Below are 55,370 nucleotides of genomic sequence, written 5' to 3'. Positions count from 1 at the left end.
CCGAAAAGGCGGGAGCGATCACAAGGCGCGCATCGACAAGCAAGGACACCAGGCTGACGATCAATAGTGCTTGCATGGGGATCACCTCAAACGGGTGTATCGCCATATCAACGATTCCAAACGCCGGATTCTTCCAGCCTTAAGACGCAGCCCGTCAAGCAGGCTGCCCCTGTGGCGAGTGAGTGCTCCACTGCCACCGTCTCGGGCACGAAGACTGCTACATGATAGCCCGCTTCGATGTCGTGGCCGAACACCGTCATCCTTGGCTGGTTGGTTGGCTCGCTCGCTGTTCTTGTCGTCACCGGAACATTCCTGCCTCGGCGCGCGTTTGCCCTGCGAATCCGAGCCTGGCTGTTCAGCTGCGGCAATGGCTCCAGAGACGGGCCTAGAAAACCATGAAAAACAGGAAAAAGGAGCGCTCCGTGAACAACCTCAAGCTAAAACGCGGACTGTGGATCGTGGTGGCCGACGGCGAGAAGGCGCTGTTCCTCGAGAACCGTGGTGATACCCAATATCCCGACCTTCAGGTCGTGCAGGAGATGGAACAGGCAAATCCGGCGACGCGAGAGCAAGGTTCGGACCGCCCCGGCCGCTACAGCGACGGCCCTTCCGTCCACCGCAGCGCAGTCGAGGACACTGACTGGCATCGTCTCGGCAAGGAGCGTTTCGCCGACGAAATTGCCGAGCGGCTGTACAAGCTCGCGCACCGCGGCGCCTTCAAGGAGATGGTGCTGATCGCACCGCCGCAGGTGCTGGGCGACATGCGCCGAAAACTGCACAAGGAAGTTGCCGAGAAGATCACAGTGGAAATTCCGAAGACACTGACCAACCACACCATCGTCGACATCGAGAACCTGCTGCAGGCGGCCTGATCGCAGGCATCAGGCGCGCAAGCCGTTTCTTTTTTGCGGCAACCATTGCCAGCCCCGAGGCGGCTCGCCTTCTGCCACCCCTGTCGTCAGATCGTGCTGCGCGCCCGGGCCGCCAGCCCGAAGATCAACGTCATTGCCCGCGCCCATTCCGATGCCGAGGTCGAGCATCTCAAGGGGCTCGGAGCCGACACCGTCATCATGGGCGAGCGCGAGATCGCGCGCGGGATCGTCGAAGTGGTGATCGGACATGCTGCGGCACCTGCGTTGCCGTTAAAGGCGGCCGAGACGCCGACGGCGTAGCTCCTTCAGTGGAGCGAAACACCATTCACACGTGCTGGCCGCCATTGATGTGGATTTCCGAGCCCGTCACATAGGAGGCCTGCTGCGAGCACAGGAAGAAGATGATGTCGGCGACTTCGGCCGTGGTTCCCAGCCGCCGCAACGGAATCGTCTCGACGATCTTTTCCGTGCCGGGCGACAGGATCGCCGTGTCGATCTCGCCGGGTGCGATGGCGTTGACGCGGATGCCGTGCGGGCCGAAATCATGCGCCATTTCGCGCGTCAGCGAGCCGAGCGCGGCCTTCGACGTCGCATAGGCGGTGCCGGCGAAGGGATGCACGCGGGTGCCGGCGATCGAGGTGACGTTGACGATCGAGCCTTTGGCCGACGCCAATTCCCTAAACAATCCCCGCGCCAGCATGATCGGTGCGAAGAAATTGACCTGGAACACGTCGCGCCAGACATGCATCGGCGTGTCGATCGAATTCATGCGGCTGTTGCCATCCTTGAGCTTCGGCGAGATGCCGGCGTTGTTGACCAGCGCATGAAGCTGGCCGCCATGCGCTTCCAGCCGATGGCGGATTTCCGAGATCGCGATGCCGACATCCTCCTGGTCGGCCAGATCGACCTTGATGTGGTCTTCCGGACCGGCCGGCCACGGGCAGTCCTCGGCAAAGGCCTGGCGCGAGCAGGTGATAACGCGCCAGCCTTCGCGCGAAAAGCGCTTGACCGTGGCATGGCCGATGCCGCGGCTGGCGCCGGTCAGCACGATGGTCTTCCTGGTGTCGGTCTCGGCCATTCGCGATCTCTCTAGGGCGACGTGCGTCCCTTTGGACGCACAAAGTACGCTCTAGCACTTTTAAACCATGCATCGTGCTTTCCGAAAATCGATTTCGATTTTCGGGCCGATGTGTAGCCCGGAGATGTAGCGGAACACGGCAGCGATGACGAGGGGGTCAGCCGCCGGTGAGGATGTCGAGGATCGAGGTCTGCCGCTTCTTGACCGGGCCGCCGACATCACCGGGCGGCACCGGGCGCTTGATCGATGCGGTGTTGCTGTCACCGCCCGGCATGCCGAAGCCGCCGCCATCGACCGTTTCGGCTGGACGCACGGCGCGAGGCGATGACGCTTTTTGGGCGGACGGCGCGGATTGGCTGACCGAAGCGGACGGTACCGGCGCCGGTTGCGGCGTGTTGGACGGTATTTCGTCCTGCACGATCGTATCGGCAGGCGTCGACCTCCATGTTCCAGGCAGCGGCCGCACCGGCACGCCTTCATGCGCGGCGACCATGAATTCATGCCAGGCCTGCGCCGGCAGCGCGCCGCCGGTGACCTTCTTCATCGGACTGCCATCGTCATTGCCGAACCAGACGCCGGTGGTGAGATTGGCGGTATAGCCGATGAACCAGGCGTCGCGCGAATTCTGGCTGGTGCCGGTCTTGCCGGCGGCCGGCCAGGCAAAGGCCGCCTTCCTGGCAGTGCCGATTTCGACAGTGCCGGTCATCATCGAGTTCATCATACCGACAATCTCGGGCTTGACGACGCGCGGGGCGCCGCCACCATTGTTGTCGTAGAGCACCTTGCCGCCGGCTGTCGTCACGCGGCGGATAAAATGGACGTCCGGCCGGTGGCCGCCATTGGCGAAGGGGACATAGGCCGACGTCAATTCAAGCGGCGTCACTTCAGAGGTGCCGAGCGCGATCGAGGTGTTGGCCGTGAGGTCGGACTGGATGCCCATGCGATGCGCCGCCTCGACGACGGCGTCAGGTCCGACTTCCATCGTCAGCTGGGCGGCCACCGAGTTCAGCGATTTCGCCAGCGCCGTCGCCAGCGTCACCTTGCCGAAATACTTGCCGCCGTAATTGGTTGGCGTCCATTTGCCTATTCTGATCGGCGCGTCATTGCGCACGCTGTCGGGCGTACGGCCGGCCTCCAGCGCCGCCATGTAAACAAACGGCTTAAACGCCGAGCCCGGCTGGCGGCGCGCCTCCGAGGCGCGGTCGAACTGACTGGTCGAATAATCATAGCCGCCGACCATGGCACGTACCGCGCCGGAATTGTCTATCGACACCAGCACGCCCTGGCTGGCATTGAGCTTTTTGCCGCTCCCGTCGATCAGCCGGCGGATCGATTGTTCGGCGAGCTTCTGCAGCGTGAGGTCGACGGTGGTGTCGACGATGATGTCGCCGCGCACGTCGCCGATCAGGTCGGGCAGTTCTTCCACGATGGTGTCGGCGACATAGTTTTCCGAGCCCGTCCAGTAGGATGCCACCCGCGACGCCGGCGCGGTCATCGCCGTGGTCAGTTCCTTGGCGCTGATCTTGCCTTCGTCGCGCATGGCGGCGAGAACGAGCTGCGCGCGCTGCTCGGCCGCCTTCGGGTCACGCGCCGGAGACAGTCGCGAGGGCGCCTTCAACAGGCCAGCGAGGAGTGCGGCTTCGGGCAGCGTGACATCGCGCGCGCTCTTGCCGAAATAGCGGCGCGAGGCCGCTTCGACACCATAGGCGCCGGAGCCGAAATAGACCCGGTTGAGGTACATTTCGAGGATCTGGTCCTTGGTGTGCTTGTGCTCGAGCCACAGCGCCAGAAGCACTTCCTGCACCTTGCGTTCCAGCGTGCGATCGGGCGTCAGGAACAGGTTTTTCGCCAATTGCTGCGTCAGCGTCGAGCCGCCCTGCGAAAAACGCCCGCCGAGAACGTTGGCCACCATGGCTCTGGACAGACCGATCGGGTCGATGCCCAAATGCGAATAGAAGCGGCGATCTTCGATGGCGATGACGGCCTCGGGAATATAGGCCGACATTTCATGCAGGCCGACGGCTTCGCCGCCGCTCATGCCGCGATTGGCAAGCAGCTTTCCGTCGACGGAGACGATCCTGATATTGGGTGCGCGGTCGGGAATGGCCCAGGTGGTGGCCGCCGGCATTTTCGCACCGTAATAGACAACGATGCCGGCGGTGGCGATGCCGCCCCAGATGGCCAGAACGAAGCACCAGTAGGCCAACCGGCCGAGCACGCCGAACAGGCCGCGCCGGCTTTTGCCGCGTCCTCGACGCGACGATTTTGTCTTGGCCGATTGGCGCTTTGCAGAGGTCTTGCGGTTGCTCGGCACGACGCGATCCTCCTCGCTCACCGAAAAACCGGCCGAGGATTTCGCCCGTGGCGGTCCCTCGAAGCTCGGTTCGATGCGGCTGTCTCTGCGGTTCGCCATGCGCTGTGCTGTCTGTCCCGATGCCTATCGCATCGGCCCGAAACTCGCAATTTTCGGGCCGATGCGAAGCTTCAAAGTCGTAGAGCGCACTCTGTGCGTCCGAACGGACGCACGTCGCTCCATGGCGTTCGGGGTGAAGAGTAGATGCGGCGATTTAAGGGCGGGTTAAATGGTTCAAAGTTAATTCAATGCGTTACGGCACGTCACCGCTCCGTTCCTTGCTCCTGGCGGTCGGCAACAATGGCGTCTATCGCGAGACGGCGGAGCGGTCTCGCATTTCGGCATCAACTGCCCAGCCGCAGTCGTTCGGCGCGGACCGCCCATGGCAAGGTAGCCGCAATCTATGCTCGTCATTAGAGCGCGATCGGTAAAGTGCGTTCGATCGCGCTCTAAACCATTGAATCTACGCATGACCTTGTCACCAAAGTTACGCGCCCTGGGGATCATGCGTTAGCCAATCGCAGCACGAACGGAAAGCGCTGCCCAGGATGATTGCATCGTCTCGCCCACATGGCAGTAGCAGACAATTTCGTGGAGCTCATTGTCGGTCAATTCGAAGAAACGCTTTGCTTCGCCATAAGTATCGTCTTTCAGCCCCTCATCGCGCAGGATCGAATCCTCGAAGGCAACCGATATTGGCGAGCCTTCGCCACGCATAATTTCGCGCTCGGGTGACGAACGATATTCGGTCCCGATAAGTGCGGTGAGGAGTCGGTTGGGCTGCCGTTCAAGAAGTTTTGACCAACGTTCGAGACGCTGGGTTCGGTCCATTGCAGGAGGTGTTGGGTCTCTGTGTACCTTTGCCACCGTATGCAGTTGGTCCAGTGTTTGGTGCCTCATGGCAACCTCCTAATAGTAGGTGGGTTGGCCCCAAACTCCCTGTACCAAGATCATACCGCGAATGTATCGATACGTCACTCTCATTCCATATCCAGCTTGGCTTCTCTCCGGGTGCATCGAAGGATGGAGCGGCCCCTGCCTTATCGTCGATTTTCGGCCTGATGGGATAGATCGTCGGCACCTTTGCCGCGCCAACCCGGCGCGCTCAGTTCTGCTGGATCGAAATGCCTTTTTCGTCGATCTTGAGTTCCACGCCCTTCGGCCTGGTTTGCTCGCGATAGACATAGACGCCGAGCGCGATGACCACCACGACGAGCGCGCCGATGATGAGATAGAGCATGTTCTGTTTCATGGCGCGCCCTTGATGTGCTTCGAGGATCAGGCCTGCTTCACCAGCTTGATCAGCACGAGCAGGATGACCGCGCCGATCGTGGCGTGGACGATGGAGGCAAATATGCCACCGCCTATGGCGAACCCCAGCGTTGGGAAGAGCCAGCCGGCGATGAAGGCACCGACAATGCCGACGGCGATATTGCCGACAAGGCCGAGGCCGAACCCCTTGACCATCAGGCCGGCGAGCCAACCGGCAATGGCGCCGATGATGATGAAGACAAGCAGGCTCTCAGTACCCATTGCATATCCCTCCTGAGCGAACGGCCGTGGAGCAGAAAGCTCCGAATCGACCTCCGATTGCAACAGGTCCAAACTATTGGAAAGGAGCCGGCGCCGCCAGCGGCGTCATTCGTCGTCGTCATCCCAGGATGCAGGCCGCCAGCTGATCGGTTCGATCTTCCTTTGCGTATGACCGTCGGTATAGGCCCACCAGCCGGTGTCGTTCTCGTCCCAGTCGCCGCCGGCCGCTTTCAGCCTCTCTAGCGACCGGTACTGCGCGATGGATTCGTTTATCACGCCGTCGCTGTCCTTCCAGTAGACGGTGACCTTGGAGCCATCCTTGGGCGCTGTGTCGATTGGTTTTCTGGCAGCCATTTCATCCACTCCATGACCGACAGAACATCGCGGTGAACACCTGGTTCCACCTTAGCTGTGGGCGAAGATGTCTGCCTCATCCCAGCCCATCAGGTCGAGTTTCGCACGCGTCGGCAGGAAGCGGAAGCAGGCCTCGGCCTCCTTGCTCCGGTTGTCGCGCGCCAGCCGCGCTGTCAGAACATCGCGCAGCTGGTGCAGATAGAGCACGTCTGAGGCGGCGTATTCGAGTTGTTCGGGCGATAGCGTTTCCGCCGCCCAGTCCGACGATTGCTGCGCCTTCGAAAGGCTGACGCCGAGAAGCTCAAAGCAGATGTCCTTCAGCCCGTGCCGGTCGGTGTAGGTTCGGGTAAGCCGCGAGGCGATCTTGGTGCAGAACACCGGCTCCGGCATGACGCCGAAGGCGTTGTAGAGCACGGCGAGATCGAAACGGCCGAAATGGAACAGCTTGGTTATGCTGCGGTTCTTGAGCAGGCTGACGAGGTTTGGCGCCTTCTTCTGGCCGGGCGCGATCTGGATGACGTCGGCGGAACCGTCGCCCGGCGAGATCTGCACCACGCAAAGCCGGTCGCGATGCGGATTGAGTCCCAGCGTCTCCGTGTCGATGGCGACCGCCCCGACGTCGTAGTGCAAGAGCCCCGGTAGGTCGTTCTTATGGAAGCGGATATCGCTCATCGTCTTCTCCGGTCGCGACTGGACGCACGTCGCTCTAATGCATGTCGCGCAAAAGTGTGCAGCGGTTTTGCGATAACGACATGCATAAGACAACAACCTAAAGCGCGTCGCATCAGGCCGGTCAAACGCGACGCGGCTTAGCCCGTCCTTGCCGCGATCCGATGAAAAATCAACAGAAAGTTGAATTCTTGCCCTGTCAGCGTGTCAGCGCATCGAGAATGCGCGCCCAGGAGCGTTGTCCCTTGTGGAAGGAACTCATCTCGTATTTCTCGTTCGGCGAATGGATGCGGTCATCGTCGAGCCCGAAACCGACCAGCAAGGATTCGATGCCGAGATAGGTCTGGAAATCGCCGACCACCGGGATCGAGCCGCCGCTTCCCGTCGTCACCGCCGGCTTCGGCCATTCGTCGGACAGCGCGTCCTTGGCCTTGGCGAGAAACGGCGAGTCGTAGGAAAGCTGGATCGCCGGCGAGCCGCCATGCGGGTGGAAATCGACTGAGCAGTCGGCCGGGATGCGCTCCCTGACGAAGGCCTGGAAAGCGTCTCGGATCTTCTGGGGATTCTGCTTGTGGACGAGGCGGAAGGACACTTTTGCCGAGGCTTCCGCCGCGATCACCGTCTTGAACCCCTTGCCGGTATAGCCGCCGGTAATGCCGTTGAACTCGGCCGTCGGCCGCGCCCACGTGAGTTCGAGCACCGAGCGGCCCTTTTCGCCGGACGGGATCGACAGGCCGACAGGTCCGAGGAACGTCTCGGCGGTTTCGCCGAGCGCCTCCCATGACTTCAGGATCTGCGAAGGCGTCTCCTCGACGCCGTCATAGAAACCGGGAATGGTGACGCGACCGTTCTGGTCGTGGATGTCGGCCAGTATCCCGGCCAGGATGCGGATTGGATTGGCGGCAGCACCGCCATAGAGACCGGAATGCAAGTCGCGGTCGGCGGCCTTCACCGTGATCTCCTCGCCGACCAGCCCGCGCAGCGCGACGCAGATGGACGGCGTATCGCGGTCCCACATGCCGGTGTCGCAGACAAGCGCAAAGTCGGCCTTGAGTTCGGCCGCATTTGCCTCGAGGAACGGCTTCAGCGATGGCGAGCCGGACTCCTCCTCGCCTTCGAACAGGATCGTGATGCGGCACGGCAGCCCGCCATGCACTTGCTTCCAGGCGCGGCAAGCCTCGACGAAGGTCATCAGTTGCCCCTTGTCGTCGGCCGAACCACGTCCCGTGATCACCTGATGGCTGGGCTCGATCTCCTTCACCGAAGGCGCGAACGGATCGCTTTCCCACAGCTCGATCGGGTCGACCGGCTGCACGTCGTAATGGCCATAGAACAGGACATGCGGTGCGCCCGTCGGCCCGTCATGGTGCGCCACCACCATCGGATGGCCTGGCGTGTCGCGCACGCTGGCGTCGAAGCCGATCAGTTTGAGCTCCGCCACCAGCCATCCCGCCGCCTTGCGGCAGTCTGCGGCATAGGTCGGGTCGGTCGAGATCGACTTGATCCTGAGCAGGCCGAACAGGCGCTCCAGGCTCTCGTCGAGGTTGTTGTCGAGGCGGTCGAGGACGGGAGAAATTCTGGACATTTTTATCAGGCCTTTCGATTCTGAGCGGCAACCCTAAAGCTGCGAGGCAGAAACGAAAAGCCGACGGTCGTTGGACCACGGGCTCCAAAGAGCAAAAAAATGCCGCCGTGGTGGAGGGGAAACCACGGCGGCCTTTACTCGAAACGATGCGGCAGCCCGGAGAGGGGGGATAGGCTGCCGCAAGTGTCCGGGATAGGCGGGGGACGGGCCTTGCTCCGGACCTCGGCGAAAAATGCCGATGGCGTTTATCTGTGTCTCCGAACGTGGCGATTCAAGGGCACGAAGATTACACTTTCGTAACATACCCGTGATCGGCTCGACTTGTCAGGGATGTTGCCGGAACCGGTGATTGAGACCGCCTTTGGCATGGACCACGACGCCCCGCCGCGCTATCCCTTCGTCCCATGAAAAAAGGCGATCATCTCTTCCTTGTCGACGGCTCCGGCTACATCTTCCGTGCCTATCACGCGCTACCGCCGCTAACCCGCAAATCCGACGGGCTGCCGACCAGTGCCGTGCTCGGCTTCTGCAACATGGTGTGGAAGCTGACGCAGGACGCCCGCAATACCGATGTCGGCATCGTGCCGACGCATTTCGCCGTCATCTTCGACTATTCGTCGAAAACCTTCCGCAACGACCTCTACCCCGAATACAAGGCCAACCGCTCGGCACCGCCGGAAGATCTGATCCCGCAGTTCGGCCTGATCCGCCAGGCGACCAGGGCCTTCAACCTGCCCTGCCTCGAGACAGAAGGCTACGAGGCCGACGACCTGATCGCCACCTATTGCCGGCTTGCCTGCGAAGCCGGCGGCGACACCACCATCATTTCCTCCGACAAGGATCTGATGCAACTGGTCGGCCCTTCGGTCGCCATGTACGACCCGATGAAGGACCGCCAGATCGGCGTTCCCGAGGTGATCGAGAAATGGGGCGTGCCGCCGGAAAAGATGATCGACCTGCAGGCGTTGACCGGCGATTCGGTCGACAATGTGCCGGGCGTGCCCGGCATCGGGCCGAAGACCGCGGCGCAATTGCTGGAACAGTTCGGCGATCTCGACACGCTGCTCGCCCGGGCCGCCGAAATCAAGCAGGACAAACGGCGCGAATCGATCATTGCCAACGCCGACAAGGCGCGCATTTCGCGTGAACTGGTGACGCTGAAGAACGACGTGCCGGGGATCAGCGGACTCGACGATTTCGTATTGCATCCGCCCGACGGACCAAAGCTGATCGGCTTCCTCAAGACGATGGAATTCTCCTCGCTGACCCGCCGCGTGGCGGAAGCGACCGGAACGGAAGCGGCTGATGTCAAACCCGTTCCCGTCATTATCGAACGCGCCGATACCGCGCATGGTCCCGATGTCGGGTTTGGCGTGCCAGTAGCCGCCGAAAGCGCGGCTGGCGCAGTCACAGACGAAGCCGGGGAAGCGGTGCCGGCCACCGTCAAGGTAGAACCCAAGGAAGGCGACACCCCTTCGCTTCTCTCGGCGCTTCGCTTCGAGGACGCCACCGCCAGCAAGATCGACACCAGCGCCTACGTCTGCATCCGCGACACTAAAGTGCTGAATGCATGGGTGGCCGAGGCGATGGAGACCGGCATCGTCGCCTTCGACACCGAGACCAATTCAGCCGATCCGATGCGGGCCGAGCTGATCGGCCTGTCCATAGCCACCGCGCCCGGTCGCGCCGCCTATGTGCCGCTCGCTCATAAAAGCGGCAATGGCGACCTGCTCGGCGGCGGAATGGTCGAAAACCAGATCCCGATCCGTGAGGCGCTTGGCATCCTGAAGCCGTTGCTGGAGGACAAGTCGGTTCTCAAGATCGTGCAGGAGCTGAAATACGACCTCGTCGTCATGAGCCGCCACGGCATCGATGTCGCCCCCTTCGACGACACCATGCTGATTTCCTACGTGCTCGATGCAGGCACGTCCGGCGGCCACAGCATGGCGGCTCTGTCGGAAAAGTGGCTCGGCCACTCGACCATTGCCCTCAAGGAGCTCGCCGGCTCTGGAAGAAGCTTCGTCGGCTTCGACCAGGTCGATATCGACAAGGCAACGGCTTATGCCGCGGAGCATGCCGATGTGACGCTCCGGCTCTGGCGGGTGCTGAAGCCACGGCTTGCCGCCAAGGGCCTGGTCTCGGTCTACGAGCGGCTGGAACGGCCGCTGGTGCCGGTTCTGGCAAGGATGGAGCAGCGCGGCATCTCCGTCGACCGGCAGATCTTGTCGCGGCTCTCCGGCGAACTGGCACAGGGCGCCGCGCGGCTGGAGGATGAAATCTATCAGCTTGTTGGCGAGCGCATCAATATCGGCTCGCCAAAACAGCTCGGCGACATCTTGTTCGGCAGGATGGGCCTGCCGGGGGGCTCCAAGACCAAGACCGGCCAATGGTCGACCTCGGCTCAGCTCCTCGAGGACCTCGCCGCCGAGGGCCACGAGCTGCCGCGCAAGATCGTCGACTGGCGCCAGCTGACCAAATTGAAATCGACTTATACCGATGCGCTGCCCGGTTTCGTCCATCCCGATACGAAGCGCGTCCACACCTCATACGCGCTTGCCGCGACGACTACGGGCCGGCTGTCGTCCTCCGATCCCAATTTGCAGAACATTCCGGTACGCACCGTCGAGGGGCGAAAGATCAGGACGGCTTTCATCGCCGACAAGGGCAACAAGCTGGTTTCCGCCGACTACAGCCAGATCGAGTTGCGCGTGCTCGCCCATGTCGCCGAGATCCCGCAGCTCAAGCAGGCGTTTGCCGACGGCGCCGACATCCACGCCATTACCGCGTCGGAGATGTTCAACGTGCCGGTCGAGGGCATGCCCGCGGAGATACGCCGCCGCGCCAAGGCGATCAATTTTGGCATCATTTACGGCATTTCCGCCTTTGGCCTGGCCAACCAGCTGTCGATCCCGCGCGAAGAGGCCGGCGCCTATATCAAGAAATATTTCGAGCGCTTCCCGGGCATCCGCGACTATATCGACGCGACCAAAGCCTATGCCCGCGAATACGGCTATGTCGAAACGATCTTCGGCCGCCGCATCCATTATCCGGAGATACGGTCGTCGAATCCTTCAGTCCGTGCCTTCAACGAGCGCGCCTCGATCAATGCCCGGCTGCAGGGCACCGCAGCCGACATAATCCGCCGCGCCATGATACGCATGGACGATGCGCTGGAAAAGGCGAAGCTCTCCGCCCGCATGTTGCTGCAAGTGCATGACGAGTTGGTCTTCGAGACGGCCGAAGCGGAGGTCGAGGCGACGATCCCCGTCGTGCGCCATGTGATGGAGAACGCCGCGATGCCAGCGGTGTCGATGTCGGTGCCACTGCATGTCGACGCCCGCGCCGCCGACAATTGGGAAGAGGCGCATTAGTTCGGGGCCGCTATCGACTTCCCGTTTAGGAAGGCAGTATCTGGTGACTCCCTTCCCTCAGTGTGCCATTTTTCGGTTCAAGGTTCACGACAAGCAGCCGTGTGCTATATTGCCCCCATGATCACCAAGACACTTGAGAATCTGGTAAAGCACGCGGAAGCTTGGCCTCGCGAAGACCAGGAGGAGCTAGCCGACTATGCCCGCGTCATCGAGGCGCGCCGAACGGGTCTGTATGCCACGTCGGAAACAGAGCGCCGCGCCGTGACAGCAGGACTCGCAGAGGCCGATCACGGCACTTTCGTAGATGAGGATACGGTTCGAGCCGCCGACATTCGCCGCAGGCGATGAAGGTCCGATTCACGCGGCAAGCCTTTGCCGAACGCGAGGCGATTTTCAATTACCTCGAAGAGCGGTCACCTCAGGGCGCCTATTCAGTCATTTCCCGGATCCAGGCTGGGATTTCGCGACTTGCCGAATTTCCGGAAAGTGGCCACGCGACCGACATCCCTGACGTTCGCGTTCTCTTCATAGGTCACTATCCCTACAAGGTTTTCTACCGCGCCCGTGCCGATGCAATCGAGATCCTGCACATCCGGCATACCTCAAGAAGGCCCGTTTCCTAGGTGCCGTCATTGGCACCCCGAGGCTTCGAGGACCGATCCGCTTCCTTGCCCTGTCTTAGAGCTTTGCCCTCAGGCTTTCCTGATCTAAGCCGCCTCGGCCAGGCATTTCGCACACGTCCCGCGGAACTCGATCACCGCCTTCTTGGCGGCGAAGCCGGTCGAGCGTACCCATTCGTCGAGCCGGTGTCCGACATCATGGTCGGAAAATTCGGTCACCTGCCCGCATGTGTCGCAGATGGCAAAGGCGGTCATCGAATGGCTGTGGTCGTGCGGCTCGGCGCAGGCGACAAAGGAATTGAGGCTTTCGAGCCGGTGCACGAAGCCGGACTTCACCAGCGTGTCGAGCGCGCGATAGACTTGCAGCGGTGCTCGAAAACCCCGATCGCGAAGCTGGTCGAGCAATGTATAGGCGCTAAGCGGCCCGCTGGCGGCCTCGAGTTTCTCGAGCACGCACAGCTGGTTTTTCGTCAGCACATCCCTTGCCGCCATGATCCTGTTTCCAACCCGTATTGCGCCGGTTGCACTGCAAGCGGCTCCAGTTCTCTCCAGATAGCGACGAACCGGCCTTTTTGCTACTGTTTCTGTGTCTGCATGGCCCAGAAGCCGGCCAACTCCGGGCAGGCCCAAGCAGACATTGGCGGCCGAGTAAAAAAACGGCGGGAGCAGTTCCCGCCGTACCTGTTCGGCTATGCGCTGCCAATCACTTCCGTGGCGGATCACTTCCGTGGCGGATCACTTCCGTGGCGGACCCTTGCGCTCGGCGGAGGCGGCCCACAGATTGATATCGGCTTCGCGCGCGTAGGTGTCGATATCGGCGAGCTCGGCATCGCTGAAGTCGAGCGCCTTCAGCGCGCCGACGCAATCCTCGACCTGTTCCGGTCGGCTGGCGCCGATCAGCGCCGAGGTCACCCGGCCCTTGCGCAGCACCCAGGCCAGCGCCATCTGCGCCAGCGTCTGCCCGCGTCGGCTGGCAATCGCGTTCAGCGCCTTGATGTTGGCGATGGTCTTGTCGTTGATGAAGGCCGGCCTCAGCGACTTGCCTTGGCTGGCGCGGCTGCCCTCCGGGATGCCGCCGAGATATTTGTCGGTCAGCATGCCTTGCGCCAGCGGCGTGAACACGATCGAGCCGACGCCGAGCCCCTCCAGCGTGTCGAGCAGACCATCGTCCTCGACCCAGCGGTTGAGCATCGAATAGCTCGGCTGATGGATGATGCAAGGCGTGCCGAGCTGCTTCAAAATGTCGGCGGCCTCGCGCGTGCGCTGCGAATTGTAGGAGGAGATGCCGGCATAAAGCGCCTTGCCCGAGCGCACCGCCTGATCGAGCGCGCCCATCGTTTCTTCCAGCGGCGTTTCGGGGTCGAAGCGGTGCGAATAGAAGATGTCGACATAGTCGAGCCCCATCCGCTTCAGGCTCTGGTCGAGGCTGGCCAACACATATTTGCGCCCACCCCACTCGCCATAGGGTCCGGCCCACATCTCATAACCGGCCTTAGTCGAGATGATCAGCTCGTCACGATAGGAGGAGAAATCCGTCCGCAGGATTTCGCCAAAAGCCGTCTCCCCCGAACCGGGCGGCGGGCCGTAATTGTTGGCGAGGTCGAAATGCGTGATGCCGAGATCGAAGGCCTTGCGCGCGATCGCCTGCTTGGTTCGGTGCGGTGTGTCGTCACCGAAATTGTGCCAGAGCCCGAGCGAGATCGCCGGCAATTTCAGGCCGGATCGCCCGCAGCGATTATAGACCATTTTCTCGTAGCGGTTTTCGGCGGGCACATAGGGCATGGGAGATCCTCAAAGCAAAAGCGAGCCCGGCAGCTGCTACCGCGAAAAGGGTGAGTCGGCTCTGCCCTCACCCTTAGCCTCTCCCCGTTTCTATGGGGAGAGGGGTCGACGGAAAACAGCACGTGTCGCAATCACTGAAGCGCTCATGCTATTTCTTCTTTGCCAAGAGCCCTTTCTTCTTCGCCAACAGCCCTTCCGCATCCTTGACGCCCAGGGCCGCAGGCCGTTCGCAGGTGGTCTGCATGGCAACGAACTTTCCGCTCGCGCCCGACCGCAACATGCCGGTCATCACATCGACGGCATGCAGCGCAAGTTCCATCGAGCACCGATGCGGCCGGCCTTCCGTGATCGCCAGCGCCATGTCGGCGAGACCGGCGGTGCGATAGTTAGCCATCATGCCGTGCGAATGCATCTGGTTGGCCACGCCGAACGGATGCTTCCACTTCGGCAGCTTCTTGACCGGCTTGGCGGCATCGGTGATGCAAACGTCACCGCCGAAGAAATTCGGATCCGGCAAAAACACCGTGCCCAACTCGCCGTAGAGTTCCATCGGCGCATGGCCATGGCTCCAAACGTCCCAGCTGGTATTGAGCGTCACCACGGCGCCATTCTCGAACTCCATCACGCCGTGGATCGTCGTCGGCGTGGCGACCAGGACTTTTTCGCCCGCGCGAGGCTTGGACGAGATGGTACGCTCCGTCGTCGGGATCGAAGCGAACGCCGCCACCTGCTTTACCGGCCCGATCAGCTGGATCAAATTGGTGATGTAGTAGGGTCCGATATCGAGCACCGGGCCAGCGCCAGGCTGGAAGAAGAAGTCCGGATTGGGGTGCCAATGCTCCATCCCATGGTTCATCACGTGGCATGTGCCGCTGGTGATCTTGCCGAGCTTTCCAGTATCGATCAGGTTGCGGACAAGCTGGTGCGCGCCGCCGAGGAAAGTGTCGGGAGCCGAGCCGATGCGCAGTCCATCTCTCTCGGCCATCTTCTTCAGGTCGAGCCCTTCCTTGACCGACAGCACGAATGGCTTTTCCGAATAGACGTGCTTGCCGGCATCGAGGATCTGTTTCGACACCTCGTAGTGCACCGCCGGAACGGTGAGGTTGACGATGATGTCGATATCGCCAGCCTTGAGCAGCCCTTCGACTGTCTCGGCGCGCAGCTTGAACTCCTTCGCCCGCGCCTTGGCCGCATCCATGTTGATATCCGCGCAGGCGCGCATCTCGATGCCGCGAAACAGCGGCGCGAACGAGAAATACGCCTTTGAAATGTTGCCGCAGCCGATGACGCCGATCCCAAGTTTTTTTGCCATGCTGGTTTGCTCCTAATAGGTCTTGGCGGCTGCGATCGAGCGGCGGGCGAAGCGCTCGATGTCGTTGGGGTTGTCCTGTTCCATGACGTAGTATTTGGCGGCGCTCTTGGCGCGCAGCGCCTTGATCAGACCGGCCCAGTCGATCGTGCCGTGGCCGACATCCGACCAGCCGTCCTCGTCGAGACCCTCGCCTGGCTTGGCGATGTCCTTGACATGGACGGCGGCGATGCGTTTGCCATATTTCTCGATCCAGGGCAGCGGATCGTCGCCGCCGCGCACCACCCAGGCGACGTCCATCTCCCAGCCGATGTCGGGCGCTGCCGTCAGGATATGGTCCTGCGGCACCGAACCATCGGCAAGCTGCTTGAACTCGAAATCATGATTGTGCCAGGCAAAGCCGTAGCCGGCTTTCTCAGCCGTCTCGCCGACCTTGGCCAGGCGTGCGCCGAAGCCGCGCCAGCCGGCCGCGTCGGTCGGCCTGCTCTCGGCGACCAGATAGGGGCAGATGAGCAGCGTGATGCCGAGCGCGTCGGCGATTTTGCGCACGCCGTCAAAATCGTTCTCGAGCGCATCGATCGAGAAATGGCCGGTCGGCATGGCGAGCCCGTTCTTGTCGAGTTCGGCACGAAACGCCTTGGGGTCGTCATAGACGCCGCCGAACCCTTCGACTTGCGCATAGCCGAGCTCGCCCAGCATCTTGAGCACCGCTTCCCAAGGTTGGAAATTGCGGGCGCTGTAAAGTTGGAATGACCAGTTCATCGTCTCTCCGTTCTCTGGGGGATGGATGGGCTTGAGGTGAAATTCTGGGGAGTTACAGGCGGGCGCCGGTTGCGGCGTCGAACAGCGAAGCGCGCATCGGGTCAAAACCGATGCTCACCGTGTCGGCATTGTTTGGCGTGCGCTCGGATGTCACCCTAACCGTGAAATTCTGATTTCCGAGCTTCAGCCAGACCAGCGTGTCGGACCCCATGGGTTCGACGACGACGACATTTGCCGTGGCTGTGAACGGCCATCCGGAGCCGCTGTTGAACGCGACATGCTCGGGCCGGATACCGAACACGGCCGCCCCCGGCACGGGCTCCTTTTCGAAAGCGTAGGTGGCGAGCGGGATCCGCACATCCTCGGCGACGAAGTGCCAGGTGCCATCATTTTTCTCCAGCCGGCCATCGAGGAAATTCATCGCCGGCGAGCCGAGGAAGCCGGCGACGAAACGGTTGACCGGGCGGTTGTAGATGGTCTGCGGTGCGTCGAGCTGCTGGATGACGCCGCCCTTCATCACCGCGATGCGGTCGGCCAGCGTCATCGCCTCGATCTGGTCGTGGGTGACATAGATCATCGTGTTCTGCAGCTTGCTGTGCAGCAGTTTTATCTCGACACGCAGCTCCGCGCGCAGCTTGGCGTCGAGATTGGAAAGCGGCTCGTCGAACAGGAAGACGTCGACGTCGCGCACCAGCGCCCGCCCGATCGCCACACGCTGGCGCTGGCCGCCCGAAAGCGCCGACGGCTTGCGCTGCAGCAATGGCTCGATCTGCAGGATCTCGGCGGCCCGCGCGATGCGCTTGGCGATTTCGTCCCTGGGGATGCCGGCAACGCGCAGCCCGAAGGACAGGTTCTTTTCGACAGTCATCTGCGGGTAGAGCGCATAGGACTGGAACACCATGCCGATGCCACGGTCCTTGGGCTCCTCCCAGGTGACGTTCTTGCCCTTGATGAAGATGCGGCCGTCCGAAACGTCGAGCAGTCCGGCGATGCAGTTGAGCAAGGTCGACTTGCCGCAGCCGGACGGCCCGAGCAGCACGATGAACTCGCCCTCGGCGACATCGATGTTGAGCGTTTCCAGCACCGAAATTGCGCCGAAATTCAGCGACAGGTCCTGGATTGAGACACTGGGATTTTCGAGTCTTGTCATCATCATCCTTTCACCGCGCCGGCGGCGATGCCACGCACGAAAAGCTTGCCGGAAACGAAGTAGACGACGAGCGGTACCAGGCCGGTCAGGATGGTGGCGGCCATGTTGACGTTGTATTCCTTCACGCCTTGCACCGAGTTGACGATGTTGTTGAGCTGCACCGTCATCGGATAGGTGTCGGGGCGGGTGTAGACGACGCCGAACAGGAAATCGTTCCAGATGCCGGTCACCTGCAGGATGATGGCGACGACGAAGATCGGCAGCGACATCGGCAGCATGATGCGGAAATAGATGCCCCAGAAGCCGGCGCCATCGACGCGCGCCGCCCGGAACAGTTCCTCCGGCATCGAAGAGAAGTAATTTCGGAACAACAGCGTCAGGATCGGCATGCCGAAAATGGAATGGACGATCACCAGGCCGCTCAGGCTGCCGTAGAGGCCGATTTCGCGCAGGATGATGACGATCGGATAGATCATCACCTGATAGGGGATGAAGGCGCCGACGATCAGGATCACGAAGAAAGTGTCGGCGCCCTTGAAGCGCCAGTTGGCGAGCGCGTAGCCGTTCACCGAAGCGATCGCGATCGACAGGACGACCGACGGAACGGTGATGCGCACCGAGTTCCAGAAGCCGCGCGAGAGCCCGTCGCAGTTGAGGCCGGTGCAGGCGCTGGACCAGGCCTTTACCCAAGGCTCGAAGGTGATCTCGAGCGGCGGCGAGAAGATGTTGCCGAGGCGTATCTCCGGCATGCCCTTGAGCGATGTCACCACCATCACGTAGAGCGGCAGCAGATAATACAGCGCCACCACGATGAGCGTGCCATAGAGGAAGATGTTGCGGCGCGAGAACACATGCCGCGGCTTCGGCCCTCGCGGCCCGGATGCCTCAAGCCCGATAGAGCCCGTACCGGCAGGCAGGGGAACGGCAAGATCAGCCACGCTTCTTGCCTCCGAATTCGAGATAGGCCCAGGGAACGATGACGACCACCACCGACAGCAGCATCATGGTCGAGGCAGCAAAACCCTGGCCGAGGTTCTGGGCGAAGAACATGTAGTCATAGACATATTTGGCCGGCACTTCGGAGGCGATGCCGGGACCGCCGCTGGTCTGCGCGACAACCAGGTCATAGACCTTGACGATGCCGGCGGCGATGATGACAAGCGCGGTGATAAAGACCGGTCGCATCATCGGGATGATGATGAAGAGATAGGTCTTTAGGGTGGGTATCCCATCCACCCGCGCGGCCTTCCAGATATCCTCGTCGATGCCGCGCAGGCCCGCCAGCATCAGGCACATGATGAGGCCGGTGCCTTGCCAGAGCGCGGCGATCAAGATGCCGTAGATGACGATGTCGGAATTGTAGAGCGGATCGAAGCTGAAGCTTTCCCAGCCGAGGCCGCGCACCACCCCCTGGATTCCGAACTCCGGGTTGAGCAGCCATTGCCAGACAAGACCGGTGACGATGAAGGAAAGCGCGAAGGGGTAGAGGAAGATGGTGCGAAACGTGTCCTCGAAGCGGATCTTCTGGTCGAGCAGCGCCGCCAGTATGAAGCCGATGACCAGAGAGAACACCAGCGACAGCACGCCGTAGACCAGCAGGTTCTCAATCGAGACCAGCCAACGCGGCGTCGACCACAGTCGATAATATTGGTCGAGCCCGACGAAGTTCAGCCGCGGCAGCAGCTTCGAATTGGTGAAGGAATAGAGCACCGTCCAGGCGCTGCCGCCGACGAAGATCACCAGTGCGGTGAGGACCATCGGAATCGAGGCGACCTTGGCGTTAAGGTTGCGGAAGAGTTGGTTGGGGCGTTCGCTCTTGCTCATCTGCACAGCCGGGCTGGATCGGGTAAGGCCGAAGGGTCAGGGCCAAGGGTCAAGACTTGACCCGGAGCTCCCGGCCCCGCGGTCGCGAGCCGGGAGCGAGCGGTTCGTCGATCGTCAGTCCGCTGAGGCGACGATGTCGGCGAAGCGCTTTTGCGCCTCTTCCACGGTCATGTCCGGCTTGGCGAAGAACTCGGAGAAAAGGTCCTCCTTCTGCTTTTGGGTGTCTTGCGACAGCAACTGGTCCGTCCAGGGCATGACGCTGCCTTTGGCCAGGATGTCGAGCCCTTTCTTCATGCAGTCGTTCGCCGCCTTGAGGTCGATATCGCCGCGCACCGGCAGCGAACCCTTCTTGAGGTTGAAGGCGACCTGCGTCTTGGGATCGAGCAGCGTTTTGGCCAGCGCTTCCTGCGCCTTGGACTTTTCAGCGTCCTGCAGCAGCGGGAAGTAGAAGGCGTCGCCGCCGGTGGCGATGACCTCGTTTAGGCCAAGGCCGGGAAGGCACGTATAATCCTTGCCGGCGGTCTGGCCGGCAACCTGGAACTCGCCCTGCGCCCAGTCGCCCATGATCTGGCCGCCGGCCTTGCCGGAGATGACGAGATTGGTGGCCTGGTTCCAGTCCTGCACATTGGTGTTCTTCGCCATCTTGCGGGCATCGTCCGCAGCCTTGAACACCTTGGCGACTTCGGGCCCGGCGGCGAATTCGGCATCCTTGTCGCGATAGACCTTCAAGAAAGCGTCGGTGCCGCCGACCGCCGTAAGCAGCACGTCGAAGGCGCCCGAGGATTGCCAGGGCTGCCCGCCGACCGCCAGCGGTATGATGCCTGCCTTCTCCAGCGCCGGGGCGGCCGCGACATATTCATTCCAATTCTTCGGCACCGGCACACCGGCCTTTTCGAAGGCCGCGTTCGACAGCCACAGCCACTGCCAGGAGTGAATGTTAACCGGCACGCAATAGATCTTGCCGTCGAGGGTACAGCCGTCGAGCAGGCTCTTCGGCTGTACGATTTCCGCCCACTTGTCCCTGGTGGCGAGCTCGGTCAAATCGCGCATCAGACCGGCCTGCACCAGTTCTTCCGCTTGCCTTCCGTGGTTGAACTGGGTGGCGCCCATAGGGTCGCCGCCAGTGATGCGGCTGATCATGATCGGCCGCGCCGTGCCGCCGGAGCCGGCGATGGCGCCGTCGACCCAATGATTGCCTGTCGCGTCGAACGCCTTGGCGAATTCGGCGACCGCCGCCGCCTCGCCGCCCGAAGTCCACCAATGGGTGACTTCCAGATCCGTCGCTGCCGCCGGGCCGGCGAATGGCAGCGCGGTTGTCACCGCCAACGCAGCGGTCATGATTTGGTATCGCATTTCGGCTCCTCCCAGAATCTGAAACGTTACAGATTTTCGATAAGGCAATTGCGGGAGGCGCGCAACCCCCGAACAGGAGCAGCTCGGCATTTTTTCGAGTCGCGAACAAACCCGCCGCGCAATGTCCGCCTACTGCACCGCAGCAAGCCAGGTTGCATTGCAGAAATGATGCTGCAACGCTTGAAATTCGGCAAAGCCTTGCTCCGCGGGCAAGTCCTTGCCGACGCACACCGACTTTGCGTCGAACGGAGCGCCGCTCATCCAATCCAGCTTTTACTGGCCGCTGCGCGATGGCAAGTGACAATCTGTAACGTTTCAGTATATAGGGTGTTCATCACCGATTGCCGACCTGCACGGCAACTGCTATGCGCCTGACGGGCGGGATGAATGGACAGACATCAGACGGAAAAGGACGACGAGGCGTCGGCACTGGGCCGGCCGACGCTGAAGACGCTTGCCTTCATGACCGGGCTGGGCGTCACCACAGTGTCACGGGCGCTGAAGGACGCGCCCGAGATCGGCGCCGAAACCAGGCGACGCGTCCAGCTTGTCGCCAAGCAGATCGGTTACCGGCCGAACCGCGCCGGTGTGCGCCTGCGGACCGGCAAGACCAACGTCATCAGTCTCGTGCTCAACACCGAGCGCGAGATCATGAGCTTTGTCTCGGACATCATCTACGGCGTGTCGGAAGTCATCGCCGACACACCCTATCACCTGATCGTCACGCCCTATTCACGCTCGCAGGATCCCCTGGATCCGATACGTTATCTGGTGGAGACCGGCTCCGCCGACGGCGTCATCATTTCGCGCACCCAGCCGAACGACCCCAGGGCCCGTTACATGCTCGAGCGTGGCATCCCCTTTGCCACGCATGGCCGCACCGATATGGGGCTGATCCACCCCTATCATGATTTCGACAATTACGCGTTCGCGACCGAGGCTGTGCGCCACCTGGCCGGCATCGGCCGCCGCAGGCTGGCTCTCCTGGCGCCTCCAGTCGAGCTGACCTACCACAGTCATACGCTGAACGGCTTCACCGATGCGCTGAGCGAGGTCGGCGCCAGCGAGATCCCGTTCAACATCGTTTCGGTCGACCATTCGATCGAGCAGATCAGGATGAGGACCGCGCAGCTGATGCGCCGCGAGGTCAGGCCGGACGGTTTCGTCAGCAGTGCCGCTGCCGCGACACTCGCCATCGTCGCCGGCATCGAGGACGCCGGCCTCAAGCTCGGCCGGGATGTCGACGTGGTGTCCAAGCAGTCGTCCGACCTGCTGCACCTGTTCCGCAGGGAATTGCTGGTGGTCAACGAGAACTTCCGGCTGGCCGGCGCCGAGCTCGCCCGCTCGGTGTTGGGCTGGATCGGCGGCGCAACACCCGGCTCCTTGCAGAGCCTGAGCAAGCCGACCGAGGTTCTGGCCTATCGCCCTCCCGACTAGAGCAGATACGTTCAAATTGAACTGGGCATCCCGCTCCATCTATTTGTCTTAGCGCATTTCTGCGGCGCCAAGTGATTCCACTGGCTGCAAAATGCGCGCTGCTGACTGGCGCCTTGGGCCGCATCCAGTCGGTCCGGTTTCAGACCGTGGAAGGGAAAAGCGGTCATTGGCTTTTGCGGACGCTGCTGAAACCCAACTAGCAATTCTGTTTCATATCGCCTTCGATAGTCGCAGCGTCCTTGGCCCTTTATGAAATCATCTCTCGTAAGGCCCGAGTCCGAGCGTCAATTTCTGCCCGGCCTCTTGTCCCCGCGTGGCGGTATGGTTCTAGATAGCGCAGCCGATATGAGTTGGCCGTCGCAAATTCGTTGAGGTCGCTTTGCTGGCGATCCACGACGATCCACCCGTTTACCGAAAGAATGGTGAGTGCAGAGGTGATGTGCTGGCGCGCAATCCCTGAATATTCTGTGATTTTGTCGTAGCTCAGATCAACCCGGTTCGTCTCGTTGGCGGCATCTTGCTGTTCTCCCTAATCCATCGCTAGTGCGCCGCCATCTATGTGCGCCAATAGGCAGGCTGCCCAAGCACTAAGGCGAACACAGCGCCATCTCGCCCCGAATAGAACTTAACTACTTGCGTTAAGTCGCGTTGACAAGGCGGAATTATCGGCTATGTTCGAAGCTGATGGACATCGAGTTCGCAGACCCGCGCCTAGCGCTGATTGAGACGGAAGCCGCAGCGGACAGCCGCTTGCCAGTCGCCGTCATCCAGACTGCGCGTCAACGCTTTAGCGTCATGCGGGCAGCGCCTGATGCGCGCACGCTGCACAACTGGAGGAGTCTTGGCTTGAAGCCGCGCGCTGGATCGGCGGAGCACCTCGTGGTGCTCTCGCCGCAATGGGCGATAGTGGTCAAAATCATAGAAAAGAACGGCATCATGACGGTGGTCATTACAGCAATGGAAGAGCATCTGCGGGTGGTGGCATGACGGGGAACAGCAATCAGGTAGCCATCGAGCCACCGGGCACGTTTATCAAGATGGAGCTGGAAGCGCGTGGATGGTCGCAGCGCGATCTCGCCTTCATTCTTGGCCAGACCGAGCAGCAGCTCAATCCGCTTTTGTCCGGCAAGCGTGGCATCACCCCCGATATGGCGCGCCTGCTCAGCGACGCGTTCGATACGTCGCCGGAGTTCTTCCTGAACCTTCAGGGCCGTTATGACCTGCAGAATGCCAAGGAGCCGGATCCGGCGGTGAAGACTCGGGCCGGGCTGCAGGCTCACTTCCCCGTACGCGACATGATCCGGCGCGGTTGGATTCAGGACGGCGAAGCATCCCTGCTCCATCTCCAAATGTCTCGCTTCTTCGAAGCAGCCAATGACGATATGCTGGGTGACATCGCATTCGCTGCGAAGCGCACGCATTATGACGCTACGCCGCCGCATCAGCTCGCGTGGGTGTTTCGAGTACGCCAGCTTGCCAGACAGATGGAGGTCGAAACTTTTTCGACCGAAAAGCTCGGTGCACTTCTGCCCAAATTGCGCAGCTTGATGGTCGATCCCGAAGCGGTCGCCTTCGTGCCAAGCTTCTTGGCGGGCTGCGGAGTCCGCTTTGTCGTCGTCGAGGTTCTGCCCAACGCCAAGATCGATGGGGTCTGTACCTGGCTTGACGATGGGTCCCCCGTGATCGGCATGTCTACGCTGTACGATCGGCTCGATAACTTCTGGTTCGTACTACGGCATGAGATCGAGCATGTACTGCAGGGTCATGGCAAACAATCGATCGGGATAGTCGATCACCTGACGGGCGAGAGCGCCAACGATGCAAACGGAGAGGCGGACGAGGAGACTGTTGCCAACACTGCGGCCGCCGACTTCTGCGTCCCGTCAGCGAAGATGTCGTCCTTCTATGCCCGCAAGCATCCCTATTTCTCGGAGCGCGACGTTGTCGGTTTCGCGGCGCTATTGGCCATCCACCCCGCGATCGTGGTTGGCCAGCTCCAGAAGCGGATGAAACGCTTCGATTATCTGCGCAAGTATCAGGTTCCGGTCCGTGGGCATCTCCTCAAGGAGGCCATCGCCGATGGCTGGGGCAATGTGGCCGAAGCACAGCTTTAGGGATAGGATCTACACGTGGCGACCTTCAGCGAACAGATGCAAGCGATCTTTGGACGCTATACCGAGGAAGTAAGTACGGACCCCGTTTCGCTGGATGAGGTCGCGGCCTGGGCGATCGAGCGCGGGCTTTACAGGCCCGCCCCGCGCGACATCGTGAAAATCTGTCGCGACGCTTTGGCGGACAGCCTGCGCCAGGAGAAGCGTGTCGATGAGAAAGGGCGCAAGTATCGCGCCAAACATTCGATCCGTACCTGGATCGAAGGCCAGCAGCTGAGCCTGTGGGCTGATATCGACATGGCACCACGCTCCTTCTTAGAAAAGTCTTTCGGTCAGCGTCGTAAATCGATCGCGGATGACTGTTTCCAAATCAAACAGGATGTCGACCACTTCAATGACGAGCATCCGGAGGAAGAGCCCATTCAGATGATCATCGACTTCACGGATGACGTTGCCGAGATGGAAGCCGCTGTGCGGCAGGATACAGGAGACGAAGAGGCTGCGTAAGCAGTCTGGCCGGTGAATCCCACAGTCAGCCGTCCCGAGATGGCTAGGCCCCGAACCCGAACGAACGACCGCTTTCAGGCTGTCCGTTCCGCGCGTCGAACGGCGTAGATGCGGCGCGTTCCAGACCGGCAGCTGTAGGGCCGAAACCAAACAGGAAGCTTCTATCTTCCAAGCAAGATAGTGAAAGTTCCTCCGCATTGTACAAACCGTTTCAGGAGTACCTTCCATCTCCGGAGGCCGCTTCGCGGCCGCGGTAGCTCCGGAAGCGCAAGCCCCGCATGCAGATCGACCGTCCTACCAAGTGACTGCTATGTACTTGGTCTCGCAGAACTCAAGAATCCCATGGTGGGCGCCCTCGCGGCCGAGCCCGCTTTGCTTCGTTCCGCCGAATGGCGCTGCGGGGTCCGACACGAGACCGCGATTCAGCCCGACCATGCCGCTGTCCATCCGCTCCGAGACGCGCATGCCGCGCGCCAGATCTCGGGTATAGACATACGACATGAGACCGTATTCCGTGGCATTGGCCAGCTCGATAACCTCGTCGTCGGTATCGAAAGTCGTGAGTGCGGCAATCGGACCGAAAATCTCCTCAGCCGAAATCCTCGAATCCGGCGAGACGCCGGACAGCACGGTTGGAGCGAAGAAGTATCCTTTACCGTCGAGCGGTGCGCCGCCCACAAGCACCTTGGCGCCTCTCGTTGTGGCGTCCGTTACCAAGCCGGTGAGCCGCTCGACGGCCTTCCTGTTGATCAACGGACCGCATTGCGATTTGGGATCGTATCCGGCCCCGACCTTCATCACCTTCATTCGTTCGACGAGCCCGGCGGAAAATGGCTCGGCAATGCCGGACTGGACGTAGAAGCGGTTCGCCGCCGTACAAGCTTCTCCGCCGTTGCGCATCTTCGCCACCATTGCGCCCTCGATGGCCGCATCCAAGTCGGCATCGTCGAAGATGATGAAGGGGGCATTTCCGCCGAGTTCCATAGAGCACGACACGATCGTTCCAGCTGCTTCGCGCAGGAGTGTCCTGCCGACCTCGGTGGAACCAGTGAAGGAGAGCTTACGCACGCGGGGATCGTTCAGCATGGCGCTGACGACTGGGCCAGACTGCGAGGTGGTGACCACGTTGACCACGCCGTCAGGCACTCCGGCTTGCTTATAAAGGTTGGCCAGGACGAGCGCGGTCAGCGGCGTCTCCGTAGCAGGCTTCAAGACGCATGTGCAGCCCGCCGCCAGCGCCGGTCCGATCTTGCGAGTGGCCATGGCAGCCGGGAAGTTCCAAGGGGTGACCAAAACCGCGACCCCGATCGGCTGATGTTGAACGATGATCTTGTTTGCGCCGCTCGGTGCCGTCGATATCTCGCCATTGAGACGAACGGCCTCCTCCGCAAACCAGCGAAAGAACTCCGCTGCGTAGACCACCTCGCCCTGCGCGTCGTTCAAGGTCTTGCCGTTTTCCAGGCTTATGAGCTCGGCCAGCATGTCCTTGTTTTCGATCATTAGCTCGAAGCAGCGGCGCAGGATCTCAGAACGCTTGCGCGGAGCGGTGGCCGCCCAGCCCTTCGCGGCTCTGTGCGCGGCCGCTACCGCCTCCATCGCGTCGTCGACCGTCGCATCCGCCACAGACACGATCACGTCTCCGCTCGATGGATCAATGACCTCTATGTTTTTCCCCTCCGTGCCGCCTCTCCATTGTCCGTCGATGAAAAGGCCGATGGGCAGCGAAGCGATACCTAGACTGAGAGGCGAAGAGGGTTTTGCAGCAACGTTCACGTCAGCTGGCCTTTCCTTGATCGTTGATCGGCGAAAGTGGATCCGGAAAGTTCCGCGAGATCCACCAGTCCTGTTGGATCGGCGCCGCCAAGCAGACGCTTTACATTCTGCACGGTCGTTAACGCCGCGCTATCCGCTTGCGTGCTTGCCGCGATATGCAGTGTGATGACGACGCGCGGATGCGCCCAGAGAGGATGCTCTGGCGGCAGCGGCTCCGGATCGGTCACGTCGATGAATGCGCCGGACAGCCTGCCGCTATCCAAGGACGACAGCAGCGCGTCGGCGTCGAGCTGACGTCTCCTGCCGGCGTGGACGAGGCAGGCGCCGCGCGGAAGGGCGCCGAACAGGTGGTCGTTCAGAATTCCGGTCGTATTCCCGGTTAGCGGCAGCAGGCAGACGAGTATGTCCGTCCGTGCAAGCATCTCCCGCAACCCAGCTTCGCCCTTATGACAAGTCACGCCGTCGATGGATCGCTGTGATCGGCTCCACCCCGAGAGCCGGAAACCGAAGGTCTGTAGCCCGCGAAGTGCGGCCTCACCCAGCACGCCCATGCCCAGCACGGAAACCCTGCGGTCGGCGGCCTGCGGGTGTTGCTCGAATTCCTTCCAGAGGCGACGGCGCTGCTGATCGATGTAGAGATGCAGATTTCGATGAAGCGAAAGGACAGCCATAGCGACATATTCGACGACCATCCTGGTAATACCCTCGTCTACCATGCGAACGAGCTTCACATCTGGAGGAATCGAGGCCCGGGCAAACTGGTCGACTCCCGCGCCGATGCAGAACACAGCCTGGAGGTTGGAATACCGCCGAAGGTTTGCTGGCACGTCCCACGTCATGATGAAGCGGATGTCGTCGTCGCCGATGGCGTCCGGGTCCATGCAGAACCGAACGTCCGGCAGGTGCTTCGAGAACACCTCGGCGAACACGGCCCCTCGCGTCGCATCACAGAGGAACAGGAATGCCATGCCGCCTCACGCATCCTTGCGACGGCGCAGCGTCTTCCGGTCATGGCGCTCATACATCCAGTACACGAGCGGAATGAACCATGGACGGCCGCGGTAAAACGGCACGGCCTTGGGCGACTGATCGAAATCGAATGCGGAGCGCGGCTGCTCCGCGTGCTCGAGGATCTTGAGCGCCGCCTTCTTGCCGAGCCACCGCGCCCAGACAATGCCGGAACCGCAATAGCCAGTCGCGTAAATGGTGTTGCCGCGCGAAAAGATGCGCGGGATCATATCCCGGTGCATGGCGACATTGCCGAACCAGCTATGCGTGATGCCGATATTGTCCAGTTCCGGGAAAAGCCTGGCGAGCTCCGTCCGCAGATTGACGGTCGGCGTGAGCGGATCGCCTGCGGTCGTGCCGTCGCGTCCGCCGAACAAGATACGGGACCCGTCGGGCGACGGGCGGTAGTAGTAGCTCAGCCTGCGCATGTCGCCATGCATCATGCGCGCGGGCATCAGCCAGTCCATAAACTCCTTGCCGACGGGCTCGGTCGCGATAATCCGGCTGCGGACCGGCACGAGCCGACGCCGTAACCAGGGATCGAACCCGTCGGTGTATCCGTCGGTGCATACGAGGAGTTTCTTCGCTAGGACGTCGCCGCGATCGGTAGTGACCCGCACGCCAGCGGTATCGCTGGTGGAACCTAGGACCGCAGTGTTCTCGTGCAGAATGGCGTCGGTCGCGCGCGCGACGCGGATCATGCCGGCGAGCAGCTTCGCGGGCTGAAGACCGCCGATATCCATACGGATCATGCCACCGACATAGAGGTCGGTTCCGATATATTTCCGGACGTCCGATCCGTTGACGGGGAAGGCTTCGATGCCAAGGCTGTCGCCAAGAAAGCCGGCATGACGTCGAAGCTCTTCCGTCTCCCCGGCGGTCATCGCGCCCTCGAACGATCCGGTCAGCACGAACTCAGCATCAATATTCTCCGCCTCGAGAAACCGCCAAAGGTCCTGCCGCGCGGCCTGCCCCTCCAGGAGGATGCCGTTCGCCCTGTCCAGACCGAAGCGCCTGACCAACTCCTTGCGGCTGGGCCGGATGCTGCCGCTTGCCATTCCACCGTTGCGGCTGGAGGCCGCCTGACCCAGCGACTGGCGGTCAAAAAGCTGGACGTGCTTGCCCGCACGCGTCAACTCGATCGCCGCCGACAGGCCCGTATAGCCGCCGCCAACGATCGCCACGTCGCAGCTCCGATCGAGCTTGCGGACCGGCAAAGGCGGAAAGGAGCAATCCTCCCACCAGTATGGCGTGGATTTGATCGATGTGGAAAGCGTCTGTGTCATGAACCGATACTGCTTCCGGGTTGCAAGGAAAGCTCGGGCGCCGACTAGTCTCGACTAACCCAGAGCTTGCGCGTGGTTTCGATGACCTTCCAGACGCCGGAGAAGCCCGGATGCATGACAAATGCGTCGCCGGCCATAATGCGACGCGGCTCCTTGCCGTCCTCGGTCAGCTCGGATACGCCTGATAGGATGACGCAGACCTCGAAAGTCTTGCCTTTTATCGAGCGATAGACGCCCGGCGTCGCCTCCCATAAGCCGGACTGGACCACTCCGTCGGCGGTCTGTGCGATGTCCCAGCTCAGAAAGCGCGGATCGCCTTCGATGAGCCTGTCCGGCGCAGGCTTGCCTTCGCGGGGCCGGGGCAAATCGTTCTGGTCGATAAAGGTGAGGTTGGACATATTGTTGGCCTTTCAGGACTGGCTTCAGCCGGGGATCGACAATCGTTTTTCGAGGAGCTTCATCACCATCAGTGCAACGACGCTGATTGTGAGATAGATGGCGGCGGTTATGATGAAGATGTCCATCACCGCGAACGTCTCGCTCATCAGGCGCTTGGCGTAGCCGGTGACCTCCAGAACGGTAATCGTGGAGGCGAGGCTAGACTCCTTAATGATGATGGCGACTTCGCTGCTGTAGGCGGGCAGCGCCTGTCGCACCGCCAGCGGGAACTTGACGCGCGCGAAAATATGCCAAGGCGACATTCCGCAGGCTTGCGCGGCTTCGATCACGCCCTTGGGCAAGGAGAGAAAAGCCGTGCGAAATGTCTCGGCGGTGTAGGCGCCGGAGTTCAGCACCACGGCAAGAATGGCCGCGTTTAGGCCGTCGCCTATCATCCACCACAGGATCGGGTTGTGGCGTATGAAGCTCACTTGAGCCAATCCGAAATAGATTACGAAGATCTGGACCAACATCGGCGTGCCGCGAAATATCGCGCAATAGGCGTCGCAAAAACTGCGAAGCACCCGGTTTCTCGATCCGCGCGCAAGGCCGACGAGGACTCCTAGCGGCAGACCCAGAACAACGCCGAAGACTGCGATGAGAAGCGTGATCTTGACGCCCTCCAGCAGAAACGGGAACGCATACGTCACGATGCCCAAGTCCATGTCACATCCCTCCGAAGCCGCGGTTGAGGACCCGTTCGATCCTCGAGAATGCGGTTTGGCTCGCGAGCGTCATGGCGAAGAACAAGGCTGCGGCAATGCAGTAGAAGAGCAGCGGCGACCGGGTGATGCCGGCGGCGATCGCAGCGGTCCGCATCAGTTCCTGGAGGCCAACGACCGAGATGAGCGACGTATCCTTGATCGTCATCTGCCACACATTGTTGATGCCGCCGAGCGCGAGCCGCAAGGCGAGCGGAAAGGTGATGCGAAAGAATGTCACCATTGGCGGGAGCGCCAAGGACCGGGCGGCTTCCAGCATCCCGGGGGGCACGGCTTGGAGAGCGCCGCGGATGACCTCGATTGAGTACGCACAGGAGATCAAGGCAATCGCTATGACGCCGACGATCATCGGATAGGCATTCTCGGCAACCTGCTCATAGCCGAACGTTCCCGCGACCGTTCTCACCCAGTCCAAGGAACCGTAGAACAGCAGGTAGATCACCAGCAGTCCCGGAATGCCGCGGATCAAGATGCTGTAGGCGTCCACCATCTGTGAGACGACCATGACCTTCTGCCAGCGCAGGATGGCCAGTGGCGTCGCCACCACGAAACCAAGCAGCATGCCGAGCAGCCCGATCGCAATTGTCACTGCACTGCCGCGCAGGAGAGCCAGCGCCCAGCCATGCTCCACCATCAGAACCCAGAAATCCTGCATAAACTCCATCCCATCCGCCTGCCTTGGGCGACGCCAAGGCAGGCCGCCACTATCGAAGGATCACTGCTTGCAGGGAATGGTGTAGTCGTCCTGGAACCACTGCATGGAAGCTTTCTTGACCGTGCCGTCGTTGATCATCTTGCACAGGGCCGCGTCGACCTTTGCCTTGAGATCGGTGTTGCCTTTGCGCATCCCGACGCCCATGCCTCGGCCGAGGACTTCCGGATCGTCCATGGAAATTATCCTGACATCGATTTTCGCGAAGTTCGCGCCGTCCGGCGTTGCCAGGAAGTCGACCCAGGTCGGTGAATCTCCGAAAGCTACGTCGATGCGGCCGCTAGCAAGGTCTGCAGTCAACTGGGTAACAGCATCGTAGGTTTTCAGATCGGCGCCCGTCATCCGCTTCTCGATGAACCTAGCGTAGGTAGTGCCTGTGACGACACCGACGGTCTTGCCGGCGATCGCCTCCTTGATTTCGTTAAGGCTTTTCAAGGCGGCCAGCGGCGAATCCTTTGCGACCGCGAAGTAAAGAGGCGTCGTTGCATAAGGGATTGAATAATCGATCTTCTTTTCCCGCTCGGCTGTAATGCCAAGACCTGAGATGATGACGTCAAATCGGTCGCTGTCCATTGACGGGACAAGCGAACTGAACGTCTGGACGACGAACTTACATTGGACCTTCAGTTCGGCGCAGATGCCATTGGCGATGTCCGCGTCGAAGCCGGTGACGTTGCCGCTCGGGTCGGCCATGCTGAACTTCGGCGCATCGCCTTCGGTGCCGATTCGCAAAACACCTTCTTCGGCCGAGGCCATAGTCGACGCAGCGGCGACGAGCAGCCCGGATGCGAATGCGTACCTGATAAACTTGCTGACGTTCATCTCTGTTACCCCTTTATTTGGCTTCTAATTATCTGGTGGCCTGCCATCAGGCATTGGCCGGCATGACGCTCGAAAGAAACCGCTTCACCGCTTCGCTCGCGGGGTTTCGAAACAGCTCGCCCGGCGTATCATCCTGCTCGAGGCGGCCCTTTTGCAGGAATATCATTCGGTTCGACACGTCTCTCGCGAACCGCATTTCGTGCGTCACGAGGAGGATTGTCGCACCATCCTCCGCAAGTTTGCGTATGATCTTCAAGACCTCTCCGACCAGTTCGGGATCGAGCGCGGAGGTCGGCTCGTCACACAGCATCAATTTCGGGCGCATCGCCAGGACGCGCGCGAAGGCGACGCGCTGCTGCTGGCCGCCCGAAAGCTGCTGCGGGTAGCGGTCGCGGAAGGTTTCCATGCCGACCCTCGACAGCGCCCAGAGCGCAATCTCTTCTGCCTCCTTCCGAGAAAGTTTAAGCACGTAAACGAGTGCCTCCGTCACGTTGCCGAGGACGGTGCGATGTGGCCAAAGATTGAAGTTCTGGAACACCATTCCGATCTGGCGTCGAAACCCTCTCACCGCAGCCGCGTTGACAATCTTCGGCTCTCCGCGCGCGTCGGAGGTCACAGAGATGGCCTCTCCCATGAATTCGATCTGTCCCGAGGTCGGCGTCTCCAAAAAATTGGTGCAGCGAAGCGCGGTGCTTTTCCCGCATCCCGACGATCCGATCATCGAGACGACCTCGCCTTCCTTCATGCTGAAGCTGACCCCGCCCAGCACCTTCGTGGAGCCGAATACCTTAACGAGATCTTTGACCTTCAGGACTTCGTCCATGGGCGAGACCTTACGACCGAGCATCACTAACCGGCCACCGCGCCATGCGCGTCCAGATCTACGAGCACGCCGTCTACAGCCGCCTTGGCGATACCGACCATCTCGTCGTCGAACACGACGAACGGTGCGTTCCCGCCGAGTTCCATGGAGCAGCTGACGACTCGGTCGGCCGCCTCCTTGCAAGGCTCGGCGGCAGCAGCGGCAGCATCTACCGAGGCGATCGCATCCGCGACGTCGCCGTCGGCGACTGTTGCAATGACTCGGGCCGTCGAAGGATCGACCACGTCGAAGGCGAGTGCGCTTTTCGCATTCAGCCACCGCCCGCCGATGAAGAGTTGCGTCCGCGCTTTGCCGGCGACCGCGGCCACGTCATTCTGGGATTCCGCGTAAGTCTTCTGTACTGGATTTGGCTTCACGTAGGACACCATTCGCAACCAAATTGGGTTAAAACATGCGATCAACTTAACATTGGTCTTGATATTGGTGTCAACATGGATCAAATTGGTTGCGAAAAAAGTTTTAAGGTAGGATGATGAGCGTCGTACTGAAGGATTTCATCGAGGCGGAGGGATTGGAGCCAGGCGACCGCCTGCCACCCGAGCGCGATTTGGCGCTAAAGCTTGGCCTGCCTCGCACCGCGTTGCGGAGGATGCTCGCTTCCCTCGAGAACGAGGGGCGCCTGACAAGGCACGTGGGAAGGGGCACGTTCATTGCAGGCAGCGGAGTCACGTCAACGGCACTACGCCGTCCGCCAGGCAACGCGGGCAACGCGGTCCGCACCTATCCAGCAGAGGTGTTCGAGACGCGTTTGATCATCGAGCCAAAAGTCGCCGGATTGGCCGCGCTCAGAGCGACGCCGCAGGAGATCGATCAACTACAAAAATCGATCGACAAGGGGAGCGCCGCCGAGACGCTTCTAGAGTTCGAAAAGTGGGATGCCGTCTTTCACCGCATCGTCATCGAGGCGGCAAGAAACGGTCTTCTTTCGTCACTGTACGAAGTAATCCATGAGGTGCGGGCCGGAAACCTTTGGGGTCGGATGAAAGAGCAATCACTCACACCGGACAGAATGAGGGGATACATTACCAACCATCGGGAAATTCTAGCGGCCATCAGGGACCGGGACAGCGTAGGGGCGGAGCTAAGTATGTACAACCATATTATGGAAGCGAGGGCGAACATCCTTGGTCCGCATGCATGAAACCATGGACTGAACGAACAAAACAAACGTGTGATTTAGGGGGCTCTTATAGCGGGCGCTCAAACGACGACGGACAGTGCACGCGCAGAGCGACCTTATGTGTTCACCTCCGATGTCTGCTTCTGGGCAAGTTAGATCGCACTCTACGGCCGAGGTTGCGGCGCTAACCTGCCGCTCCGCTCCCCCAAGGGCCATGGAACGCGCCCGGCCCGTCGATGCGCTCGAAGCCGTGCGCGCCGAAGAAATCGCGTTGCGCCTGGATCAGGTTCGAGGTGCCGCGGCCCTGGCGGTAGCTGTCGAAATAGGCCAGCGCCGAAGACAGCGCCGGCACCGGCGAGCCAGCCTCCGACGCCCTTGCCACGATGCGTCGCAGCGACGGGTGCGCTTCCTGCATCATCGCGATGAAGGCCGGTGCCATCAAAAGATTGGTGGCCGCCCCGCCGCTGCCGAAGGCTTCCGCCATGGTGTCCAGCAATTGCGAGCGGATGATGCAGCCGGCCCGCCAGATCTTGGCGATAGTCGGCATCGGCAGGTTCCAGTTGAATTCCTTCGACGCGCCGCTCATCACCGCGAAGCCTTGCGCATAGGCTGATATCTTGCCGGCGAACAGCGCCAGTTCGAGATCGTCGAGAAGCGCGTCCCTGTCTCCGGAAATGCTGGTCACGCCGCCTTTGCCATAGGCCTTTTCGGCGGCCAGGCGCTCGTCTTTGATCGACGACAGCACGCGCGCTGCAACCGCGGCCTCGATCGCGGTGGCCGGAATGCCGAGCTGCTGCGCCTCGATGACCGACCATTTGCCGGTGCCCTTCTGGCCGAAAACGGACCGGCAGCTGCGGAACCTGGACCTTCAAAAGCGTACAGGGGTGACGGCGACTGCCGTAGAAAATGGGCATCGAAGATAGGTGGATGCACGGAGATAGTAATGGTGGCGCCACTCCAATCAGCTTCCCAATGCTAGCCTCACGGCTGAGATCTGAAGCGGTTCATCTCGGCCTCTAATCACATGAAATCCGAGGTTCTCCGCGACGAGATGTGGAGGTAGAACACGGATACCGGCGAGAATATCTGCGGAGACCAGAATAGGTTGACCGAGCGCCTTGGATAGCGACTCCAGACGTCCAGTGGTATTCACGACATCGCCGAAATACGCAATCTTGTGTCGCTCAAGGCCAATCTCAGCCGTCACCACCGACCCGCAATGCAGGACGGCGCGAAACTCCGGCACTTGCCCGAAACGCGCTTGCCACGCCGCCGCCTGATCCCTTATGGCCGCCGCGAAGTCGAAGACGCAACGAAGACACGCGGCGTCCCGCATGCCGCGATCCATAGGCCAGGTGACCAGCGCCATATCCCCGATATAGTCATCAATAGAGCCCTGGGAGCGACGAACGGGAGACGCAAGTGCGTTGAATATCTGTCCGAGATAGGCCTGGGTTTCCAAATCGCCGTATCGCTCCGCGAAGTGCGTGGATCCGCTGACATCGAGAAACAGAAAGATGCGCTCCTCCTCGATGGGCCGGTGATAGCGCCCAAGAAGCAAGCTGGTGAACAGGCTCGGCCCGATAAGGTCACGCAGTCGGAACACGAATGCGACGAGCGTGGAGACACCGAGTGAATACAGAAGACCGGACTCCGACATCACCATGGCTTCCCGCGCGGTGCTCATATAGCCGATGAGATGGTGAAGCGCTGTGCCGGCGGCGGCGTTGCCGATCAAGATCATCAAACCGTAGGTTGCGATCGTAGTCACGACGAAGACCGGCGTTGCCGCTTGCCGGATGATATCGCGCCATCGGCGCAAGATAACGCCGCGCTCATACAACAGAATAGGAGTTCCGATGAACACGCCCCTGACTGCAGAGTGCAGGGCCTCGACGTCGAACATCAGCGCGTAGGCCAAGCCCGCTGCTGCCCCCACAATGGGTGCGAGGAGCCACTGCAAAGGGCGACGAAAGCGGTCCCGGCCAGTGTTCATTTCGTATCCTGCTCGATGACATCGGGCCCCCGGCGTGTTGCTCGGTGCGGTTGTGATTTCATCAGTTTCGCCCTGGGCACCCTCGATCATGTATCGCGGTATGGCGATTTGCTCAGGCCAGGCTCGCCACCTCCAGTATGGCGTCTGCAAATGCCCGCGGGGCTTCTTGCGGAAGATTATGCCCTATGCCGCCGGTAATGAGGCGGTGCTCGTACTTGCCCGAAAACTTCTTGGCATAGGCACTGGGGTCGGGATGCGGAGCGCCGTTGGCGTCACCCTCAAGGGTGATCGTCGGCACGCCGATCACCGGCGCCTTTGCAAGCCGCTGCTCCAGAACGTCATATTGCGGTTCGCCTTCTGCGAGGCCGAGCCGCCAGCGGTAATTGTGGATAACGACCGCCACATGATCCGGATTGTCGAAGGCCCTGGCGCTGCGCTCGAACGTGGCATCGTCGAAATTCCACTGCGGCGAGGCAATCTGCCAGATCAGCTTGGCAAAATCCCACCGATACTTTTCGTAGCCGACCTGGCCGCGTTCGGTGGCGAAGTAATACTGGTACCACCATTGCAGTTCGGCTTTCGGCGGCAGTGGCATCTTGTTGGCCTCCTGGCTGCCGATCAGGTAGCCGCTGACCGAAACAAGGGCCTTGCAGCGTCCCGGCCATAGCGCCGCGACGATGTTGGCCGTGCGTGCGCCCCAGTCGCAACCGCCGACAATCGCCTTATCGATCTGCAGTGCATCCATCAGCGCGATGACGTCAACGGCGACCACGGCCTGCTGGCCATTTCGCGGTGTTTCGCTGGAGAGAAACTGCGTCGAGCCGTAGCCGCGCAGATAGGGGACGATGACGCGAATGCCCCTCGACGCCAAAATGGGTGCAACGTCGATATAAGTGTGAATGTCATAGGGCCAGCCATGCAGGAGGATGACCGGCGCACCGTCGGCCGGTCCAAGCTCCGCATATCCGACGTTGAGCACGCCGGCGGTGACCTGTTTCAACGGGCCGAACGATGTATTCGTGCCCGGTTTGATTGTTGTGGCACCCGTTTTCGTCGCGCTGGGTTGTGCGCTTGCGGAGCCGGTCATGGCGAACTGAGCGATCGCGACGGTGGTGACGGCCGCGCCCAAAAGGTGCCGCCGATGGAGGTTTATCTGTTCGGTCATTGTGGTTGTACCCGTTGATAACATGGTGCCTGGTGGGAGATTATCTTCGGTCGACTGTCACATCGGACACGTCGACCGTGATAGGTGCGAATGCTTGGTTTGCGACCCCCTCGGCGTCATGCAGTAGCACACGCCGCCGTGTCGGGAATACGAACCCGTCAAAGGTTTTGTGATCATAAGCGTAGTGTGCGACCGGCGGGTTTCCCGTCACGTCGGGCGAATAGTCCATGCGCCGCTGCATGAACGCATCGTCGTAATAAAAGACCTGATCGGCGTTATGGTTGGCGATGGTCTTAGGGAACGTGACGGCCAGCCGTCGCCACGTTTGCGCGCCCTCTCTCCAAGGGGCGATTTCTCGTGCTTCGACACCGTGCAGTGTGAAGACGAACGGCGCCGTGAGGTAGTTCCATACGGCAAATAGCCAAATCAAAAATTCGGTGCACACTGTTGGCAATCGCGCGCAATTCACCACCATGTCCGCTTCCAGCAAAGGGCAACGCGGGTCATCGCGTCCGATTTCGCGGCGCTAACCCGCCGCGCCACTCCCCCAGGGCCCATGGAAAGCGCCCGGCCCGTCGATGCGCTCAAAGCCGTGCGCGCCGAAGAAATCGCGTTGCGCCTGGATCAGGTTCGAGGTGCCGCGGCCCTGGCGGTAGCTGTCGAAATAGGCCAGCGCCGAAGACAGCGCCGGCACCGGCGAGCCAGCCTCCGACGCCCTTGCCACGATGCGTCGCAGCGACGGGTGCGCTTCCTGCATCATCGCGATGAAGGCCGGTGCCATCAAAAGATTGGTGGCCGCCCCGCCGCTGCCGAAGGCTTCCGCCATGGTGTCCAGCAATTGCGAGCGGATGATGCAGCCGGCCCGCCAGATCTTGGCGATAGTCGGCATCGGCAGGTTCCAGTTGAATTCCTTCGACGCGCCGCTCATCACCGCGAAGCCTTGCGCATAGGCTGATATCTTGCCGGCGAACAGCGCCAGTTCGAGATCGTCGAGAAGCGCGTCCCTGTCTCCGGAAATGCTGGTCACGCCGCCTTTGCCATAGGCCTTTTCGGCGGCCAGGCGCTCGTCCTTGATCGACGACAGCACGCGGGCCGCCACCGCCGCTTCGATTGCGGTGGCCGGGATACCGAGCTGCTGCGCCTCGATTACCGACCATTTGCCGGTGCCCTTCTGGCCGGCGCGGTCGAGGATGATGTCGACCACCGGCTTGCCTGTCTTCGGATCGTCGGCAGCCAGCACCTTGGCGGTGATCTCGATCAGATAGGAGTTGAGCCGGCCCTTGTTCCAGCCGGCAAACACCTGCGCGATCTGCTTCGGCCCCATGCTCAAGCCGTCGCGCAAGATACCGTAGATCTCGGCGATCATCTGCATGTCGGCATATTCGATGCCGTTGTGGATGGTCTTGACGAAATGCCCGGCACCATCGGTGCCAAGCCATGCCGCACAGGGCTCATCCCTGAACTTGGCCGAAATGGCGGTCAGCACCTTTTCGACGCGTTTCCAGGACTCTTCCGTGCCGCCGACCATGATCGACGGTCCATGGCGCGCGCCCTCCTCGCCGCCGGACACGCCCATGCCGATGAAGGTGAGACCCGAATCGGTCAGCTCGGAAAAGCGTCGCATCGTATCGCGGAAATTGGCGTTGCCGGCATCGATGACGATGTCGTTGGCCGACAACACGCCGCGCAGCGCCGATATCTGCTCGTCGACCGGCTTGCCGGCCAGCACCATGATGATGATCGGCCGCGGCGGCCGGATGGCGGCGGCGAGTTCCTCCAGGCTGTAGCAGGGCACGACCATGTCCTTCAGCGCGCCGGCATTCTCGACGAAGGCGTCGGTGCGCGCGGCGGTGCGGTTGAAGACGGCTATGCGGTGCCCCTTCTCGGCGATATTGAGCGCCAGGTTGGAGCCCATCGTGCCAAGGCCGATCAGACCGATTTCGGCTTTTTCCATCGTTTCTTCCCTACTTTCGGATCTTTTGTTGAGGCCGCGATTTTACGGCGACGACCATTTTTGTTGGGATGCCATTCTTGCCGGGATGATTGACGGGCCTTCAGGGCGGCGTCAACCGCACTCGCCGAATTGTGTTGCAAACGGCAAGCTTGTCCTCACGGCCTGATGTCGATCGGCGCCTCTATCTTCACGATCTCAAAATCCGAGACGAGAATATCGAGCCGCGCCGTCCATCGGCCGGGAACCGGGACGACGAGATCGTCGACGCGCCAGGTGCCGTCGTCTGGTTTTTTCGCCGCGCGCTTGATCGGCTCGATCCCGGAGTCGGGTTTTGACAGCACCAGCGTCACTTGTTCAGCGTCGAGCGGGCCGAAATCGCCGGTCATGATGACGATCGAGGCGGCAACCGCTCCAACATGGCCGGGTGTGATGCTGAGGTTGGCCATCGCCTTCGGCGTGTGGATATGCACCGATGCCGGCTGCGCTGCTGCGATCGCCAGGGCGCGTGGCGGCGGCGTGAAGCGCCAGCCGGCGGCAACGCCGAAAATCCCCAGAACGATCAGCACTTCAATGCCGATCGAGCGAACCAGCCTCCTCTGTGCTTCCGTCTTTCCCGCTTCCGCCGGACCGGTCAGCCTCCAGCGGTTGATGGCCGCCAGGGCGAACAGAAACAACAGCAGCGCCAGCTTGACCAGCAGCAGCCGGCCGTAGGCGGTCTCGAGCAAAGCTGCGGGCGCCTGCACCTGGATCACAGCCAGCACGAAGCCAGTGGCCGCAAGCACGGCCACGACAGGCAGGATCGCCTGGGAAAACCGATGCAGGAAAGGCGCGGCCTCTGCCGGCTTCCGCCGCATGGCGAGACCGAGCGGCGCCAGCGCCCCGGCCCAGAACGCGATTCCCGCGCCGTGCAGAAACACCATCGGCCTTGTCAGCCATTGCGGTTCGGCGGCACTTGCATGCCCGCTGGCGGCGAGCGCGGCACCGACACCGGCCAGACCGGCAAAGCCAAACAGCTTTGCGCCGCCGCGCGGCCCGACCAGCGACAGCAGGCCAAGCCCGAGCGCCACCAGCGCGACCAGCACCGTCCGGCCGAAGCTGGTGCCGAGCCCGGCCTGCCAGACGCCCAGCTGCGCCAGCCGGGCGAGCGGTGCACCAAGCGCGTCCAGTCCCTGCAAGCCGAGCGACAAGGGCGCCGCGGCAAGGCCGCACAGGATTGCGGCTATGACGAAGCGACGGCCGGAACGCCCGCCCTTTGCCAGCCAGGCGATGGCAAAGGCGCCGCCGACGCCGAGAAACAGGCCGACATAGAGAAAGACCTTGCCGATCCAGATTGCCGACCTCAGGGCCCGGTCGACCGCGTCGGAGACGGCCGGCGCAGCGCTCGGCGCGCCGATCGAAAACAGCACCGAGCCGCCGACCGGATGGCCATCGGCGGAGATCACCCGCCAGCTCAGCACATGCGTGCCCGATTCGAGCCCTTGCGGATTGTCGATGTCGAGCGTCTGGCCATTGAGCCGAAAAGACGTCAGCGAAACCGGCGTTCCATCAGGCCGCACCAAGGTCAGCACCAGCGGTGACACCGGCTCGCTGAAGGTCAGCGAGAATTGCGCGGGGCTCTGCGCCAGCACGGCGCCGTCCGCCGGCTCGGTTGTGACCAGCGCCGCGTGGGCGAAGGCCTGACTTAGCGCGGCAAAGGCGGCAAGCAGCACGATTGCAGCCAGCAGGCAGATCGTAGGTCGGCCGGCTGTGCAGACCGTTCGCAGGAGGGATGCAGCACTCATGTCACGGTCACAAAAACAGCGGCGCGCTCTTTCGAACAAAGCGCGCCGCCAAATAATCATTGCTTCGGCGAAAGCTTGAGGCCGGGCGCCGGATATTCCAGCGCGTCCTCATCCTGGCCGGCCGCTGGTATCTCGATCCAGCGTTCGGCGGCGCCGTCGCATTCCTGCACCACCGGGAAGTAGAGCGTTTGGCCGGCCGGCAGATCCGCCGCCAGTGTCCCGCGGAAGACGAATTCGTCGTAGAATTCGTCCGGCAGGCTGCCGCCGCTCCAGTCGATTTGCTTGACGCCGCTGGCCACCGCCTGGCCGTGGAGCTGGTAGGACTTTTCGTATCTGCCTTGCTTGGCCTGCAGCGTCCAGCCCGGCTTCGGCATCGGCTTTACCGAAATCACCCCTTCCGGGATCTGCACGCGCACGGCGGTCGTCGCCTTGCCCTCGCAGCCATGCGGCACGCGCAGGATCGCCTTGTAGGTCGAGCCGACAGGCGCTTCCTGGGTTTCGAGCGTGACATGGGCGAAAGCCGTACCCGTCCCCAGGACGAAAAAAGCGCCGGCCGACAGAAGATAACTGTTCATGATGATTCCTCGAGTTTGAATTGTACGGATCAGGCCGGATCAATTGGCATGGTCAGCCATGCCGCCCGTTTCGCCCATGCCCCCGACGGCGAACTCGACGGCGACCGTGCCGGCTTTCTCGAAGGTCAGCGTTGCTGGAAACGTCTCGCCTTGCTTCGGTTGCCGTTTCAGCGCGACGAACATCAGATGATAGCCGCCGGGTGCCAGCGCGACTTTGCCGCCGGCCGGGATTTCGAGGCCGCCGGTGACCGGCCGCATGGTCATGACGCCGTCCTTGACGCCCATCTCATGCAGTTCGGCCTTGGCCGAAATTTCAGAGGAGATCGACAGCAGCCGGTCCGGCGAACTGCCGGTGTTGGTGATGGTGAAGTAGCCGCCGGCCACTTTGGCGCCAGGCGGCGTGGCGCGCGACCAGGGATGCACGATCTCAAGGTCGCCGACCTTGAACTCATGCGCGAAAACGGCCTGGGCGCTGACGAACAGCAGGGCGAGGAGGAACACGGTGATGCCGAGTCGCTCCTCGAAGCTGTGCAGGAAGGACCTGTTGCGGCCGAACCGCGCGCGGAAAGAATGAGACATGATAGCTCCAGAACTGAGAAATCGCGCCGTCGGCCGGTCGCGAACAGTTTCGATGTTGAACGAATTCGCTCGCGAAAAATTCCGCAAGGCGAACTGGGACGGATCAGGCCGTCACTGGCGGCGCGCGCGGATTCGACGGAGAGCGGTCGCGGGCAAAGTCGAGATGCCTGAACGCCGGCAGCACAAAGGCGACGGTTTCGATGGAAAAGTCGCCGGCCACCGTGGCGGCAGCGGGTGGCGGCGCATAGGCAGCCGCGGCCACACCGCAGCCAAGCATGCAGCAAGCCGGCATGTGCTGCTGCGGATCGCCGCCTGGAAGCTGGGCCGCGCCCTCCTGGGTGCAGATGACATTGCCGAAAGCGTCGAGTTGCGAAGCATTCGGGCTTAAGCCGAAGGCGAATGCGCCAAGCGCCGACTGAAGCACGAGCAAGCAGGCCACGGCGAACGCGGCCGGCATGCTCCATCGTCTCCGCCGGATTGTCAAAGACCTGCCTCTTCACGCAGCAACGGCCAGATGTCTAGCACGGGCTCAGCAGGTGGAAAATCGCCAAATCACTGCTGCGGCAACGCGGCGCGATCGGGGCGCTGCTGGCCTTCCGGAATCGACGTCAGCAGCGTGTGCCGCGCCGACTTCAGATGCTTGCGGCAGGCGGCGTCGACCTTATCGGGATCGCGCGATTTGAGCGCTGCGATATAGGCCAGATGCTCCGCGACCGCCACTTCGTTGCGCTCGCGCTCCTGCGCCTTGTTCCACTGGTAGTGGTAGTGGAAGATCATGGCGATGACGTCGTAGAAATCGACGATGAAGCGATTGTGCGACGCGCGGTGTATCAGCCGGTGAAAGCGCTCGTCGAGCTCCGAGAATTCGTTGAAGCGCGTGGCGATCTCACGCGCCAGCCGGCGATGCTCGTCTTCCAGGAGGTCGAGGTCGGCCCAGACCGGGCTGTCTTCCGGCAGGGCGGCGAAGGCGGCAGCCGAGCGAAGTTCGAACATCTCGCGGATTTCGGTCAATTCCAGCGCAAAAGCGCGGGTAAAACCTTTCAGCACCCAATGGCTGTTGCGGCGTTTCTCGATCAGCCCGAAGCGGGAGAAGCGGATCAGGAACTCGCGCACGCTGGTGGTGCCGACGCCGATCTCGCGCGCCAGCTCGAGCTCGTTGATCTGCATGCCGGGCTCGGCGCCGCCGGCAAGCAGCCGCCGCATGAAGGAGCGCTCGATGATCTGCGACAGCGTGTCGGTCTCTTCCTCGGGGAAAAAGTCGTCCGGCCGCGGCACGCGCAAAACCGTCTTGCTGCGCTTGTTCCAGGTGATCAGCCCCGTCTCTTCCATGCGCGCAAGGATGGTGCGGATCGTCGTGCGGCTGACGCCGAGCAGCGTGCCCAGCTCGGGCTCAGACGGCAGGCTTTTCGTTTCATCGAGCAGCCGCAGACCGCGATTGTAGGCGTCCTTATAGACGTTATTGCTCTTCGACATCCCTGCCCCATTGCGCGCCGGCGCTTGCGGCGGCCGGCTTGAAGCGCGATATTGACAAACGTTCCTAGCGCAGGCCCCCAAAAAGCGGAATTGCTCTTCAGAAGTCAGCCCTGATTCCGGTGCCCGGTCCTCTGCACATCCATAAGAACGCGCGGTGCCGTCACGAAAAAACAATTGACGCAAAACTGTTTTTTCACGATAAAAGACATTATCTTTTAACAGGCGCGTGTCAATCCGCAAGCGCATCCCAGGAACACCCAGGAAACTGCCCGTGAACGCCGCAAACAGCATTCTTCTGTCTCCCGCCGACAATGTCGCGGTCGCCAATGGCCGCATCGAGATCGGCGCGGTGCTGCCGGGCGGCGCCGTCGCCACGGCGCTGATCGAACCTGGCCACAAGGTGGCGATCAAGCCGATCGCCGCCGGCGAGGCTGTGGTCAAATACGCCCAGGCGATCGGCCGCGCCACCCAGGACATTGCGCCCGGCGAGCATGTTCATTCGCACAATCTGGTCTTCGAGTCCGGGCGTTTGCCGGTGGTGCCGCCGAGCGAAGCCGTGCACGCGACCGAGGCCGACCGCGCCCGCACCTTCATGGGCTACCGTCGCGCCGACGGCCGTGCCGGCACGCGCAACTTCATTGGCATTCTCGCCAGCGTCAATTGCTCGGCCACCGTTTGCCATGCCATCGCCGACGAGGCGAACCGCACGCTCCTGCCCAGATATCCGGGCATCGACGGCTTCGTTCCCATCGTCCACGGCCAGGGCTGCGGCATGAGCGCCACCGGCGACGGCATGATGGTGCTGCATCGCACGCTTGCCGGCTATGCCCGCCATCCGAATTTCGGCGGCGTGCTGATGGTCGGCCTCGGCTGCGAGGTCAACCAGCTCACCCTCTATGGCCAGAAGGGCGTCGCCGCGGGAAAACGCCATTTCAACATCCAGGAAGCCGGCGGCTCGCGCAAATCGGTCGAGAAGGCAATGGGCGTGCTGGCCGAGATCGCCGAGGAGGTCGGTAAGCTTGAGCGGGAGCCGATCCCGGTCAGCGAGATCGTCGTCGGCCTGCAATGCGGCGGCTCGGACGGCATGTCCGGCATCACCGCCAATCCGGCGCTGGGCGCCGCCGTCGACATCCTGGCCGGCGTCGGCGGCATCGGCATCCTTTCCGAGACGACGGAAATCTACGGCGCCGAGCATCTGCTCGCCTATCGTGCAGCGAGCCCGGAGATCGCCGCCAAGCTGGACGGCTATGTGAAGTGGTGGGAAGACCATGTCGCCAAACATGGCGCTTCCATCGACAACAACCCTTCGCCCGGCAACAAGCGCGGCGGCCTGACCACCATTTTGGAGAAGTCGCTCGGCGCGGTCGCCAAGGGCGGCCAGACGCCGCTCAACGGCGTCTTCGGCTATGCCGAGAAGGTCACTGGCCACGGCTTGGTGTTCATGGACACGCCCGGTTACGACCCGGTTTCCGCCACCGGCCAGGTCGCGGGCGGCGCCAACGTCATCGTCTTCACCACTGGCCGCGGTTCCTGCTTCGGCTGCCGGCCGACACCGTCGATCAAGGTCGCCAGCAACTCGACCATGTACCACGTGATGGAAGAGGACATGGACGTGAATTGCGGCGTCATCGCCTCGGGCGAAAAGACCATTGCCGGCATGGGCCGCGAGATCTTCGAACTGATCGTCGAGACGGCTTCCGGCCGCAAGACCAAGAGCGAGGAGTTCGGCTACGGCGACAACGAGTTCGTGCCCTGGCACCTCGGCGCGACCCTCTAGCCACTAACTGACTTAAGACTTAGACGGGCCAGGCAAATGGCCGGTGGGAGGCTTTGCATGAAGAAACGCCGTGTCGGCAGCACCGCGCTGGAAATAACCGAGGTCAGCTTCGGCGGCGCGGCGGTCGGTGGCCTCTACCGAGCTTGCCCGCGCGAGGCGGCGATGCAGACGCTGCAGGTCGCCTGGGATGCCGGCTTGCGATATTTCGATACGGCGCCCTTCTACGGCTTCGGCCTCTCGGAACGCCGCTTCGGCGATTTCCTGCGTGACAAGCCGCGGGATTCCTACGTGCTGTCGACCAAGGTCGGGCGCCTGTTGCGGCCGGTGCCGGAAGACCGGATTCCGGACCATTCCTATGTCGATCCACTGCCCTTTGCGCCCGACTACGACTATTCCTACGACGGCATCATGCGCTCGGTCGAGTTCAGCTATGCGCGGCTTGGCCTCAATCGAATCGACATCCTGTTCGTCCACGACATCGGCGTCTACACGCATGGCGTCGAGAAAACGAAGCTGCATTTCCGCCAGTTTATGGATGGCGGGCTGAAGGCGCTGGAAGAGCTGAAGTCGTCCAAGGTCATTTCCGCCTACGGCCTTGGCGTCAACGAGGTTCAGATCTGTCTCGATGTGCTGCGCCAGGCGCCGCTCGACTGCATCCTGCTCGCCAGCCGCTATTCGCTGCTCGACCGCACCGCCGAAGCCGAATTGCTGCCGCTTTGCCGACAACGCCAGACCTCGCTGATCATAGGCGGCGTCTTCAATTCCGGCATCCTGGCAATCGGCCCGGTGCCGGGTGCGCATTTCGACTACCTGCCGGCCACCGAGGACATTCTCGACCGCGTCGGCGCCATGGAAAAAATCGCCGCCGAGGGCGGCTACCCGCTTGCAGCGGCGGCGTTCCAGTTCCCGCTGCACGAGCCTGTGGTGGCTTCTGTGCTGACGGGCACCGCCAAACCGGCCAATCTGGAACGAAATCTGCAACTGCTCGACATCCAGGTGCCCGAAACAGAATTCGCCAAATATGATCCCTACACCGTCGTACAGAAACTCGGCTGATGCGCTGCGGCCTTCCCCGGTTAAACGGCGGACGGTGCGATCAGGAGGCGTCACAATCGTGCCCTCAAGAAAAGAATGAATATTCCATCTTGACTGGTTTCTGGAATTAATATTCCATTCCTTTTCGGAGAGGATCTGGAGGGTTTCCGATGAGGATCGGCACTCCTTCCGGTCGAGGCATACGGAGGGCGATGCGAAACACCGCTTGCGTCGACCCAACCTATGCACTATCAAAATGCGGTAAATGTTTTTTATTGATAAAGTTCTGTTTGGGCAGCGCCTATCCAAACCGGGCTTCCGCAACGTTCACCGGGCGACTTAGGGAGGAAGTCTAATGAAATTCGTGACCAGCATTCTCAACCGCCGCGCATTCGTGGCGCTCGCCGCCGCCTCGATGCTTGCCGGCGTGATGCATTCGGCGCCGGCTTCGGCGGCGGACGTAACCATTCCGATCATCGTCAAGGACACCACCTCTTTCTACTGGCAGATCGTCCTGGCCGGTGCCCGCAAGGCCGGCAAGGACCTCGGCGTCAACGTGCCGGAACTCGGCGCCCAGGCGGAGACCGACGTCAACGGCCAGATCTCGATCCTTGAAAACGCCGTCGCCGGCAACCCGGCTGCCGTGGTCATCGCACCGACCGAAGCCAAGGCGCTCGGCAAGCCGATCGATGAGGCAGCCACCAACGTCAAGATCATCGGCATCGACTCCGGCGCTGACTCCAAGGCCTTCACCTCGTTCCTGACCACAGACAATATCCAAGGCGGCCGCGTCGCCGCTGACGGGCTGGCGGCGGCGATCGCCGAAGCCAATGGCGGCAAAATCGAGGGCGACGTCGCCCTGATCACCGCGCTTCCGGGTGCAGGCTCGCTCGAGCAGCGCGCCCAGGGCTTCAAGGAACAGCTTGCCGCCAAATATCCCGGCCTCAAGCTCATTGCCGACAAATACGCCGACGGCCAAGCCACGACCGGCCTCAACATCGCGACCGACCTGATCACCGCCAACCCGAACCTCAAGGGCATCTTCGCCTCCAACCTGATCATGGCGCAGGGCGTCGGTCAGGCGATCGCCGAGAACAGCCTTGCCGGCAAGGTCGGGCTGATCGGCTTCGACAGCGACGAGAAGCTGGTCAAGTTCCTCAATGACGGCGTCATTTCCGGCCTCGTCGTCCAGGATCCGTACCGGATGGGCTACGACGGCATCAAGACGGCGCTCGCTGCCTCGAAGGGCGAGAAGGTCGAGGCCAATGTCGACACCGGCGCCAACCTCGTCACCAAGGCCAACATGAAGGATCCGAAGATCGACGCACTGCTCAATCCGAAGCTCGACTGAGCATCGGCATTGGCGCACCGTTTCCGGGGCTTTTTGCCCCGGAAACGACCTACACTCGTGCCACTCGTGAGGCCGATCTGGGAGGACTGTCATGACGTCGACGGCGCAGGAACTGCATCCGGCCCCAACGCTGGAACCGGGCAGGACGATCCTCGAACTCAAGGGACTGGAAAAGCAGTATCCCGGCACGCACGCGCTGAAGCCGATTAACCTTGCCTTCAAATCCGGTGAAATCCACGCCATCGTCGGCGAGAACGGTGCCGGCAAATCCACCCTGATCAAGCTTTTGACCGGCGTCATGCCGCGCACCTCCGGCGACGTCATCTGGGAGGGCAAGCCGGCAGCGCTGGCGACGCCGCATGAGGCGATGGCGCTCGGCATCAATGCCGTGCATCAGGAGGTCGTTCTGTGCCGCCATCTCACTGTCGCGGCCAACATGTTCCTCGGCGAGGAGGATTCCCGCTTCGGCATCCTGCAGCAGCGGGCCATGGTCAGGGAAGCGCAGAAGATCATCGACGATCTCGGCTTCGATCTGCCGGCGCATGTCGTGCTGGGTGACCTGACCATAGGCCAGCAGCAGCTGATCGCCGCCGCCCGCGCCACCGTGCGCGGCACCAAGTTCCTGATCTTCGACGAGCCGACTGCCTATCTCACCCGAAAGGAAGCCGACCAGCTGTTCAAGCTGATCCGCCGGCTGAAGGGCGAAGGCGTCACCATCATCTACATCAGCCACCGCATGGAAGAGGTGTTCGAACTCGCCGACCGCGTCTCGGTGCTGCGCGACGGCACGCTTGTCGGCACCAGGAACATCGCCGAGACCAACGACGCCGAGCTGGTCAAGATGATGATCAACCGCTCGATCGAGCAAGTCTATCACAAGGAGCATTTTACCCCGGGCGCGACGCTCCTCGAAGCCAGAAATCTCTCCGGCAAGGGCTTCGAAAATGTCTCAATGACGGTCCGTGCCGGCGAAATCGTCGGGCTCTACGGCCTGATCGGTGCCGGGCGCAGCGAGTTCGTCACCACGCTCTACGGTCGTCATCGCAGGTCGGCCGGCCAGATCCTCTGGGAGGGCAAAGCGGTTCAGGTCAACTCCGAGCATGACGCTATCAAGCTCGGCATGGCGCTGGCGCCGGAAAGCCGCCGCGACCAGGGCCTCTGCCTCAACCTGCCGGTCGGCCTCAATCTCAATCTGCCGATCTACAAGCGCATCTCCAGCAATCTGCTGATCTCCAGCGCACAGGAGAAGGTCGAGGCCGATCGTCAGATCGCCAATCTCAGGATCAAGACGCCGACGCGCAACGCACTCGCCTCCAGCCTGTCCGGCGGCAACCAGCAGAAGATCGTCATCGGCAAATGGCTGGCGCACGGCGCCAAGCTGTTCATATTCGACGAGCCGACAGTTGGCGTCGATGTCGGCACCAAGGCAGAGATCTACCGCCTGTTCAGTGCGCTTTTGTCCAATGGCGCCGGCATCATCCTGATCTCGTCCTATCTGCCCGAGGTCTATGAACTGGCCGACACACTGCATGTGTTCCGGCGCGGCAAACTGGTGGCCACTCATGGTTTCCACACCGCCAACCATGAGGAGATCCTCACCCAAGCGCTGGCCGAGAAACAAGAAAACCCGGGAGGACAGATATGAGCACCGAGGCGATACCGGCCGAAAGGCCGAAACGCAACTACAACGCCCTGTTCGGGCTGACACTGCTGGCGCTGCTGGTATTGTTGTGGGTCATCCTGTCGGTGGCGACGCCGAGCTTCGCCTCCGCCAACAACATCTCGAACCTGCTGCGGCAAGGTTCGATGATCGCCATCCTGGCGGTCGGCCAGACCTTCGTCATCATCACCGGAGGTATCGACCTTTCCGTCGGCGCCGTCGTTGGCTTCGCAACCGTCATCGTGGCGATGCTGATCAATGCCGGCGTGCCGATTTTCCTCGCCATCCTGATCACCTTGCTGGTCGGCGTCGCCATCGGCCTGTTCCACGGTTTCGGCATCGTCAAGATGGGCCTGCCGCCCTTCATCATCACGCTGGCGACATTGACCTCGCTGCGCGGCATCGGCCTCTTGATGACCAACGGCAACTCGATCTCGATCAACAACGACGCCTTCCAGCTGTTTTCGCGCAGCTCGTTTCTCGGCGTCCCCAATCTGTTCTGGATGGTGATCCTGGTCGGCATCCCCGCCTACATCTTCCTGCATCACAGCCGCTGGGGCCGGTATCTGTTCTCGGTCGGCTCCAACGCCGAGGCATCGCGGCTTTCCGGCGTCAACGTTCAGCGTACCATCTACATGGCCTATACGCTGTCTGGCCTGTGCGCGGCTTTTGTCGGCGTGCTGCTTGCCTCGCGCATCGGCATCGGCAATCCGACACAGGCCGAGGGCTGGGAATTGCAGGCGATCGCCTCGTCGGTGATCGGCGGCACCTCGTTGTTCGGCGCCGTCGGCTCGGTGCACGGACCGCTGCTCGGCGCCTTCATCCTCGCCACCATCAACAACGGCGCCAATCTCTTGAACGTCAATGCCTTCTGGCAGCGCATCATTACCGGCGTGCTGATCATCGTCATCGTCTATTTCGACGGCCTGCGCCGCCGCGGCAAGTAGACCATATTAACAAACCGCTGGCCGGCGCTAACGGGGCCGGCGGTGCCATGAACCGACTGGATAAAAGCATGAAAGCCGTCGTCTGCCGTTCGCCCGGCGATCTTGTTGTGGAAGACCGCCCGGCGCCGAGCACACCACCGCCGGGCTGGGCGCTGGTCGCGGTCAGTCATGTCGGCATCTGCGGCACCGATTATCACATCTTCGAGGGCAAGCATCCGTTCCTCGCCTATCCCCGCATCATGGGTCACGAGGTCTCCGGCACCGTGATCGAAATTGGCGAGGACGTCGATCTGGCCGTCGGCGAACTGGTGATCATCAACCCCTATCTCGCTTGCGGCAAATGCATCGCCTGCCGCCAAGGCAAGCCGAATTGCTGCGTCAGGATCGAAGTGCTCGGGGTCCATCGCGACGGCGCCATGTGCGAACGGATCCTGGTGCCGGCGCAAAATCTTTATCCGGCAAACGGCCTGTCGCTGGCCGATGCCGCCGCCGTCGAATTCCTGGCGATTGGGGCGCACGCCGTGCGGCGCTCGCTGGCTGATCCCGGCGCGCGCACGCTGGTCATCGGCGCCGGGCCGATCGGCCTCGGCACGGCGCTGTTTGCCCGTATCGCCGGTCTCGACGTGACGCTGCTCGACATGAGCGCGGAAAGGCTGGGCTTCGCCGCAAGCGAACTCGGCTTCGCCACCCTCGACGGTTCGCGGCAGTCTGCGACCGACCTGGTGCGCGAGGCGACCGGCGGCGAAGGTTTTGACGTGATTTTCGATGCCACCGGCAACACCCAGTCCGTCCAGTCGGCCTTCGCCCATGTCGCGCATGGCGGGACGCTGGTCCTGGTCAGCGTCGTCAAGGACGACATCGTCTTTTCCGATCCTGAATTCCACAAGCGCGAGATGACGCTGATCGGCAGCCGCAACGCGCTGCGCGCCGACTTCGATCATGTCGCCGCTTCGATCCGCGACGGCGCGGTGCCGCTGGCAAAGCTCGTCACCCATCGCACGACGCTTGGCGACACACCGCGCGACCTCGCCCGCTGGGCGCACGAGAAATCCGGCCTGATCAAGGCTGTCATCCAAGTCGGATGAGATGTCGGTCTGGCACGAAAAATTCGGCGGGCGATATTGCAGGATTGGCAGAGCGCATGCCTTGGCGATTAGCCGAAACATCCATCACTTCGTCATCCTATGGCGGAGCAAAGGAGCGAAGCGACGCGGCGAAGACCATAGGATCCATGCCGTTACATACGAGCGTTGCAGCAGTACAGAACGACCTCTGTCTTGCGCCGTCTTTACTCTTCGCGCGAGGTCACGGCATGGATCCTTGGGTCTTCGCGACGGAGCTGCGCTCCTGCTTCGCCCAAGGATGACGACGTTGAAGGCTAATCGTTCACCGACAGCCTCAGCTCCACGCGCTCCGCTGAAAAGCGCGACTCCGCAAACTGGATCGGCTCGCCGTCCGGCGTAACGTTGACCGCGACCGTGACCAGCACGATGGCGCCGGGCTGCAGATCGAGATCGGCAAGGTCGGCGGCGTCCGCGTGGCGGGCCGACAGCACCGTCGATTGCCTGAGATAGTCGCCGATGCCGAAACGCCGCAATGAGGCCGTCACCGATCCGGTTTCGGCCATGGCGGCATCGATGCCGGCGAAGCGAGCCGCATCAAACCAGCCGGTGGCACGCGAGACCGGTTGCCCATCGGCTTCGCCGCGTGTCTCGAGGCGTATGACAGTCGAACCCTTGGTAACCCCCAGCCCTTCGGCGACGCGCCGGCTGGCCGGCTCGACCGCCGATTCGAGTAGCACGCTGCGACGCTCCGACGCCTGCCCTTGCAAGCCCTCCGAAAACCGGGTGCGGGCGCCGATCCGATAGGACAGGCGCTTGCGCGACAGCACGAAGGTGCCGCGCCCCTGTTCGGCCCTGAGCACGCCATCCTGCACCAGTGCGGCGATGGCGCTGCGCACCGTATGGCGGTTGACGCCATAGCGCTCGGCCAGTGCAACTTCCGGTGGCAACGCAGCATTCTCGGCGAAGTCGCCGACGGCGATCGAATGCAGGATCTGCTCGGCGATCTGCCGCCACAGCGAGACGCCGCTGCGCCGCTCCAAGCTGCTGGCGATCTGCTGACCGATCATCTCTTTGCCCCGAGCTTTTTCGCCGTGTCATCCATCCGTCATGGACAGGCTTTAGAGAATAGGTATAATTTGTATAATTGTCTACATCATTATACAAATTGGAACGAGAAGGAACGGCGGCCATGCGAGAACAGGAAGCGCGCGATCAGCAGCTTGAGCGCAAGGCCGTCATGGCGACGCTGGCGCAATCGACCGGCGACGATATCGTCCGCCTCTGGAACCAAGCCGGCCTGCCTTCGCAAGCAGAACTCCTGCGCGGCCCCGAAACCGGCCTGGTCACCGTGCGTGGCCGCATCGGCGGCGGCGGCGCGCCGTTCAACGTCGGCGAGGCGACGGTCACCCGCGCCACCGTCCGGCTCGCATCCGGACAGGTCGGCCACTGCTACGCGCTCGGCCGTGACAAGCAGAAAGCAAAACTGGCGGCGATCGCCGACGCGCTCTGGCAGGATCCCGCCCGCCGCAACGAGGTCGAGACCAAACTCATTGCGCCTCTGCAGGCCGCGCTGGCCAGCGCACGTGAACGGCGGCGCGCCGAGACGGCGGCAACCAAGGTCGATTTCTTCACCATGGTACGCGGAGAAGACTGATGGAAATCGCAACCCAAGCGATCGAGGGCGGCTTTGCCGATCCGGTGTTCGACGCCCAGACGGTGTTCCGCGCCGTGATGGACGCAATGGCGCGGCCGGGCATCCTGCAACCCCTGCCGGTCTTTGCCAGCCCGCCCGCGCCGCTGTCGGCCACCGCGGGCGCCATCGCGCTGGCGCTGTGCGACAACGACACGCCGCTCTGGCTCGATCTCGTTTTGCAGGCCCCGGCAGCGGTGAAATCCTGGCTTGGTTTCCACACCGGCGCACCACTAGCCAACACGCCAGCCGATGCGCATTTCGCGCTGATCGCCACGCCGGCCGAGATGATGGCGCTCGACGGCTTTTCACAAGGCACCCAGGACTATCCCGACCGCTCGACGACGCTGATCCTGCAGGTGAGCGATCTCGTCTCGGGCGCCCCTCTGCTACTCGAAGGTCCTGGCATCGAAACAACCGCGACAATCGCGCCGGCGCAGATGCCGCGCCACTTCGTCGAACAATGGAAGCAGAACAATCAGCGTTTTCCCCGTGGTGTCGACATCATCCTCGCCACCCCGGAAGGCGTTGCCTGCCTGCCGCGCACGACGCGCATCAAGACGATGGAGGCGTGATATGTATGTCGCAGTAAAAGGCGGCGAAGCGGCCATTGCCAACGCCCACGCCCTGCTCGCCGACCGCCGCCGCGGCGACCGTTCGGTGCCGGCGCTTCGCCTCGACCAGATCGTCGAGCAGCTGGCGCTCGGCGTCGACCGGGTGATGAGCGAAGGTTCGCTCTATGATAGGGAATTGGCGGCGCTCGCCATCGTTCAGGCGCGCGGCGACATGATCGAGGCGATCTTCCTGGTTCGCGCCTATCGCACCACGCTGCCACGCTTCGGCTATACCAGGGCGATCGACACCGGCGCGATGCTGGTCGAGCGGCGCGTGTCGGCGACCTACAAGGACCTGCCCGGCGGCCAGCTGCTCGGCCCGACCTTCGACTACACCCACCGGCTGCTCGATCCCGAACTTGCGGCCGGCGGCGATGTCGCCGAGCCGCTGCAGCGCGCCAGCGAGGCGGAAGCCATGCCGCGCGTCTCCGCCATCCTCGCCCGCGAAGGCCTGATCGAACCCGATGGTGACATGCCGCAGGACCATGTCCCCGGCGATATCACCCGCGAGCCGCTGGAATTCCCGATGGCGCGCGACATCCGCCTGCAGGCGCTGTCACGCGGCGATGAGGGTTTTTTGCTGGCGCTCGGCTATTCCACCCAGCGCGGCTATGCCCGCAACCATCCGTTCGTCGGCGAGGTTCGCATCGGCGAGGTCGAGCTGGAACTCGACGTGCCGGAGCTGCCATTCGCCGTACCGCTGGGTACTGCGCGTGTCACCGAGTGCCAGATGGTCAACCAGTTCAAGGGCTCGGCCAAGGCGCCGCCGCAATTCACCCGCGGCTACGGCCTCGTCTTCGGCCAGAGCGAGCGCAAGGCGATGGCCATGGCGCTATGCGACCGCGCGCTTCGTGCAACCGAATTCGGCGAAGATGTCGTCGCCGCTGCCCAGGACGAAGAATTCGTCATCTCGCATTCCGACAATGTCCAGGCGACCGGTTTCGTCGAGCACCTCAAGCTGCCGCACTATGTCGACTTCCAGGCAGAGCTCGACCTGGTGCGCCGCATGCGCGCCGAGCATGACGCCCGCGAGAACGGCAAGATGGAAGAAAAAAGGGAGGCCGCGGAATGACCGCGCGACCAGCTGACATCGCCAGCTACAACTTCGCCTATCTCGACGAGCAGACCAAGCGGATGATCCGCCGCGCGATCCTCAAGGGCATCGCCATTCCCGGCTATCAGGTGCCGTTCGCCTCGCGCGAGATGCCGATGCCCTATGGCTGGGGCACCGGCGGCGTCCAGGTCACCGCATCGATCATCGGGCCCGACGACGTGCTGAAGGTCATCGACCAGGGCGCCGACGACACCACCAATGCCGTTTCGATCCGCGCCTTCTTCAAGAAGGTCGCCAATGTCGCCGTCACCACCGAGACGGCCAAGGCGACCATTATCCAGACCCGCCACCGCATCCCCGAACATCCGCTGACATCGGGCCAGGTGCTGGTCTATCAGGTGCCGATTCCCGAGCCGCTGCGCTTCCTCGAGCCGCGCGAGACGGAAACGCGGAAAATGCATGCGCTGGAAGAATACGGCCTCATGCATGTAAAACTCTACGAAGATATCGCCAGGCACGGCCGCATCGCCACCACCTACGCCTATCCGGTCAAGGTCGAGGGCCGCTATGTGATGGATCCCTCGCCGACGCCGAAGTTCGACAATCCGAAGATGCACCGTTCGCCGGCTCTGCAACTGTTCGGCGCGGGCCGCGAGAAGCGCATCTATGCGCTGCCGCCCTTTACCGAAGTGGTCAGCCTCGACTTCGAGGACCATCCGTTCGAGGTGCAGACCTTCGACCAGCCCTGCGCGCTGTGCGCGGCCGAAAACGTCTATCTCGACGAGGTCATCCTCGACGACCATGGCGGCCACATGTTCGTCTGCTCCGACACCGATCATTGCGAGAAACGGCGCGAACAAGGCCATCGCGGCCACCTTGCGGCCGAAACCCCTCCTGCCCTGGAAAAAAGGGAGCCGGCGCAATGACCGACGAACCACTGCTGCGCGTTTCAGCGCTGTCCAAATTCTACGGCTCGCGCGTTGGTTGCGAGAACGTGACCTTCGACCTGTGGCCGGGCGAGGTGCTGGCGGTGGTCGGCGAATCCGGCTCCGGCAAGACGACGCTGCTCAACTGCCTCTCGACCAGATTGCTGCCGAGTTCTGGCACCGCCAGCTACCGTATGCGCGACGGCCAGTTCCGCGAGCTCTACCGCATGAGCGAGGCCGAGCGCCGTTTTCTGATGCGCACCGACTGGGGCTTCGTCCACCAGAACCCTGCCGA

55 protein-coding genes and 2 pseudogenes (2 of these 57 running past the window's edge) are annotated in these 55,370 nt (G+C 62.1%); 20 read left to right on the top strand and 37 right to left on the bottom strand.

The genetic code is table 11. The features are described 5' to 3' along the window. Positions 1–106 carry the 5' portion of a hypothetical protein gene (locus AC0NIE_RS09590; RefSeq protein ID WP_473487874.1) on the bottom strand. It extends 65 nt beyond the left edge of the window, so only the first 106 of its 171 coding nucleotides appear in the window; the start codon lies at positions 104–106; its stop codon lies beyond the left edge, outside the window. A 316-nt stretch (positions 107–422) separates the two neighbouring features. On the opposite strand from AC0NIE_RS09590, the gene AC0NIE_RS09585 reads away from it, so the two are divergent. Further along, the gene (locus tag AC0NIE_RS09585; protein ID WP_095488474.1) at positions 423–872 is read left to right on the top strand and encodes a baeRF12 domain-containing protein; all 450 of its coding nucleotides are present in this window, start codon (positions 423–425) and stop codon (positions 870–872) included. Positions 873–959: 87 nt separating this feature from the next. Continuing rightward, positions 960–1,172, top strand: a pseudogene (locus tag AC0NIE_RS09580) (NAD-binding protein); the annotation flags it as partial. 25 nt (positions 1,173–1,197) lie between these two features. On the opposite strand, the gene AC0NIE_RS09575 reads toward AC0NIE_RS09580, so the two are convergent. The 8 genes from AC0NIE_RS09575 to AC0NIE_RS09540 form a co-directional block, all read right to left on the bottom strand. After that, positions 1,198–1,950, bottom strand: a complete 753-nt coding sequence (locus AC0NIE_RS09575) for an SDR family NAD(P)-dependent oxidoreductase (protein WP_027153080.1) — start codon at positions 1,948–1,950, stop codon at positions 1,198–1,200. A 157-nt stretch (positions 1,951–2,107) separates the two neighbouring features. Continuing rightward, positions 2,108–4,363 carry a transglycosylase domain-containing protein gene (locus AC0NIE_RS09570; RefSeq protein WP_473487873.1) on the bottom strand — a complete coding sequence of 752 codons (2,256 nt, stop codon included), beginning with the start codon at positions 4,361–4,363 and terminating at the stop codon, positions 2,108–2,110. Between the two features lie 450 nt (positions 4,364–4,813). Next, the gene (locus AC0NIE_RS09565; protein WP_095496886.1) at positions 4,814–5,203 is read right to left on the bottom strand and encodes a hypothetical protein; all 390 of its coding nucleotides are present in this window, start codon (positions 5,201–5,203) and stop codon (positions 4,814–4,816) included. Between the two features lie 205 nt (positions 5,204–5,408). Then, a complete protein-coding gene (locus AC0NIE_RS09560; RefSeq protein WP_473487872.1) occupies positions 5,409–5,555 on the bottom strand; it encodes a hypothetical protein in 147 nt (48 codons plus the stop codon). A gap of 26 nt (positions 5,556–5,581) precedes the next feature. Continuing rightward, the gene (locus tag AC0NIE_RS09555) at positions 5,582–5,836 is read right to left on the bottom strand and encodes a GlsB/YeaQ/YmgE family stress response membrane protein (protein ID WP_123151714.1); all 255 of its coding nucleotides are present in this window, start codon (positions 5,834–5,836) and stop codon (positions 5,582–5,584) included. 105 nt (positions 5,837–5,941) lie between these two features. Further along, a complete protein-coding gene (locus AC0NIE_RS09550) occupies positions 5,942–6,190 on the bottom strand; it encodes a hypothetical protein (RefSeq protein WP_473487871.1) in 249 nt (82 codons plus the stop codon). A 51-nt stretch (positions 6,191–6,241) separates the two neighbouring features. Next, positions 6,242–6,862 carry a ribonuclease D gene (locus AC0NIE_RS09545; protein WP_095496889.1) on the bottom strand — a complete coding sequence of 207 codons (621 nt, stop codon included), beginning with the start codon at positions 6,860–6,862 and terminating at the stop codon, positions 6,242–6,244. Positions 6,863–7,058: 196 nt separating this feature from the next. After that, positions 7,059–8,444 (bottom strand): M20/M25/M40 family metallo-hydrolase, encoded by a 1,386-nt coding sequence (locus AC0NIE_RS09540; protein ID WP_473487870.1) that lies wholly within the window; start codon positions 8,442–8,444, stop codon positions 7,059–7,061. A 404-nt stretch (positions 8,445–8,848) separates the two neighbouring features. On the opposite strand from AC0NIE_RS09540, the gene polA reads away from it, so the two are divergent. Then, on the top strand, positions 8,849–11,815 hold the full coding sequence (gene polA, locus AC0NIE_RS09535) for a DNA polymerase I (protein ID WP_473487869.1): 2,967 nt from the start codon (positions 8,849–8,851) through the stop codon (positions 11,813–11,815). Between the two features lie 344 nt (positions 11,816–12,159). Next, positions 12,160–12,438, top strand: a complete 279-nt coding sequence (locus tag AC0NIE_RS09530) for a type II toxin-antitoxin system RelE/ParE family toxin (RefSeq protein ID WP_292483446.1) — start codon at positions 12,160–12,162, stop codon at positions 12,436–12,438. A gap of 84 nt (positions 12,439–12,522) precedes the next feature. On the opposite strand, the gene AC0NIE_RS09525 is transcribed toward AC0NIE_RS09530, so the two are convergent. The 8 genes from AC0NIE_RS09525 to AC0NIE_RS09490 form a co-directional block, all read right to left on the bottom strand. Next, positions 12,523–12,927, bottom strand: coding sequence for a Fur family transcriptional regulator (locus tag AC0NIE_RS09525; RefSeq protein ID WP_023797411.1), 405 nt, complete (start codon positions 12,925–12,927; stop codon positions 12,523–12,525). A 243-nt stretch (positions 12,928–13,170) separates the two neighbouring features. After that, entirely contained in the window at positions 13,171–14,217 is a 1,047-nt protein-coding gene (gene mgrA / locus AC0NIE_RS09520; RefSeq protein WP_473487868.1) for an L-glyceraldehyde 3-phosphate reductase, read from the bottom strand. 148 nt (positions 14,218–14,365) lie between these two features. After that, entirely contained in the window at positions 14,366–15,529 is a 1,164-nt protein-coding gene (locus AC0NIE_RS09515) for a Gfo/Idh/MocA family protein (protein WP_473487867.1), read from the bottom strand. 12 nt (positions 15,530–15,541) lie between these two features. Then, positions 15,542–16,288: a sugar phosphate isomerase/epimerase family protein gene (locus AC0NIE_RS09510; RefSeq protein ID WP_473487866.1), complete on the bottom strand. Its 747-nt coding sequence runs from the start codon at positions 16,286–16,288 to the stop codon at positions 15,542–15,544. Between the two features lie 52 nt (positions 16,289–16,340). Continuing rightward, positions 16,341–17,438: an ABC transporter ATP-binding protein gene (locus AC0NIE_RS09505; protein WP_473487883.1), complete on the bottom strand. Its 1,098-nt coding sequence runs from the start codon at positions 17,436–17,438 to the stop codon at positions 16,341–16,343. 2 nt (positions 17,439–17,440) lie between these two features. After that, positions 17,441–18,376, bottom strand: coding sequence for a carbohydrate ABC transporter permease (locus tag AC0NIE_RS09500; RefSeq protein ID WP_287338355.1), 936 nt, complete (start codon positions 18,374–18,376; stop codon positions 17,441–17,443). Further along, complete coding sequence (locus AC0NIE_RS09495) at positions 18,369–19,262, bottom strand: carbohydrate ABC transporter permease (RefSeq protein ID WP_023797405.1); 894 nt, start codon at positions 19,260–19,262, stop codon at positions 18,369–18,371. The genes AC0NIE_RS09500 and AC0NIE_RS09495 overlap by 8 nt, the downstream gene beginning before the upstream one ends. A 114-nt stretch (positions 19,263–19,376) precedes the next feature. Continuing rightward, positions 19,377–20,615, bottom strand: coding sequence for an ABC transporter substrate-binding protein (locus tag AC0NIE_RS09490; protein WP_473487865.1), 1,239 nt, complete (start codon positions 20,613–20,615; stop codon positions 19,377–19,379). 387 nt (positions 20,616–21,002) lie between these two features. Here AC0NIE_RS09490 and AC0NIE_RS09485 point away from each other — a divergent pair, with 387 nt between their 5' ends. From AC0NIE_RS09485 to AC0NIE_RS09470, 4 genes are all read left to right on the top strand, one after another. Then, positions 21,003–22,052, top strand: coding sequence for a LacI family transcriptional regulator (locus AC0NIE_RS09485; protein WP_473487864.1), 1,050 nt, complete (start codon positions 21,003–21,005; stop codon positions 22,050–22,052). A gap of 684 nt (positions 22,053–22,736) precedes the next feature. Then, positions 22,737–23,039, top strand: coding sequence for a hypothetical protein (locus AC0NIE_RS09480; protein ID WP_473487863.1), 303 nt, complete (start codon positions 22,737–22,739; stop codon positions 23,037–23,039). Further along, complete coding sequence (locus AC0NIE_RS09475) at positions 23,036–24,166, top strand: HigA family addiction module antitoxin (protein ID WP_473487862.1); 1,131 nt, start codon at positions 23,036–23,038, stop codon at positions 24,164–24,166. Before AC0NIE_RS09480 ends, AC0NIE_RS09475 begins: the two co-directional genes overlap by 4 nt. A gap of 15 nt (positions 24,167–24,181) precedes the next feature. Then, positions 24,182–24,670, top strand: coding sequence for a hypothetical protein (locus tag AC0NIE_RS09470; RefSeq protein WP_473487861.1), 489 nt, complete (start codon positions 24,182–24,184; stop codon positions 24,668–24,670). A 294-nt stretch (positions 24,671–24,964) separates the two neighbouring features. Here AC0NIE_RS09470 and AC0NIE_RS09465 read toward each other — a convergent pair whose 3' ends face one another. Genes AC0NIE_RS09465 through AC0NIE_RS09425 form a run of 9 tightly spaced genes read right to left on the bottom strand, consistent with a single transcriptional unit; the run spans position 24,965 to position 32,754 of the window. Continuing rightward, positions 24,965–26,443, bottom strand: coding sequence for an NAD-dependent succinate-semialdehyde dehydrogenase (locus AC0NIE_RS09465; protein ID WP_473487860.1), 1,479 nt, complete (start codon positions 26,441–26,443; stop codon positions 24,965–24,967). Continuing rightward, positions 26,440–27,411 carry a 2-hydroxyacid dehydrogenase gene (locus tag AC0NIE_RS09460; protein WP_473487859.1) on the bottom strand — a complete coding sequence of 324 codons (972 nt, stop codon included), beginning with the start codon at positions 27,409–27,411 and terminating at the stop codon, positions 26,440–26,442. Before AC0NIE_RS09460 ends, AC0NIE_RS09465 begins: the two co-directional genes overlap by 4 nt. 6 nt (positions 27,412–27,417) lie before the next feature. Continuing rightward, positions 27,418–28,737 carry an NAD(P)/FAD-dependent oxidoreductase gene (locus tag AC0NIE_RS09455; protein WP_473487858.1) on the bottom strand — a complete coding sequence of 440 codons (1,320 nt, stop codon included), beginning with the start codon at positions 28,735–28,737 and terminating at the stop codon, positions 27,418–27,420. A gap of 44 nt (positions 28,738–28,781) precedes the next feature. Then, on the bottom strand, positions 28,782–29,135 hold the full coding sequence (locus AC0NIE_RS09450; protein WP_473487857.1) for a cupin domain-containing protein: 354 nt from the start codon (positions 29,133–29,135) through the stop codon (positions 28,782–28,784). Positions 29,136–29,159: 24 nt separating this feature from the next. Then, complete coding sequence (locus AC0NIE_RS09445) at positions 29,160–29,840, bottom strand: ABC transporter permease (RefSeq protein ID WP_473487856.1); 681 nt, start codon at positions 29,838–29,840, stop codon at positions 29,160–29,162. 1 nt (position 29,841) lies between these two features. Then, complete coding sequence (locus tag AC0NIE_RS09440; protein ID WP_473487882.1) at positions 29,842–30,552, bottom strand: ABC transporter permease; 711 nt, start codon at positions 30,550–30,552, stop codon at positions 29,842–29,844. Positions 30,553–30,612: 60 nt separating this feature from the next. Then, on the bottom strand, positions 30,613–31,431 hold the full coding sequence (locus AC0NIE_RS09435; protein ID WP_473487855.1) for a transporter substrate-binding domain-containing protein: 819 nt from the start codon (positions 31,429–31,431) through the stop codon (positions 30,613–30,615). A 46-nt stretch (positions 31,432–31,477) separates the two neighbouring features. Further along, the gene (locus tag AC0NIE_RS09430; protein WP_473487854.1) at positions 31,478–32,254 is read right to left on the bottom strand and encodes an amino acid ABC transporter ATP-binding protein; all 777 of its coding nucleotides are present in this window, start codon (positions 32,252–32,254) and stop codon (positions 31,478–31,480) included. A 26-nt stretch (positions 32,255–32,280) separates the two neighbouring features. Further along, positions 32,281–32,754: a hypothetical protein gene (locus AC0NIE_RS09425; RefSeq protein ID WP_473487884.1), complete on the bottom strand. Its 474-nt coding sequence runs from the start codon at positions 32,752–32,754 to the stop codon at positions 32,281–32,283. Between the two features lie 32 nt (positions 32,755–32,786). On the opposite strand from AC0NIE_RS09425, the gene AC0NIE_RS09420 reads away from it, so the two are divergent. Next, positions 32,787–33,455, top strand: a complete 669-nt coding sequence (locus tag AC0NIE_RS09420; protein WP_473487881.1) for a FadR/GntR family transcriptional regulator — start codon at positions 32,787–32,789, stop codon at positions 33,453–33,455. A gap of 163 nt (positions 33,456–33,618) precedes the next feature. Here the strand turns inward: AC0NIE_RS09420 and AC0NIE_RS09415 are convergent. The 10 genes and pseudogenes from AC0NIE_RS09415 to AC0NIE_RS09370 form a co-directional block, all read right to left on the bottom strand. Beyond that, positions 33,619–34,269, bottom strand: a pseudogene (locus AC0NIE_RS09415) (NADP(+)-dependent, decarboxylating phosphogluconate dehydrogenase); the annotation flags it as partial. Between the two features lie 126 nt (positions 34,270–34,395). After that, positions 34,396–35,430 carry an adenylate/guanylate cyclase domain-containing protein gene (locus tag AC0NIE_RS09410; protein WP_473487853.1) on the bottom strand — a complete coding sequence of 345 codons (1,035 nt, stop codon included), beginning with the start codon at positions 35,428–35,430 and terminating at the stop codon, positions 34,396–34,398. Between the two features lie 112 nt (positions 35,431–35,542). Next, positions 35,543–36,595, bottom strand: coding sequence for an alpha/beta fold hydrolase (locus AC0NIE_RS09405; protein ID WP_473487852.1), 1,053 nt, complete (start codon positions 36,593–36,595; stop codon positions 35,543–35,545). Positions 36,596–36,635: 40 nt separating this feature from the next. Then, positions 36,636–37,070 (bottom strand): hypothetical protein, encoded by a 435-nt coding sequence (locus tag AC0NIE_RS09400; RefSeq protein WP_473487851.1) that lies wholly within the window; start codon positions 37,068–37,070, stop codon positions 36,636–36,638. Between the two features lie 51 nt (positions 37,071–37,121). Further along, positions 37,122–38,549 (bottom strand): NADP-dependent phosphogluconate dehydrogenase, encoded by a 1,428-nt coding sequence (gene gndA, locus AC0NIE_RS09395; RefSeq protein ID WP_473487850.1) that lies wholly within the window; start codon positions 38,547–38,549, stop codon positions 37,122–37,124. Positions 38,550–38,704: 155 nt separating this feature from the next. Further along, positions 38,705–40,330 (bottom strand): copper resistance CopC/CopD family protein, encoded by a 1,626-nt coding sequence (locus AC0NIE_RS09390; RefSeq protein WP_473487849.1) that lies wholly within the window; start codon positions 40,328–40,330, stop codon positions 38,705–38,707. A 56-nt stretch (positions 40,331–40,386) separates the two neighbouring features. After that, on the bottom strand, positions 40,387–40,905 hold the full coding sequence (locus tag AC0NIE_RS09385) for a YcnI family copper-binding membrane protein (protein WP_473487848.1): 519 nt from the start codon (positions 40,903–40,905) through the stop codon (positions 40,387–40,389). Positions 40,906–40,944: 39 nt separating this feature from the next. Next, entirely contained in the window at positions 40,945–41,484 is a 540-nt protein-coding gene (locus AC0NIE_RS09380; protein WP_473487847.1) for a copper chaperone PCu(A)C, read from the bottom strand. 103 nt (positions 41,485–41,587) lie between these two features. After that, on the bottom strand, positions 41,588–41,941 hold the full coding sequence (locus AC0NIE_RS09375) for a DUF2946 family protein (RefSeq protein ID WP_473487846.1): 354 nt from the start codon (positions 41,939–41,941) through the stop codon (positions 41,588–41,590). A gap of 95 nt (positions 41,942–42,036) precedes the next feature. Continuing rightward, positions 42,037–42,957, bottom strand: a complete 921-nt coding sequence (locus tag AC0NIE_RS09370; protein WP_473487845.1) for a GntR family transcriptional regulator — start codon at positions 42,955–42,957, stop codon at positions 42,037–42,039. A 271-nt stretch (positions 42,958–43,228) separates the two neighbouring features. Here AC0NIE_RS09370 and AC0NIE_RS09365 point away from each other — a divergent pair, with 271 nt between their 5' ends. The 6 genes from AC0NIE_RS09365 (at position 43,229) to AC0NIE_RS09340 (ending at position 50,812) form a co-directional block, all read left to right on the top strand. Then, entirely contained in the window at positions 43,229–44,734 is a 1,506-nt protein-coding gene (locus AC0NIE_RS09365) for a UxaA family hydrolase (RefSeq protein WP_473487844.1), read from the top strand. A 57-nt stretch (positions 44,735–44,791) separates the two neighbouring features. Then, a complete protein-coding gene (locus tag AC0NIE_RS09360) occupies positions 44,792–45,790 on the top strand; it encodes an aldo/keto reductase (RefSeq protein WP_473487843.1) in 999 nt (332 codons plus the stop codon). Positions 45,791–46,124: 334 nt separating this feature from the next. Further along, positions 46,125–47,120, top strand: a complete 996-nt coding sequence (locus tag AC0NIE_RS09355; protein ID WP_473487842.1) for a substrate-binding domain-containing protein — start codon at positions 46,125–46,127, stop codon at positions 47,118–47,120. Between the two features lie 91 nt (positions 47,121–47,211). After that, positions 47,212–48,765, top strand: coding sequence for a sugar ABC transporter ATP-binding protein (locus tag AC0NIE_RS09350; protein WP_473487841.1), 1,554 nt, complete (start codon positions 47,212–47,214; stop codon positions 48,763–48,765). Next, a complete protein-coding gene (locus AC0NIE_RS09345) occupies positions 48,762–49,727 on the top strand; it encodes an ABC transporter permease (RefSeq protein WP_287223244.1) in 966 nt (321 codons plus the stop codon). The genes AC0NIE_RS09350 and AC0NIE_RS09345 overlap by 4 nt, the downstream gene beginning before the upstream one ends. A 68-nt stretch (positions 49,728–49,795) precedes the next feature. Then, positions 49,796–50,812 (top strand): zinc-binding alcohol dehydrogenase family protein, encoded by a 1,017-nt coding sequence (locus AC0NIE_RS09340; RefSeq protein WP_473487840.1) that lies wholly within the window; start codon positions 49,796–49,798, stop codon positions 50,810–50,812. A gap of 293 nt (positions 50,813–51,105) precedes the next feature. On the opposite strand, the gene phnF is transcribed toward AC0NIE_RS09340, so the two are convergent. Then, a complete protein-coding gene (phnF, locus tag AC0NIE_RS09335) occupies positions 51,106–51,858 on the bottom strand; it encodes a phosphonate metabolism transcriptional regulator PhnF (protein WP_473487839.1) in 753 nt (250 codons plus the stop codon). A gap of 122 nt (positions 51,859–51,980) precedes the next feature. Between phnF and phnG the strand changes: the two genes are divergently transcribed. The 5 genes in view from phnG to phnK are tightly spaced (at most 1 nt apart) and all read left to right on the top strand, a layout consistent with a single transcriptional unit that may run on beyond the window. Continuing rightward, positions 51,981–52,445: a phosphonate C-P lyase system protein PhnG gene (phnG, locus tag AC0NIE_RS09330; protein ID WP_473487838.1), complete on the top strand. Its 465-nt coding sequence runs from the start codon at positions 51,981–51,983 to the stop codon at positions 52,443–52,445. After that, positions 52,445–53,056 (top strand): phosphonate C-P lyase system protein PhnH, encoded by a 612-nt coding sequence (phnH, locus tag AC0NIE_RS09325; RefSeq protein ID WP_473487837.1) that lies wholly within the window; start codon positions 52,445–52,447, stop codon positions 53,054–53,056. The genes phnG and phnH overlap by 1 nt, the downstream gene beginning before the upstream one ends. A 1-nt stretch (position 53,057) precedes the next feature. Then, a complete protein-coding gene (locus AC0NIE_RS09320) occupies positions 53,058–54,167 on the top strand; it encodes a carbon-phosphorus lyase complex subunit (protein WP_473487836.1) in 1,110 nt (369 codons plus the stop codon). Then, positions 54,164–55,075, top strand: coding sequence for an alpha-D-ribose 1-methylphosphonate 5-phosphate C-P-lyase PhnJ (locus AC0NIE_RS09315; RefSeq protein ID WP_473487835.1), 912 nt, complete (start codon positions 54,164–54,166; stop codon positions 55,073–55,075). Before AC0NIE_RS09320 ends, AC0NIE_RS09315 begins: the two co-directional genes overlap by 4 nt. Beyond that, a protein-coding gene (gene phnK / locus AC0NIE_RS09310; RefSeq protein WP_065009749.1) for a phosphonate C-P lyase system protein PhnK crosses the window boundary here: on the top strand, positions 55,072–55,370 show its beginning. It continues 478 nt past the right edge of the window; 299 of the gene's 777 nt are visible here — the first part of the coding sequence; the start codon lies at positions 55,072–55,074; its stop codon lies beyond the right edge, outside the window. The genes AC0NIE_RS09315 and phnK overlap by 4 nt, the downstream gene beginning before the upstream one ends.

This window comes from Mesorhizobium sp. WSM4842, from assembly GCF_055901575.1.
Note: the sequence above shows the minus strand (reverse complement) of the source record. Positions and strands in the feature narration are given on the sequence as shown.

Excerpts from the sequence above, each read along its gene's own strand:
- AC0NIE_RS09435 (WP_473487855.1), bottom strand. The coding sequence starts at position 31,431 with ATGAACGTCAGCAAGTTTATCAGGTACGCATTCGCATCCGGGCTGCTC.
- AC0NIE_RS09485 (WP_473487864.1), top strand. The coding sequence starts at position 21,003 with ATGGACAGACATCAGACGGAAAAGGACGACGAGGCGTCGGCACTGGGC.
- AC0NIE_RS09450 (WP_473487857.1), bottom strand. The coding sequence starts at position 29,135 with ATGTCCAACCTCACCTTTATCGACCAGAACGATTTGCCCCGGCCCCGC.
- AC0NIE_RS09400 (WP_473487851.1), bottom strand. The coding sequence starts at position 37,070 with ATGGTGGTGAATTGCGCGCGATTGCCAACAGTGTGCACCGAATTTTTG.
- AC0NIE_RS09355 (WP_473487842.1), top strand. The coding sequence starts at position 46,125 with ATGAAATTCGTGACCAGCATTCTCAACCGCCGCGCATTCGTGGCGCTC.
- AC0NIE_RS09455 (WP_473487858.1), bottom strand. The coding sequence starts at position 28,737 with ATGACACAGACGCTTTCCACATCGATCAAATCCACGCCATACTGGTGG.
- AC0NIE_RS09360 (WP_473487843.1), top strand. The coding sequence starts at position 44,792 with ATGAAGAAACGCCGTGTCGGCAGCACCGCGCTGGAAATAACCGAGGTC.
- AC0NIE_RS09430 (WP_473487854.1), bottom strand. The coding sequence starts at position 32,254 with ATGGACGAAGTCCTGAAGGTCAAAGATCTCGTTAAGGTATTCGGCTCC.
- AC0NIE_RS09440 (WP_473487882.1), bottom strand. The coding sequence starts at position 30,552 with ATGCAGGATTTCTGGGTTCTGATGGTGGAGCATGGCTGGGCGCTGGCT.
- AC0NIE_RS09540 (WP_473487870.1), bottom strand. The coding sequence starts at position 8,444 with ATGTCCAGAATTTCTCCCGTCCTCGACCGCCTCGACAACAACCTCGAC.
- AC0NIE_RS09575 (WP_027153080.1), bottom strand. The coding sequence starts at position 1,950 with ATGGCCGAGACCGACACCAGGAAGACCATCGTGCTGACCGGCGCCAGC.
- AC0NIE_RS09505 (WP_473487883.1), bottom strand. The coding sequence starts at position 17,438 with ATGACAAGACTCGAAAATCCCAGTGTCTCAATCCAGGACCTGTCGCTG.
- AC0NIE_RS09525 (WP_023797411.1), bottom strand. The coding sequence starts at position 12,927 with ATGGCGGCAAGGGATGTGCTGACGAAAAACCAGCTGTGCGTGCTCGAG.
- AC0NIE_RS09565 (WP_095496886.1), bottom strand. The coding sequence starts at position 5,203 with ATGAGGCACCAAACACTGGACCAACTGCATACGGTGGCAAAGGTACAC.
- AC0NIE_RS09445 (WP_473487856.1), bottom strand. The coding sequence starts at position 29,840 with ATGGACTTGGGCATCGTGACGTATGCGTTCCCGTTTCTGCTGGAGGGC.
- AC0NIE_RS09480 (WP_473487863.1), top strand. The coding sequence starts at position 22,737 with ATGGACATCGAGTTCGCAGACCCGCGCCTAGCGCTGATTGAGACGGAA.
- AC0NIE_RS09555 (WP_123151714.1), bottom strand. The coding sequence starts at position 5,836 with ATGGGTACTGAGAGCCTGCTTGTCTTCATCATCATCGGCGCCATTGCC.
- AC0NIE_RS09405 (WP_473487852.1), bottom strand. The coding sequence starts at position 36,595 with ATGACCGAACAGATAAACCTCCATCGGCGGCACCTTTTGGGCGCGGCC.
- AC0NIE_RS09460 (WP_473487859.1), bottom strand. The coding sequence starts at position 27,411 with ATGGCATTCCTGTTCCTCTGTGATGCGACGCGAGGGGCCGTGTTCGCC.
- AC0NIE_RS09375 (WP_473487846.1), bottom strand. The coding sequence starts at position 41,941 with ATGCCGGCCGCGTTCGCCGTGGCCTGCTTGCTCGTGCTTCAGTCGGCG.
- mgrA (WP_473487868.1), bottom strand. The coding sequence starts at position 14,217 with ATGCCCTATGTGCCCGCCGAAAACCGCTACGAGAAAATGGTCTATAAT.
- AC0NIE_RS09545 (WP_095496889.1), bottom strand. The coding sequence starts at position 6,862 with ATGAGCGATATCCGCTTCCATAAGAACGACCTACCGGGGCTCTTGCAC.
- AC0NIE_RS09340 (WP_473487840.1), top strand. The coding sequence starts at position 49,796 with ATGAAAGCCGTCGTCTGCCGTTCGCCCGGCGATCTTGTTGTGGAAGAC.
- AC0NIE_RS09320 (WP_473487836.1), top strand. The coding sequence starts at position 53,058 with ATGTATGTCGCAGTAAAAGGCGGCGAAGCGGCCATTGCCAACGCCCAC.
- AC0NIE_RS09490 (WP_473487865.1), bottom strand. The coding sequence starts at position 20,615 with ATGCGATACCAAATCATGACCGCTGCGTTGGCGGTGACAACCGCGCTG.
- AC0NIE_RS09390 (WP_473487849.1), bottom strand. The coding sequence starts at position 40,330 with ATGAGTGCTGCATCCCTCCTGCGAACGGTCTGCACAGCCGGCCGACCT.
- AC0NIE_RS09495 (WP_023797405.1), bottom strand. The coding sequence starts at position 19,262 with ATGAGCAAGAGCGAACGCCCCAACCAACTCTTCCGCAACCTTAACGCC.
- AC0NIE_RS09510 (WP_473487866.1), bottom strand. The coding sequence starts at position 16,288 with ATGAACTGGTCATTCCAACTTTACAGCGCCCGCAATTTCCAACCTTGG.
- phnF (WP_473487839.1), bottom strand. The coding sequence starts at position 51,858 with ATGATCGGTCAGCAGATCGCCAGCAGCTTGGAGCGGCGCAGCGGCGTC.
- AC0NIE_RS09475 (WP_473487862.1), top strand. The coding sequence starts at position 23,036 with ATGACGGGGAACAGCAATCAGGTAGCCATCGAGCCACCGGGCACGTTT.
- AC0NIE_RS09530 (WP_292483446.1), top strand. The coding sequence starts at position 12,160 with ATGAAGGTCCGATTCACGCGGCAAGCCTTTGCCGAACGCGAGGCGATT.
- phnG (WP_473487838.1), top strand. The coding sequence starts at position 51,981 with ATGCGAGAACAGGAAGCGCGCGATCAGCAGCTTGAGCGCAAGGCCGTC.
- AC0NIE_RS09370 (WP_473487845.1), bottom strand. The coding sequence starts at position 42,957 with ATGTCGAAGAGCAATAACGTCTATAAGGACGCCTACAATCGCGGTCTG.
- AC0NIE_RS09345 (WP_287223244.1), top strand. The coding sequence starts at position 48,762 with ATGAGCACCGAGGCGATACCGGCCGAAAGGCCGAAACGCAACTACAAC.
- AC0NIE_RS09560 (WP_473487872.1), bottom strand. The coding sequence starts at position 5,555 with ATGAAACAGAACATGCTCTATCTCATCATCGGCGCGCTCGTCGTGGTG.
- AC0NIE_RS09515 (WP_473487867.1), bottom strand. The coding sequence starts at position 15,529 with ATGGCAAAAAAACTTGGGATCGGCGTCATCGGCTGCGGCAACATTTCA.
- polA (WP_473487869.1), top strand. The coding sequence starts at position 8,849 with ATGAAAAAAGGCGATCATCTCTTCCTTGTCGACGGCTCCGGCTACATC.
- AC0NIE_RS09550 (WP_473487871.1), bottom strand. The coding sequence starts at position 6,190 with ATGGCTGCCAGAAAACCAATCGACACAGCGCCCAAGGATGGCTCCAAG.
- AC0NIE_RS09570 (WP_473487873.1), bottom strand. The coding sequence starts at position 4,363 with ATGGCGAACCGCAGAGACAGCCGCATCGAACCGAGCTTCGAGGGACCG.
- AC0NIE_RS09420 (WP_473487881.1), top strand. The coding sequence starts at position 32,787 with ATGAGCGTCGTACTGAAGGATTTCATCGAGGCGGAGGGATTGGAGCCA.
- AC0NIE_RS09315 (WP_473487835.1), top strand. The coding sequence starts at position 54,164 with ATGACCGCGCGACCAGCTGACATCGCCAGCTACAACTTCGCCTATCTC.
- phnH (WP_473487837.1), top strand. The coding sequence starts at position 52,445 with ATGGAAATCGCAACCCAAGCGATCGAGGGCGGCTTTGCCGATCCGGTG.
- AC0NIE_RS09380 (WP_473487847.1), bottom strand. The coding sequence starts at position 41,484 with ATGTCTCATTCTTTCCGCGCGCGGTTCGGCCGCAACAGGTCCTTCCTG.
- AC0NIE_RS09385 (WP_473487848.1), bottom strand. The coding sequence starts at position 40,905 with ATGAACAGTTATCTTCTGTCGGCCGGCGCTTTTTTCGTCCTGGGGACG.
- AC0NIE_RS09350 (WP_473487841.1), top strand. The coding sequence starts at position 47,212 with ATGACGTCGACGGCGCAGGAACTGCATCCGGCCCCAACGCTGGAACCG.
- gndA (WP_473487850.1), bottom strand. The coding sequence starts at position 38,549 with ATGGAAAAAGCCGAAATCGGTCTGATCGGCCTTGGCACGATGGGCTCC.
- AC0NIE_RS09410 (WP_473487853.1), bottom strand. The coding sequence starts at position 35,430 with ATGAACACTGGCCGGGACCGCTTTCGTCGCCCTTTGCAGTGGCTCCTC.